General features: G+C 75.4%; 30 protein-coding genes (1 of these 30 running past the window's edge). 7 read left to right on the top strand and 23 right to left on the bottom strand.

The genetic code is table 11. From position 1 onward, the window contains the following. Together scpA and OP18_RS41400 are read left to right on the top strand one after the other, a co-directional pair. Positions 1 to 540 carry part of the coding region annotated (gene scpA, locus OP18_RS41405) for a methylmalonyl-CoA mutase (RefSeq protein WP_033364683.1) on the top strand (this coding region is incomplete at its 5' end). 1,086 nt of the annotated region lie to the left of the window's left edge, so 540 of the 1,626 annotated nt are shown. Positions 541 to 573: 33 nt separating this feature from the next. Beyond that, positions 574 to 825, top strand: coding sequence for a hypothetical protein (locus OP18_RS41400; RefSeq protein WP_156090147.1), 252 nt, complete (start codon positions 574 to 576; stop codon positions 823 to 825). Between the two features lie 63 nt (positions 826 to 888). On the opposite strand, the gene OP18_RS41395 is transcribed toward OP18_RS41400, so the two are convergent. From OP18_RS41395 to OP18_RS41335, 13 genes are all read right to left on the bottom strand, one after another. After that, the gene (locus OP18_RS41395; RefSeq protein WP_033364681.1) at positions 889 to 1,233 is read right to left on the bottom strand and encodes a YrdB family protein; all 345 of its coding nucleotides are present in this window, start codon (positions 1,231 to 1,233) and stop codon (positions 889 to 891) included. Between the two features lie 48 nt (positions 1,234 to 1,281). Next, positions 1,282 to 2,034, bottom strand: coding sequence for a thioesterase II family protein (locus OP18_RS41390; RefSeq protein WP_162189896.1), 753 nt, complete (start codon positions 2,032 to 2,034; stop codon positions 1,282 to 1,284). Continuing rightward, a complete protein-coding gene (locus tag OP18_RS41385; protein ID WP_245635705.1) occupies positions 2,031 to 4,454 on the bottom strand; it encodes a type I polyketide synthase in 2,424 nt (807 codons plus the stop codon). The genes OP18_RS41390 and OP18_RS41385 overlap by 4 nt, the downstream gene beginning before the upstream one ends. Then, on the bottom strand, positions 4,451 to 13,420 hold the full coding sequence (locus tag OP18_RS41380; RefSeq protein WP_033364680.1) for a type I polyketide synthase: 8,970 nt from the start codon (positions 13,418 to 13,420) through the stop codon (positions 4,451 to 4,453). The genes OP18_RS41385 and OP18_RS41380 overlap by 4 nt, the downstream gene beginning before the upstream one ends. Before the next feature lie 133 nt (positions 13,421 to 13,553). Continuing rightward, positions 13,554 to 19,841: a type I polyketide synthase gene (locus tag OP18_RS41375; RefSeq protein ID WP_033364679.1), complete on the bottom strand. Its 6,288-nt coding sequence runs from the start codon at positions 19,839 to 19,841 to the stop codon at positions 13,554 to 13,556. Then, on the bottom strand, positions 19,838 to 21,115 hold the full coding sequence (locus OP18_RS41370; protein ID WP_063745730.1) for an FAD-dependent monooxygenase: 1,278 nt from the start codon (positions 21,113 to 21,115) through the stop codon (positions 19,838 to 19,840). The genes OP18_RS41375 and OP18_RS41370 overlap by 4 nt, the downstream gene beginning before the upstream one ends. Next, complete coding sequence (locus OP18_RS41365) at positions 21,115 to 21,861, bottom strand: 2-oxo acid dehydrogenase subunit E2 (protein WP_033364678.1); 747 nt, start codon at positions 21,859 to 21,861, stop codon at positions 21,115 to 21,117. Before OP18_RS41365 ends, OP18_RS41370 begins: the two co-directional genes overlap by 1 nt. Continuing rightward, positions 21,858 to 22,103 carry an acyl carrier protein gene (locus OP18_RS41360; RefSeq protein WP_033364677.1) on the bottom strand — a complete coding sequence of 82 codons (246 nt, stop codon included), beginning with the start codon at positions 22,101 to 22,103 and terminating at the stop codon, positions 21,858 to 21,860. The genes OP18_RS41365 and OP18_RS41360 overlap by 4 nt, the downstream gene beginning before the upstream one ends. Further along, positions 22,093 to 24,042 carry an HAD-IIIC family phosphatase gene (locus OP18_RS41355; protein WP_052388113.1) on the bottom strand — a complete coding sequence of 650 codons (1,950 nt, stop codon included), beginning with the start codon at positions 24,040 to 24,042 and terminating at the stop codon, positions 22,093 to 22,095. The genes OP18_RS41360 and OP18_RS41355 overlap by 11 nt, the downstream gene beginning before the upstream one ends. Next, positions 24,032 to 25,033 (bottom strand): 3-oxoacyl-ACP synthase III family protein, encoded by a 1,002-nt coding sequence (locus OP18_RS41350; RefSeq protein ID WP_211273837.1) that lies wholly within the window; start codon positions 25,031 to 25,033, stop codon positions 24,032 to 24,034. The genes OP18_RS41355 and OP18_RS41350 overlap by 11 nt, the downstream gene beginning before the upstream one ends. A gap of 158 nt (positions 25,034 to 25,191) precedes the next feature. Next, the gene (locus OP18_RS41345; RefSeq protein WP_033364675.1) at positions 25,192 to 26,250 is read right to left on the bottom strand and encodes a ketoacyl-ACP synthase III family protein; all 1,059 of its coding nucleotides are present in this window, start codon (positions 26,248 to 26,250) and stop codon (positions 25,192 to 25,194) included. Positions 26,251 to 26,332: 82 nt separating this feature from the next. After that, complete coding sequence (locus OP18_RS41340) at positions 26,333 to 27,175, bottom strand: FkbM family methyltransferase (protein WP_052388112.1); 843 nt, start codon at positions 27,173 to 27,175, stop codon at positions 26,333 to 26,335. Beyond that, on the bottom strand, positions 27,159 to 28,196 hold the full coding sequence (locus OP18_RS41335) for a ketoacyl-ACP synthase III family protein (RefSeq protein ID WP_033364674.1): 1,038 nt from the start codon (positions 28,194 to 28,196) through the stop codon (positions 27,159 to 27,161). Before OP18_RS41335 ends, OP18_RS41340 begins: the two co-directional genes overlap by 17 nt. Positions 28,197 to 28,444: 248 nt before the next feature. On the opposite strand from OP18_RS41335, the gene OP18_RS41330 reads away from it, so the two are divergent. Continuing rightward, complete coding sequence (locus OP18_RS41330) at positions 28,445 to 29,350, top strand: AfsA-related hotdog domain-containing protein (protein WP_033364673.1); 906 nt, start codon at positions 28,445 to 28,447, stop codon at positions 29,348 to 29,350. Positions 29,351 to 29,355: 5 nt separating this feature from the next. Next, positions 29,356 to 32,016, top strand: coding sequence for an AfsR/SARP family transcriptional regulator (locus OP18_RS41325; RefSeq protein WP_033364672.1), 2,661 nt, complete (start codon positions 29,356 to 29,358; stop codon positions 32,014 to 32,016). A 60-nt stretch (positions 32,017 to 32,076) separates the two neighbouring features. On the opposite strand, the gene OP18_RS41320 is transcribed toward OP18_RS41325, so the two are convergent. The 7 genes from OP18_RS41320 to OP18_RS41290 form a co-directional block, all read right to left on the bottom strand. Next, positions 32,077 to 33,573, bottom strand: a complete 1,497-nt coding sequence (locus OP18_RS41320) for a DHA2 family efflux MFS transporter permease subunit (RefSeq protein WP_052388111.1) — start codon at positions 33,571 to 33,573, stop codon at positions 32,077 to 32,079. Positions 33,574 to 33,652: 79 nt separating this feature from the next. After that, on the bottom strand, positions 33,653 to 33,880 hold the full coding sequence (locus OP18_RS41315) for a hypothetical protein (protein WP_033364671.1): 228 nt from the start codon (positions 33,878 to 33,880) through the stop codon (positions 33,653 to 33,655). Further along, positions 33,877 to 35,796: an HAD-IIIC family phosphatase gene (locus tag OP18_RS41310; protein WP_211273836.1), complete on the bottom strand. Its 1,920-nt coding sequence runs from the start codon at positions 35,794 to 35,796 to the stop codon at positions 33,877 to 33,879. Before OP18_RS41310 ends, OP18_RS41315 begins: the two co-directional genes overlap by 4 nt. 34 nt (positions 35,797 to 35,830) lie before the next feature. Continuing rightward, on the bottom strand, positions 35,831 to 37,927 hold the full coding sequence (locus tag OP18_RS41305; protein ID WP_033364670.1) for an MMPL family transporter: 2,097 nt from the start codon (positions 37,925 to 37,927) through the stop codon (positions 35,831 to 35,833). A gap of 75 nt (positions 37,928 to 38,002) precedes the next feature. Beyond that, positions 38,003 to 38,512, bottom strand: a complete 510-nt coding sequence (locus OP18_RS41300) for an SRPBCC family protein (protein ID WP_033364669.1) — start codon at positions 38,510 to 38,512, stop codon at positions 38,003 to 38,005. Between the two features lie 29 nt (positions 38,513 to 38,541). Then, positions 38,542 to 39,282, bottom strand: coding sequence for a 4'-phosphopantetheinyl transferase family protein (locus OP18_RS41295; RefSeq protein ID WP_279327222.1), 741 nt, complete (start codon positions 39,280 to 39,282; stop codon positions 38,542 to 38,544). Beyond that, positions 39,275 to 40,096 (bottom strand): thioesterase II family protein, encoded by an 822-nt coding sequence (locus OP18_RS41290; RefSeq protein ID WP_052388110.1) that lies wholly within the window; start codon positions 40,094 to 40,096, stop codon positions 39,275 to 39,277. The genes OP18_RS41295 and OP18_RS41290 overlap by 8 nt, the downstream gene beginning before the upstream one ends. A gap of 179 nt (positions 40,097 to 40,275) precedes the next feature. Here OP18_RS41290 and OP18_RS41285 point away from each other — a divergent pair, with 179 nt between their 5' ends. Together OP18_RS41285 and OP18_RS41280 are read left to right on the top strand one after the other, a co-directional pair. Next, complete coding sequence (locus OP18_RS41285) at positions 40,276 to 40,494, top strand: DUF5988 family protein (RefSeq protein ID WP_033364668.1); 219 nt, start codon at positions 40,276 to 40,278, stop codon at positions 40,492 to 40,494. Positions 40,495 to 40,778: 284 nt separating this feature from the next. Next, entirely contained in the window at positions 40,779 to 43,604 is a 2,826-nt protein-coding gene (locus OP18_RS41280; protein ID WP_033364667.1) for a helix-turn-helix transcriptional regulator, read from the top strand. 47 nt (positions 43,605 to 43,651) lie between these two features. On the opposite strand, the gene OP18_RS53805 is transcribed toward OP18_RS41280, so the two are convergent. From OP18_RS53805 to OP18_RS41265, 3 genes are all read right to left on the bottom strand, one after another. After that, positions 43,652 to 44,194: a DUF6584 family protein gene (locus tag OP18_RS53805; protein WP_156090146.1), complete on the bottom strand. Its 543-nt coding sequence runs from the start codon at positions 44,192 to 44,194 to the stop codon at positions 43,652 to 43,654. Between the two features lie 147 nt (positions 44,195 to 44,341). Next, positions 44,342 to 47,068, bottom strand: a complete 2,727-nt coding sequence (locus OP18_RS41270; RefSeq protein WP_033364666.1) for an AAA family ATPase — start codon at positions 47,066 to 47,068, stop codon at positions 44,342 to 44,344. Positions 47,069 to 47,262: 194 nt separating this feature from the next. Further along, positions 47,263 to 47,913, bottom strand: a complete 651-nt coding sequence (locus OP18_RS41265; protein WP_033364685.1) for a response regulator transcription factor — start codon at positions 47,911 to 47,913, stop codon at positions 47,263 to 47,265. 268 nt (positions 47,914 to 48,181) lie between these two features. Here OP18_RS41265 and OP18_RS59995 point away from each other — a divergent pair. After that, positions 48,182 to 57,671, top strand: a 9,490-nt coding sequence (locus OP18_RS59995; RefSeq protein ID WP_211273835.1) for a type I polyketide synthase, incomplete at its 3' end; no start/stop codon positions are given.

Genomic DNA, 57,671 nt, shown 5'->3' with positions numbered 1-57,671 from the left:
TTCGGCCGGCACACCGCCCAGATCCAGACCGTTACCGACGTGTACCGCACGGAGGTCGGCACCGTGTCGAACGTCGAGTCGGCGCGGCGGGCCACCGACGACTTCCTCGCGGACGAGGGCCGCCGGCCGCGCATCCTGGTGGCGAAGATGGGCCAGGACGGCCACGACCGCGGCCAGAAGGTCGTCGCGACCGCGTTCGCCGACCTCGGCTTCGACGTCGACGTCGGCCCGCTGTTCCAGACCCCGGCCGAGGTGGCCCGGCAGGCCGTCGAGGCCGACGTGCACATCGTCGGCGTCAGCTCCCTCGCCGCCGGGCACCTCACCCTGGTCCCGGCGCTGCGCGACGAGCTCGATGCCCTCGGCCGCGACGACATCCTGATCGTCGCCGGCGGCGTCATCCCGCCGCAGGACCACGACGCGCTGCGGGCCGCCGGTGCGGTGGCGATCTTCCCGCCGGGCACGGTCATCGCCGACGCCGCGCTGGGCCTCCTCGCCGTCCTGCGCGCGCGCCTCGACCATCCCGCCCCTCGCCGGTCTTAGCGGCGCTTTACCGGCACCGGGCAGCCTCGCGGCATGGCGATGGTGAAGGTGATGTGGCGGCGGACGCGGCAGCTGTTCGGGTTCGTCGCCGAGGGTCTCGTCGCGTACGGCGCGTTCGTGTCGCCGATCCCGCTGCCGGGCATCTACCCGGTCACGGACCCGGTACCGGTGCGCCGCCGGCAGGTCTCGTCGCACCGCCGCGGGCCGCACCGGTGCCCGCCCGACGGGCGCCGGCGGCGGCACTACGCGGCGTTTCGGTGCTCAGCCGCCGTACCCAGGCGGTGACCCGGCGGCAGGCAGGGGCGCGGCCCGCGATGCGAGCCGCGCCCCTGCTGTCGTCGGTGAAGCTCAGCCCTGCTTCCAGATCAGCAGCAGCGCCAGGTTGACCACGTACACCACGCCCAGGATCAGCGCCCACGTGAGGCGGCCGGCGGCCCACAGGGCCAGGACCCCGGAGCCGAACCACGCCACGTCGAGCACCAGGTGCGCGGCGCCCTCCAGTTTCATCGCCGCCTTCGGCGCGCCCCACAGCGCCCAGATCACCACCAGCAGCAGCGGGCCACCGACCCCGGCGGCGGTCTTGACCAGGCCGCCGGCATTGAGTGTGAAACCCCAGTAGCCGACCGCGGCCAGCACCGCGAGCTCCGCCAGGAACCGCACCGCGAGGTTCCCCATCTGCAGTCCAGCCAGCATCAACCTTCTCCAAGGTAGCGAAGGACATCCGCCCGAGACGATATCGGCTCAGGCCGCCATCGCCATGACCTTTGTGACGTCGCAGGCCAGCCGCGCGGCGAACCCGGGCAGGGCGTCGCCGGCGAAGTAGAAGTGCCCGCCCGGGAAGACGTGGTGGGCGAACGGGCCGGTCGTGCGCGCCGACCAGGCCGCCATCGCCGCCGGCGCCGCCCACCGGTCGCCGGCACCGCCGTAGACGGTCAACGGGCAGTCCAGCGGCGCCTGGAACCCGGTCGGGTGGTAGGACTCGACGGCGGCCAGGTCGGCGCGGACCAGACGCAGGAAACGGTCGCGGAACGCCGGGTTGTCCGCCAGCCACTCCGGCACCCCGCCGAGGTCGTCGAGGACGGCCAGCAGCGCCGCGTCGCCGAGGCGGTGCAGGCCCCGGCGGGCGTTCGGCCAGCCGGGCGGGAGCCGGCCGGACAGGCCGACCCACAGCGGCGGGCTGCCCGCCGCGCTCCACGCCCGCGCCACCTCCCAGGCGACGATCGCGCCCATGCTGTGGCCGAACAGCGCCACCGGAGCGTCCCGCAGCGGCTCCAGATCCGCCAGGGCGCGACCGATGACCGCCGCCATACCGCGCAGCGGCACGTCGGCGGCGCGCTTGCCGCGCCCCGGCAGTTCCAGCAGGGCGATGTCCCAGTCGGCCGGCAGGTGGCGGCTCATCGGGAAGTACGAGGCGGCGGAGCCGCCCGCGTGGTGGAACCCGATGAGCCGCACCGCCGGCACGACCAGGGGACGCGGCCGGATGAACGCCGTCACCGGGCGACCAGCCGGCCGGCACCGACGATGTCCGTGGCGAGGCAGCCCAGCAGCGACGCGAGCGGCGCGTCCATGTCCATCAGCTCCAGCGGTACCGTCGTGTTGAACCGCTGCTCGACGCCCTTGACGAAGAGCATGGCGGTGAACGAGTCGCCGCCGATCTCCAGGAACGACTGCCGCGGGTCGAGCTCCTCCTCGGCGTGCAGCACCTCGCGCAGCTCGGCCATCAGCGAGTCGGTCACCTCGTCGTGCGACAGCCCGCCGTCGACGCCGGCGACCGCGCCGGACGGGCCGGCGGCCACGGTCGTCGGCGTCAGGTCCGGCTCGTCGACCCAGAACCGGCGCCGCTGGAACGGGTAGACCGGCAGATCGGCGACGATCCGGTCGCCGGGGCGGCGCAGCGCGTCGAACCGCGGGTCGCCGCCGGCCTGGAACAGCGCGCTGAGCGCGGCCAGCAGCAGCCGCGGCGCCTGCTCCGGGTCGCCGTCGAGCAGCGGGTGCGCCTGATCGTCCCAGCACAGCCGCGCCACGCCCGCCGGCAGGCCCGGGTCCGCGCCGGTGCGGACCGCCACGCCGAGCAGTGTCAGCATCCGGGCGAGCCGGTCAGGGGTCGGGTCCGTGCGCTGGTCTCCCGCCCCGAGCAGCGGGAACGCGGCCGCGAGCCGGTCCGCCGCGGCGCTCGTGCCCGGCGCGTCCGGCCCCCAGTGCAACCGCACCTGGGGAAACGCCGCCGACGCGTCGGTGATCGGCGCGGCGCGGAGGTGCCGGGCGAGCTCCGCGCCGGTGTCGCCGAGGACGGCCAGCCGGTACGGGAACGCGGCCCGGCCGGTGCGCAGCGTGTGGCTCGCCGAGGACAGCTCGGCGGCGCCGAGGCCGGCGAGCCGGGACGCGAGCGTCAGAGCGAGCTGCCGCACCGCCGACGGGTCCTTCGCCGACACGGTGACCAGGTGCGGCGCCGGCACCGCGGCATTCGCCGGTGCCGCCGGCGCGGCCCGGTGCGGCAGCAGCGCCGCAACCCGCTGCGGGTCGAACGCCTCCAGCACGGCGTGCGCGTTGGTGCCGCTGAGCCCGAACGCGCTGACCCCGGCGATGCGGTGCGGCAGCGCCGCCGGCCACGGCGTGCCGCGGTCGGGCACCGTCAGGTGGTTGTCCGCCCACGGGATCAACGGGTTGAGCGGGCCGTCGGCCACGCTGCGGGCGGCGGGGATCCGCCCGGCGCGCAGCATCAGCACCAGCTTCACCAGCGACGCGATCCCTGAGGCGGCCTCGAGGTGGCCGATGCGGGACTTGACGCTGCCGATCGCGAGCGGCACGCCGCGGGCACCGGCGGCCGCGCCGAAGACCGCCTGCAACGCGCCCGTTTCGAGGGGGTCGCCGAGGCGGGTACCGGTGCCGTGGGCCTCGACGTAGCCGACCTCGTCGGGGCGCACGCCGCCCTCCTGCAGCGCGGCCTGGATCACCTGCTGCTGCGCCGGTCCGCTGGGCACGGTGAGCCCGGAGGAGGCGCCGTCGGAGTTGACGGCGGTGCCGCGCACCACGGCCAGGACCGTGCGCTCCTCGCGCAGCGCCCGCTCAAGCGTCATCAGCACCAGCACCCCGGCGCCCTCGCCGCGGCCGTACCCGTCGGCGTCGGCGCGGAACGCCTTGGTGCGCCCGTCCGGGGCCAGCGCGCCACTCTGGCACAGCGACACCATGAGGTCGGCGGACAGCACCAGGTTGGCGCCGCCCACGATCGCGTAACGGCACTCCTCGCGCCGCAGCGCCTGTGCCGCCAGGTGCAGCGCCACCAGCGACGAGGAGCAGGCGGTGTCGACGCTCAGCGCCGGGCCGGCCAGGCCGAGCGCGTAGCTGATCCGGCCGGCGGCGAAGCACAGCCCGCCGCTGGTGCCGAAGTACGGGTCGATCCCCGACTTGTCGGTGGCCGGGGCGAGCCGCTGCGAGTACTCCGCGCCCATGATGCCGACGAACACGCCGGTGTCGAGCCGGTCGGCGCGCCGCACCGCGATGCCCGCGCGCTCCATCGCCTCCCATGCGGTCTCCAGCAGCAGCCGCTGCTGGGGGTCCAGGGCCTCGGCCTCCCGGTTGGAAATGCCGAAGAACCCGGCGTCGAAGTCGGCGATCCCGGTGAGGAACCCGGCCTGGTCCACGTAGGACTTGCCAGGCCCTCCGGCGGGGTCGTACGCGGCGCGCAGGCCGGGCCGGTCCGCGGGGATCGGGCCGATCGCCGTGTGGTCGCTGTTGAGGAAGTCCCAGTACGCCTCCGGTGTGCTGAGCCCACCGGGCAGCCGAAGCCCGAGCCCGACGACCGCGAGCGGCGCCCGGCGCGCGCCCTCCAGCTCGGCGACGCGGGTCTTCAACGTGCGGGACAGGCGGAGCTGCTCCTCCATCAGGTGACGCAGCTGTTCCAGTTCCACGGTCATCCCTTCTTCTCGCTGATCAGGTCCTGTTGGACGGCAAGGATGAGCTGGTCGAGGGAGAGCCCGGACAGATCGGTGTCCGGGTCACCGGCGGCGACCGGGTGGGTTTCGGCGGCCGGTGCTGCGGCAGCCCCCACGGCGGGTTCCGGGTAAGCCAGGTCGTGCACGAAGCGGGTGATCGCCGGCACGGTCGGGTAGTCGATGCCCACCGTGGCCGGTAGGTCGGTGCCCATGGCGTGCTCCAGCCGGGACCGCAGGTCGATCACCATGATCGAGTCGAGGCCGATCTCGGCGAAGCTGAGGCTCTCGTCAACGGCACCGGCGTCGCCGACGATGACGCCGAGCATCTGCCGCACGGCGCCGCGCAGCACCGCCTCCCGGGCGTCCGGGGCGAGACCGTCGGCGTCCCGGCGCAGCCAGCCCTTCGCCTGGGCCGGCCGCGTGTCCGCGGAAGCGGCGCCGCCCGAGCCGGCCGCACTGCCGCTGAGCGCCGCGACCAGTGCCGCCCGCGGGTGCCCGGCGGCCTGCTGGGCGTACCGCGCGACCTCCAGGTCGACGGCGAGCAGCCGGGGCAACTCACCGGCGACGGCCAGCTCCAGCAGCGGCGCCGCGCCGTCGTCGTCCAGGGGCCGCACGCCGAGCCGCTCACCGGCGCGGCGGACCGCGTCGGCGGCCGCCATGCCACCCTTCACCGCCGGGGTCCACGGACCCCAGTTGACCGACGTGGCCGGCACTCCGGCGGCGCGCAGCGCCTCGGCGAGACCGTCCAGGAAGCCGTTCGCGGCACCGTAGTTCGTCTGCCCGGCCGAGCCGAGCAGGCTCGACGCCGACGAGAACAGCACGAACGCGGTCAGCGGCTGCCCGGCGGCGGCCGCCGCGAGGTGCTCGGCGCCGGCCGCCTTGGCCGCGAACACCTTCGCCAGCGACGCCTCGTCGAGCTCGTCGAACGGGCGGTCGTCCAGCGCACCGGCGAGGTGCAGCACGCCGTGCAACGGGCCGGTCACGGTGGCCGCGGCGACCGCGCGGGCGCAGTCGGCCGGGTCGGTGACGTCGCCGCGGACCACGCTGACGGTGACTCCGGCGGCGATGAGATCGTCGATGACCTCCTGCGCCGCCGGGTCCGGTGCGGAACGCCCCAGCAAGGTGACCGCTGCGGTGCCCTGCCGGGCAAGGAGCCGGGCGCTGCTCAGACCGAGCGCGCCGAGACCACCGCTGATCAGGACGTTCCGCGGCCACTCCGCGATCGCCGCGGCGGCCGTGATCGGCACCAGCCTCGCCACCCTGACCGGCTGCGCGGCGCCGGCCTCGACGGTGAGGCTCGGCTCGGGTACCCCGGTGGCAGCGGCCCGGGCGAGGACCCCGGCCAGCAGTGCGGGGTCCACGACCCCCTCGACGGTGACCCGCAACAGGCGGCGGCGGGGCTGCTCGGCCTCCAGCGCCGCGAGCATCCCCCACAGTGCCTGCCGCAGCGGGGCCGCCTGCGCACCACCGGCGGCCAGCACCGCATAGGGCACGTCGGGCGACGCCAGCCGCAGCGACGTCACGAGCTCCCACACCGCCCGCCGGACCTCCGGTGCACCGGCGGCGGCCGCGTCGAGGAACCGGGCGTCGGCGACGAGCTCGGCGTCCCCGGCCGGCAACGCCGCCGCGGCGGCGTGCAGCGCGGGGGTCCCGCCGACCATCGTGACGCGCGCCCCGTGCGGCGTGACGGCCGGCGTGACGGCCGGCGTGGTGTCCAGTGGGACGTGCTCGATGCGGTAGCCGCCGGACGGGCCGCCCTTGAGGCTCTGCCGCAGCACGGTGCGCGAGGCGGCCCGGACCCGGAAGTCGTCCGCGGTGAACAGGGTCCGGCCCGCGCCGGTGAAGAGCCGGATGTCGGCGCTCTCGACCCGCCAGCGGCCCTGCGACAGCGGCGCGGCCTGGGTCACGGTGACGTGCCCCCACAGCTCGTCGCCGGCGTCGGGACGGCCGGTGAAGGCCAGCCTGCGCGCCGCGAACGGGATCGCGAGCTCCGGGGACTCCCCGTCGGGCCCGTCACCGAGGAACCCGGCGATGCTCTGGAAGCACGAGTCGATCAGGCCGGGGTACAGCTCGTAGTCGGCCGGGTCGTCGGGCAGCTGCGGGCGGCGGTAGCGCACCAGTGTGTCGTTGCCGCGCAGCCACGCCTCACCGACCCACCGGAACGCCGGACCGAGCGTGTAGCCGAGCTCCCGCGCCTGCCGGTAGAACTCCTCGCCGGTGATGTGCCGCTCGGCGGTGGCGATGAACGCCGCCGGGTCCGGCGCCGCACCGGGCGCCGCGACCGCGGGCGCGCCGAGACGGCCCGACATGTGCTCCTGCCAGCGGCCCTGCACCGGGTCGGACAGGCTCTGCACGCTGATCCGGGGCTGCTCACCGTCGCCCTCGGACACCAGCAGCTGCACCTCGTAACGCTCGTCGTCCTTGATGACCAGGGCGCGCGGGCACACGAAGTCCTCCACCGTGATCGGCTGCCCGCCGGGCGCGAGCGCGCTGAGCAGCGTCGCCAGGTGCGAGGCGGCCGGTGTGACCACGGTGCCGTACAGGCGGTGGTCGCCGAGGTACGGCGGGAACACCGGGCTGCGTTCGAAGCTGAACACGCGCCCGCCGGCGAGACCCGGTGAGCGCAGCTCCCGCCCCCAGTGCGGGGTGCCCGGCACGGCACCGGCGGCGGCACCGGCAGCCGCCGCGGCAGCGGCCGGCACCCAGTAGCGCGTGCCCGCGAACGGGTAGCGGGGCGCGTCCGCCCGCGGGCCGTCCTGCACGGCCGCCCAGTTCAGGCGCTGACCGCGCTCGTACAGGGTGCGGGCCGCGCCGAGCAGCGCCGTACGGTCCGCCGCGCCGCGCCGCAGCGACGCCAGCGCGGTCTCGGCGGTCGCGGCACCGGCCGCCGTGGCCAGGTTCCCCAGGGTCCGGCCGGGCCCGATCTCCAGGTACAGGTCGATGTCCAGCTCGCGCAGCTGCTCGACGCCGTCGGCGAAGCGGACCGGGCGGCGCACGTGCTCGCACCAGTAGCCCGCGTCGTACTGCCCCGGCGCGGCGAGCCGGCCGGTGACGTTGGCGACGATCGGGATGCGTGGCCGGGCGTGCTCCAGCCCGTCGATCGCGGCCCGCAGCTGCGCCAGGATCGGCTCCATCAGCCGCGAGTGGAACGCGTGCGACACCACCAGCGGCCGGCTCTGGATGCCGGCGGCGGTCAGGTCCGCCGCGAACGCCGCCACGGCCGCGGGCTCGCCGGCCACCACGGTCGCCTGCGCCCCGTTGACCGCGGCGATGTCCAGGCCGGTGCCGTCGATGCGGGCCGCGACCACGTCGGGCGCGGCGACGACGGCGAGCATCGACCCGGCCGCGGTGCCCTGCATGAGGCGGGCCCGGTGCGCGATGAGGTCCAGGCCGGCGGGCAGGGTCAGCACCCCGGCGTGCACGGCGGCGGCGATCTCACCGACGCTGTGCCCGAGCACCGCGACCGGCTCGACGCCCCACGACCGCCACAGCGCGGCGAGCGCCAGCTCCAGCGCGACCAGCGCCGGCTGGGTGACGCGGGTCTGGTTGATCAGCTCCCGGTCGGTGCCGGCGAACATCAGGTCGGTCAGCGGGGCGCCGAGCGCGTCGCCGAAGTGCGCGGCGCAGGCGTCGATGACGTCGCGGAAGACCGGTTCCGTACGGTACAGCTCGGCGCCCATCCCGAAGTACTGGCTGCCCTGGCCGGAGAACAGGAACGCGACGCGCGGCGGCCGGGACGACCGGACGGCAGGGCCACGGCCGAGCGCGGCGAGCAGCTGCTCCCGGGTGGCACCGACGGCGGCGCGGCGCACCGGAAGGTGGGCCCGGCCGGCGCCGGCGGTGGCCGCCAGGGCCGCGGTCTCGTCGTCGGTGGCGTCGGCGAGCCGGTGCGTCCACGCCTCGGTGACCCGGGCGAGGCCTTCCTCGTCAGCCGCGGACAGCGGCAGCAGCACGGCGCCGGGGGCGGCGGCGGGCCGGTCCGCCGCGGCGGGCGCCTCACCGACGATGACGTGGGCGTTGGTGCCGCTGAACCCGAAGCCGGACACACCGGCCAGGCGCGGCCGCTCCCCACGCCGCCGCCACGGCAGCAGGCCGTCCACCACGTGCACGTTCATGTCCTGCCACGGCACGTGCGGGTTGAGTTCGGCGCAGTGCAGGTTGGGCGGGAGCTGCCCGTGCCGCAACGCCAGGACCGTCTTGATGAGGGCGACCACCCCGGCGGCCGACTCGCAGTGCCCGACGACGCTCTTGACCGAGCCGAGGTGCAACGGGCGGCCGGGTGCACGCCCGCGGCCCAGCACCGACCACGCGGCGGCCAGCTCGATCGGGTCGCCGAGGGCCGTGCCGGTGCCGTGCGCCTCGAGCAGGTCGATGTCGCCGGGCGCGACCCGCGCGTCGGCGAGGGCGTCGGCGATGACGTCCTCCTGGGCCCTCCCGCTGGGCACGGTGAGCCCGGACGAGGCGCCGTCGGAGTTCACCGCGCTGCCGTGCAGGACGGCGAGGACGGGGTCGCCGTCACGCCGGGCGTCGCTGAGGCGGCGCAGCACCAGTACGCCCACACCTTCGGAGCGCACGAAGCCGTCCGCGCCCGCGGAGAACGTCTTGCACCGGCCCTCCGGCGACAGCATGTGCGCCCGGCTCACCGCGACCGACGCGGTCGGCGCGGCGATGACGTTGACGCCGCCGGCGATCGCCCGGTCGCTCTCACCCTGCCGCAGTGAACGGATCGCCAGGTGCACCGCGACCAGGGACGAGGAGCAGGCGGTGTCGACGGCGAGGGCCGGGCCGCGCAGCCCGAGCGTGAACGCGATCCGCCCGGCGGCGGCGTTGAGCGCGGTGCCGGTGCCGAAGTACGCGTCGAGCCCTTCGAGGCCGCCGCGCTCCAGCAGCCTGCCGTAGTCGGAGTTGGAGATGCCGACGAAGACCCCGGTGCGGGAGCCGGCCAGGCCGCTCGGGTCGGTCCCGGCGGACTCCAGGGCGTGCCACGCCGACTCCAGCAGCAGCCGGTGCTGCGGGTCGAGGTTCTCCGCCTCGCGGGCCGGGACGCCGAAGAAGCCGGCGTCGAAGCGGTCCACGTCGTTGAGGAAGCCACCCTGGTCGGTGGTGACGGTGCCGGCCCGCAGCGGGTCATCGGCGCGCAGCGCGGCGCTGTCCCAGCGCGACGGCGGGACGTCGCCGACGGCGTCACGGCCGTCGCGCAGCAGTGCCCAGAACTCCTCGACCGAGTCGGCGCCGGGGAACCGCCCGGCCATGCCGACGACCGCGATCGGTTCGGCGCCGGACGGGTCCGCGACCGGCTCCGGCCCGGCGGACGGCCCGGCGGACGGCCCGGCGTGCTCCGTCGCGTCGGGCCCGGACACGGTCGCGAACGGTTCGGGCGCGGCCGGGGCAGGCTCGGGCAGGCCGGCCAGGCGCCCGTCCAGCAGGTCGGCGAGGGCGCCGGCGGTCGGGTGGTCGAAGACGTCGGAGATGGTGACCGGGACGCCGAGCTCGGCGGCGAGGGCCTTGGCCAGGTCGACGGCCATCATCGAGTCCAGGCCGAGGTCGAAGAACCCGACGTCGGCGGGGACCCGGCCGCCGGTGTGGCCGAGGACCGCCGCGACCGCCGCGGTGACGATGCCGGCCACCGCGTCGCGCCGGGCCACCTCGGGCAGCGCCAGCAGGTCGGCGCGGGCCGTGACCGGCACGAGCGCGGTGGCCGGCACCGGCTCCGTGGCCGGCGTCGCGGCTGCGGCCGGCGCCACCGGCGCTGCGGTCGACGGTGCGGCGGCCGGCGCCTGCGGTGGTGCGGACGGCGGTGCGGTCGACGGTGCGGTGGTGCCGTCGGGGAAGAGGGCGCGGGGGCGGCGGGCGGCGGTCACCTCCGTGAACCGGTCCCAGTCGACCGGGCACACGACGAGGTAGCCGTCGCCGGTCGACGGGCCGGCGCCGAGCGCCGCGCAGCCGACCGGGGCGGTCACCGCGCCGACGCCGGCGCGGGCCAGGCCGCGCAGCGACGCCGGGTCGACCATGCCGTCGACGTCCCACGGGCCGAACGCGACCGTGCGGGTCGGCGGGCCGCCGGGGACGGCGGCGAGCAGGTCCAGCCCGCCGTTCGCCGCGGCGTAGGGGCCGTAGCCGGCGGTCCCCCACAGCGCCGTCACCGACGACAGTTGCACGACGAACTCGACCGGGTGCTCGGCGGCGAGCCGCCGCAGCTGCCACGCCGCGGCCCACTTGGCGCCCAATGCCTCGGCGAAGTCCGCCTCGGTCGCCGTGCCGAGCGGGACCTCCCGTAGCGTCCCGGCGGCGTGCACGATGCCGCGCAGCGGCGGCGATCCGGGGACCGCCGCGGCCGCGGCGGCGAGCGCCGCAGGGTCGGCGACGTCGGCGGACCGGTAGGTCACCGTCGCGCCGGCGGCCCGCCAGGCGGCGAGCGCGTCACGGGCGGCGGGGCGCAGGTCCGCGGCCGCGGTCCGCCCGACCAGCAGCAGGTGCCGGGCGCCGCGGGTGACGAGGTCACTCACCACCGCCCGGCCGACTCCGCCGAGCGCACCGGTGACCAGGTAGGTCCCGTCGCCGTCGACGGGCAGACCGCCCGCGCCCGCGGTGACGGCCGCCGGCCGCAGCCGCGCGGTGTGCACGGCCGCGCCGCGCACCGCCAGGACGTCGTCGGCCCCGGTCGAGCCGAGCAGGCCCGCCAGCGCCGCGGCACCCGCCGGGGACAGCTCGGCGGGCAGGTCGACCAGGCCGCCCCAGGTCGCCGGGAACTCCAGGCCGAGGACGGCGCCGAGCCCGTTGACGAGCCCGTGCACGCCGGGCACGCAGACGTCGCCCGGGACGGCGGCGCGGGCGGCGGTGGTGAGGGCATAGGCGACGGCACCGGCCGGCAGCGACCGGACCGCGGTGGTGACGGCCGCGCACAGCCGTGCGCCGTCGGCCGCCACAGCGCTGTCGACCGCCAGAGCGCCGTCGCCCGCCACAGCATCGCCGGCCGGCAGGGCGGCGGCGGTGAAGGCGAGGGCCAGCACCGCGGGGACCGGGCGGCCACCCCAGAACGCGGCCCACTCGGCGTCGCCGGCGGGCACGGGGCCCGCATTGCCGGGGACCGGCCCGAGGACGGTCACGTCGCGGCCGGCGGCGCGGGCCGCGGCAGCCAGCGGGGTCAGCACCGCCGGGTCGTCACCGGCGAGCACCAGCGGTGTCGCGGCGGCCGGTGCCGGGTCGAGCGGCTGCCAGGCGACCTCGTAGGCGGGGATCGGCGTGTCCAGCTCCTCCGGGGCGTGCCGGGAACGCCGCCACGGGTACGGCGGGAGATCCGCGACTCGGCGCGGCAGTTCCTCCGGCGAGTCCGTGACCGGCGACGTGCCCGGGTTGCCGGTGCCCGCGGCGACGGCCCGCAGGGCCGCGGCGGCCTCGCCCGGGCCGGTGGCGCGGATCGCGGCCCGGACCGGGTGGCCGGTGCGACCGTGCGTGGCGGTGTACGCGAACGCCGGATAGTCGGCGGGATCCAGGGCGTCGGCGGCCGCGGCGAACCGGCCGGCGAGGCGCCGCAGCGCACCCTCGTCACGGGCCGAGATCTCGAAGCCGTCCACCCTGATCGCCGGCAGCGGCGCAGGGTCGGTTGCCGCGCCGAGCACGACGTGGGCGTTGGTGCCGCTCATCCCGAACGCGCTGACCCCGGCGAACCGGCCCGCGGCCGGCGACCAGCCGGTCAGCTCGCCCGGCACGGCGATGCCGGTGCCGGACAGGTCGATGCGCGGGTTGAGGGTGTCGAAGTGCACCAGCGGCGGGATCTGCCGGTACCGCAGGCACAGCAGCGTCTTGAGCAGACCGGCGATGCCGGCGGCGGCCTCCAGGTGGCCGAGGTTGGTCTTCACCGCGCCGACGTGCAGCGGGGCACCGCCGTTGCGCCGGCCGAGCGCGGTGGCGAGGGCGTCCATCTCGATCGGGTCGCCGAGGGCGGTGCCGGTGCCGTGCGCCTCGACCATGCCGACGTCCGCGGCGGTGAGCCGGGCGTCTGCCAGGGCGGCCTCGATGAGCGAGATCTGCGCCAGGACGTTCGGCGCGGTGAAGCCGGTGGAGCGGCCGTCCTGGTTGACCGCGGAACCGTGGATGATGCCGAGGACGCGGTCACCGTCGCGGACCGCGTCGGCGTGGCGCTTGAGCACGACGATGCCGGAGCCCTCGCCGCGGGTGAAGCCGTTGGCGCGGGCGTCGAACGTCTTGCACAGCCCGTCCGGGGCGAGCGAACCCATCTCCTTGCCGTAGCGGGTGGAGCGCGGCGACAGCAGCAGGTTCACGCCGCCGGCCAGGGCCACCTCGCACTCCCCCCGCCGCAGCGCCTGCACCGCCTGGTGCACGGCGACCAGCGACGACGAGCACGCCGTGTCGACGGCGACGGCCGGGCCGGTGAGCCCGAGCGTGTAGGCGACCCGGCCGGCGGCGAAGCAGTTGCCGTTGCCGGTCGCCCAGTACACGTCGGAGCCGGCCGGCTCCCAGTCGCGGTAGTCGGCGTTGGTGATACCGAGGTAGAAGCCGGTGCGCACGTCCTTGAGCGCGCGCGGCGGCACCCCGGCGTGCTCGAGGGCCTCCCACGCCACCTCCAGCAGCAGTCGCTGCTGCGGGTCGAGGGCGCGGGCCTCGCGCGGGCTGATGCCGAAGAAGTCCGCGTCGAAGCCGAGCACCTCCTCCAGCCAGCCGCCCCGGTTGGGCAGCGCGTCCCATTCGGCCGTGAAGGGCCACTTGCGGCCCGGTGGGCGGGCGTGGACCAGGTCCCGGCCGGCGGTCAGCGCCGCCCAGTAACCGTCCAGCGTCTCGATGCCGCCCGGCAGCCGCAGTCCCGCGCCGATGACGGCGACCGCCTGCGCGCCCCCCTGCCCGTCCAGCTGCGCCCGCAGCTTCTTGATGGTGTCCAGGGCGCGCGACAACGGCGTCGGTGCGGCCTGGTCGGTTCCACGCTGGTCCATGTCCGTCCTCACAGGAGTCACAGGAGAGTCGTTCGGGAAGTGGCACCCGTACGGCGGCGCTGGTCGGCGCCGCCGTACGGGGCCGTCCGTTCCGGGTGGTCCGCCCGACTGAGCGAAACGAAGCGCGGCCGGCTCAGGCGGCCGGCTCGGCGAAGAGCCGCTCGCAGAGCACCCCGGCCAGCGCCTGCGACGTGCCGTAGCTCCACAGCAGCGTCGGCGACAGCCGCAGGCCGAACGCCCCTTCCAGCCGGTTGCGCAGCTCCAGCCCCATCAGCGAGTCGAGGCCGAGCGACTTGAACGGCGCGTCGCGGTCGATGGCGGCCGGGTCGAGCCGCAGCACCCGGCCGGCAAGCTCCTTGACCCGGCTCTCCACCAGCACGAGGCGTTCGGCCTCGGTGCCGGCGCGCAGCTGGGCGAGCAGCGCGGCGCTGCCGGAGCCGCCCGCGGTGCCGCCGGAGCGGGCCTCCTCGCGCAGCACCCGCCAGCTCGGCTGCGCCGCCGTGTCCGGGTAGGCGTCGAACCACTGCCGCAGGTTCATCGGCAGGTACCCGACGACCGGCACGCCACCGGCCGGGGCGGTGAGCAGCGCCGCCAGGGCCGGCCACGCCTCCTGCACCGTGAACCCGGTCATGCCCCGCTCGGCCAGCCGCGCGCCCCGGTTGTCGTCGGCGGCGGCCAGACCGATCGCTTCGAACGGCCCCCACTGCACGGACAGCGCCGGGCGTCCCTCGGCGACCCGGCGGGCCGCCAACGCGTCGAGGTATGCGTTACCGGCCGCGTAGGCGGCCTGCCCGGCGTTGCCGACGAGCGCGGCGCCCGAGGAGAACAGCACGAACAGGTCCAGCGGGTCGTCGCGGGTCGCGGCGTCCAGGTGCCGGGCGCCGTCGACCTTGGGCCGCAGCACCCGCTCCACCTGCGCCGCCTCCAGGTTGCCGATGGTGGCGTCCTCGAGCAGGCCCGCGGCGTGCACGACACCGCGCAGCGGGGGCAGCTCGCGGCGCAGCTTGTCCAGCGCGGTCACCGTGGCCGCCTCGTCGGCGACGTCGACGGCGACCGTGGTGACCTGCGTGCCGCCCGCGCGGAGCGCGTCGATGCGCGCCGCCGCGTCCGGGCCCGGTTCCCGCCGGCCCAGCAGGGCCACCGCGCCCGCGCCGCGCGCCGCGAAGTCCTCGGCCAGGCTCAGGCCGAGAGCGCCGAGGCCGCCGCTGATGACGTAGGTGCCGTCGGCACGCAGCCGCCCGCCGGGCAGCGGGTCCGGCGCGACGGAGCGCACCGAGGCCGGCTCGACGAGGACGAACTTGCCGATGTGGGTGCCGCGGCCCATGGTGCGCAGCGCCTCCGCGGCGTCCGCGAACGGGTACGGCAGCACCGGCAGCGTCCAGCCCTCCCCGGTGCCCACCCGCGCCCACACGTCCGCGAGCAGCTTCGCGAACCGCGCCGGGCGGCGCTCCATGAGCCCCGCGAGGTCGACCGAGGCGAGGCTGACCCCCTTGCGGAAGGCGTCGAGGCTGATCGTCCGGCCGGCGTAGATGTCCTTCTTGCCGACCTCGACGAACCGGCCGTCCTCGGCGAGGACGTCCAGGCCGAGCGGGATCGCCGCGCCGGTGAGCGAGTTGAGCACGACGTCGACGCCCCGCCCGCCGGTCGCCGCGCGGACCTCGTCGGCCCAGCTCAGGTCGCGGGAGTCGAAGACCGACGCGATGCCCATGGCGCGCAGCCGGGCCCGCTTGTGCTCGGTGCCGGCGGTCGCGACGACCTCCGCGCCGAGGTGCCGGGCGACAGCGATCGCGGCCAGGCCGAGCCCGCCGGTCGCGGAGTGGATCAGCACGGTCTCGCCGGGCTCCAGCCGGGCCAGGTCGTTGAGGCCGTACCAGGCGGTCATGAGCACCAGCGGCAGCGCTGCCGCGTCGGCGTCGGACATCGCGTCGGGGATCACCGCGCAGTGCGCCGCGGGCAGTGTCACGTGCGACGCGAACGCGCCGAACGCGCAGCCGACGACCCGGTCGCCGACCGCGAACCCGGTGACGCCGGGCCCGACGCGGGTGACCCGACCGGCGCACTCGCCGCCGAGCCGGGCCGCGCGGCCCTCGATGCCGGGATAGGTGCCCATCGCCTTCATCACGTCGATGAAGTTGAGCGCCGCCGCGTCGACCTCCACCTCCACCTCCCCGGCGCCGGGCGCCAGACGGGCCAGGGGCTTGTAGACCAGCCCGTCCCAGAAGCCGGGCCGGTCCGCGACGAGGCGGAACGGCTGCGGCGGGGTCCGCCACACCACGGCGGGACGCTCGGCGTCGGGCTCGGGGGTGCCGCGCACCAGACGGCCGACGAACCGGTCACCGCCGCGGAGCACGACCTGGTCCTCCGCCGCGGCGGGCCCGCCGTCGCCGCCGCCGTGCAGCAGCTCCGCGGCGCACGCCGCCGCCCACGACGGGTCGGCGTCGACGTCCACGAGCACCGGCGACAGCTCGCCGTGCTCACGGCGCAGCACCCTGGTGTAGCCCCAGTACAGGGCCGCGCCCGGGTCGGGGACGTCGCCGGCGCGGACGTCCTGCGCGCCGGTGGTGACGACCGCCAGCCGCGGCGGCACCGCCCGGCGGACGCTGGCACGGACCAGTTCGGTCAGCTCCAGCAGCCCGGCGCGCTGCGCGGCGAGACCCGCGCCGGCGTCCGGGGCGAGGAACACCACGACGTCCGGCTCGACACCGGCCGGGACGGACCCCCCGGCCGACACCGCGACGTCGGCGCCGGCCGCGCGCAGCGCCGCGGCGAAGGCCTCGGCCCGCCCGCCGTCGGCCGGCGCGGCCAGCAGCCACGAGCCGACCGGCCCGTCGGCCGCGGGTACCCCCGCGTCGAGGTCGAACCGCAGCCGGTGCAGCCGCTGCGCCATCCCGTCCGAGCGGTCACCGGCGGGCAGCACGGCGAAGGTCAGCCCGGTCATCGCCAGCAGCGGCTCCCGGCCGGCGTCGTACAGGACGAGGTCGCAGGTGGTGGCGTCGCGCCGTACGACATGCGAATAGACCTCGGTCACCGGCTCGGCCGGGTCACGCAGCACCGCCACCGACGCGACCCCGGTCGGCACGACGGCCGCGTCACCCGGGTACAGCGCCAGCGACACCTGCAGGGCGGCGTCCCACAGCGCGGGGTGCAGCCCGTGCGGGCGGGCGCCGGCCCGGCACCGGTCGGGCAGCCGGACCGTGCCGAGGGCCTCGTCGCCGACGACGGTGACGGCGGTGACGCCCTGGAACGCGGGGCCGTAGTTGAGCCCGCGGGCGGTGCACGCCGCGTACAGGGCGTCCACCGGGTGGTCCTCGGCGCCGTCGCGGCCGTCGGCCAGGTGCGCCGGGAACCGCGGCGGCTCCGCCGGCGCGGCCGGGGCCAGCCGCGCGGTCGCGTGCGTGGTCCAGTCCGTGGCGCCCGGCGCCCTGGACAGCAGGGTGAAGCTGCCGCCGCCGGTGACGTCGTCGCGCAGCACCACGGCGACCCGGACCGGCTCGTCGGTCCCGCTGGGCAGCGTCAGGTCCCGGTGGAACGCGACCCGGTCGAGCCGGCCCGGCAGCGCGCCGGTGCGGGCTCGGCCGGTGGACAGCGCCAGCGCCAGCATCGCCGCGCCGGGCAGGACGACCGCGTCGTGCACCCGGTGGTCGCCGATCCAGGGCAGTGCCGCGGTGGACACGTCGACGGCGCCCTGCCAGACGCCGGTCTCCGTGGTCGCCGGCTCCAGGGCCGGCTCGAACCCGGTCGAGGCGCCGGCCGTCCTGGTGCCACTGGCGATCCAGTACCGCTTGCGCTGCCACGGGTACGGGGGCACCGCCGCCTCGGGGGTGCCGGACGGCCCGGCGAACGGGGCCAGGCCGGCCACGTAGGCCCGGGCGAACGCGCCGGCGATGTCCGCCGGCGCTCCCGTGTCGCGGCGCATCGTGCCCAGCACCGCCGGCGGCTCGGCGCGCAGGGCGGCGAGCTGCTCCAGGGCCGGCACGAGGATCGGGTGCGGGCTGATCTCCACGACGTGCGTGACACCGTCGTCGAAGAGCCGGGCCATCGCGTCGGCGAACAGCACCGGCTGGCGCAGGTTGCGGGCCCAGTAGTCGCCGCCGAGCTCGGGGCCGGCGCACGACCGCAGGTCCACCGTGGACATCAGCGGCACGGCGCCGGTCCGCGGCGCGACGCCGTGCAGCTCGGCGCGCAGGTCGTCGAGCAGGACGTCCATCTGCGGGCTGTGCGAGGCGTAGTCCACGTTGACCAGCCGGCAGAAGGTGCCCTCGGCGTCGAGGATCTCCTTGAGCGTGAGCACCGCCTCCGTCTCGCCGGACAGCACGCACGACGTCGGGCCGTTGTTGACCGCCACGGACACCAGGTCCTCGAAGCCGGCCAGCGCGGCGCGGGCACCGTCCAGGTCCAGGTCGACGGCGAGCATCCGGCCCTTGCCGGTGGCCCGCAGCGCCAGCCGGCTGCGGGTGGCGACGATGCGGGCCGCGTCGCGCAGCGACAGGATCCCGGCGATCGTCGCCGCCGTGACCTCGCCCTGGGAGTGGCCGACCACGACGTCGGGTTCGACGCCGGCGGCGCGCCACAGCTCGGTCAGGGCCACCGACACGCCCCACAGCGTCGGCTGGATCATGTCCAGATGCTCCAGCCAGCCGTCACCGGCGGTGCCGGACACGACCGCCCGCAGGTCCCAGTCGACGAACGCCGACAGCGCATCGGCGCACCGGTCGATCGCGGCGGCGAAGGTGGGGCTCTGCGCGTAGAGCTGCCGCCCCATCGCACCCCACTGGGCGCCCTGGCCGGGGTAGACGAACGCGGTGCGGCCGTGCGTGCGGGGCCGTCCGGTGTGGACACCCGGGAGCTCGGCCCCGGCGTCGGTGGCCGTGCCGGCGAGCTCGGCGAGCCGGTCGCGCAGCGACTCGACGCTGTCGGCGACCACGCCGGCGCGGTGGGTGAAGTGGTCGCGGTGCCTGCCGAGGGCACCGGCGAACGCGGCGAGTCCCGCCGGGCCGGTGACGGCCGCCGCGGCGTCGCCCAGCTGCGCGGCGCGTTCGCGGAGGCTGTCCTCGGTGTGGCCGGACACGGCGACGACGGCCGGGATGCCGAGCGCACCCGCCGGACCGCCGGCCGGACGGCCGGCCGGTTCCGGGACGGCGGCGCCCGCGGCGACGACGGCGTGGGCGTTGGTGCCGCCCCAGCCGAAGGAGTTGACGCCGAGATAGGCGGGCCGGTCGGTGGGCAGCGGTAACGGCTGCCGGGCGACGGTCAGGCGCAGCTCGTCGAACGGGATGTCCGGGTTGAGCTCGGCGCTGTGCAGGCTCGCCGGTACCGTCCCGTGCCGCGCGGCGAGCAGGACCTTGACGAGGCCCGCGAGGCCGGCGGTCGGCTCGAGGTGGCCGATGTTGGTCTTGACGGAGCCGAGGGCCAGCGGCGCGGCGCCGGGGTCGCGGCGGCTCGCGAGCGCCCGGCCGATCGCCGTCGCCTCGATCGGGTCGCCGCGGCCGGTGCCGGTGCCGTGCGCCTCGATGTACACCACGTCGGACAAAGGGACGCCCGCCTCGTCGTACACGCGACGCAGCAGGTCCTCCTGACCGGCCGGGTTGGGCACGACCAGCCCGTCGCCGCCGCCGTCGTTGTTGGCACCGGTCGCGACGATGACGCCGCGGATGTGGTCACCGTCGGCGATCGCCCGGTCGAGCGTCTTGAGGTACAGGGCAACGACACCCTCGCCGCGCACGAAACCGTTCGCGGAGGACGAGAACGCCTTGCAGCGGCCGTCGGGCGACAGCCCGCCGAAGTGGGTGAGGCCGACGGAGCCGTCGGAGGACAGGATGAGGTTGACCCCGCCGACGAACGCGCCGTCGACCTCGCCGTGCCGCAGCGCCTGGCAGGCCAGGTGCAGCGCCACCATCGAGGAGGAGCAGCCGGTCTCCACGGTGAGGCTGGGGCCGGTGAGCTTGAGCAGGTACGAGATGCGGGCCGACAGCATGTCCATCGCGGTGCCGACGGTGCTGTGCTGGGTGGTCGGGGTGCCCCGGTCCTTGCGCAGCAGCTCGTAGTCGTGCCAGGACGAGCCGACGTAGACGCCGGTGCGGGTGCCGCGCAGGGTGGCGGCCGGCGTCCCGGCGTCCTCCAGTGCCCGCCAGACCTCCTCGAGCAGCACCCGGTGCTGCGGGTCGACGTCCTCGGCCTCGCGCGGTGAGATGCCGAAGAACGTCGGGTCGAACAGGTCCACGCCGTCGATGAACCCGCCGACGTCCTGCACCGACTTCTCCGGGTCGAGCTGGGCGGTGCGGTCCCACCGGTCGGCGGGCACCGGCACGATCGCCTCCTGCCCGTCGGTCAGCAGCCGCCACAGGGCGTCCACATCGGACGCGCCGGGGAACCGGCCGGCCATGCCGACCACCGCGATGCGCTTGGGTGCGTCGTGACTCATCGTTGACCACTCCTGACTGACGGCACGAGGGCCGGCGCCCCGGCCGCGATGTCCACCGGGTCGATCGGGTGGGCGGCGTTGACCACCCGGTCGAGCAGGCGGTACTTGAGGGGCAGTTGGTTGAGGGTGGCGAAGCGCACCCGCCGGATGAACAGCTTGACCGGGTGCTTCTCGGCCAGCGCGCCTTCCTGGAACCGCTGGTAGCGGGTGACGGTCGTCTTGTGCCGGCGGCGCATGGCGACGTACCCGTCGAACGTGGCCGCGGGCAGTGGCCGGTCGCCGCCGCGCGACAGGGCGCCGGCGAGGACCGGTGCCAGGCACACGGCGTCCTGGATGGCGAGGTTGACGCCCTGGCCGAGGATCGGTGTGCAGGTGTGCGACGCGTCGCCGATGAGCAGCAGCCCGTCGCGCGCCCACTCCCGCATCTCCGCGGTGAAGATCTCCAGGAACGACGTGTCCTCCCAGCTGGTGATGTGCTCCTCGACGAGGTCGGCCAGGCGCGGGTCGAGCGAGGCGATGCCGGCCTTGAACGCCGGCAGGCCGGCGGCCCGCAGCTCGCCGAGCTGCCGCTTGGGCAGGTTGTGGCCGATGCGCAGGAAGTCCGGCCAGGTCGGCAGGACGACCAGGTGCCGGTCGTCCTCGATCATCAGGTAGCCGTCGTCGCCCCAGCCCGCCGGCCGGGGCAGCTTGAAGGACAGGAAGTCCCGCGCCATCGGCGTGATGTCGGCGGCCAGCCCGGAGCGCTGGCGGACCTTGGAGAACCGGCCGTCGGCGCCGATCACGACCCGGGCCCGGATGCTCGTCGCCGCCCCGCCCGGCCCGCGCAGGGTCGCGCCGGTGACGGCGCCGTCGTGCTCCGTGAGCCCGGTGAACGCGGTGCCCATGGCCAGGTGGAAGCTCGGATGCGCCTGCGCGGCGGCGAGGAAGATGCCGATGAGGGCCGGCTGCGGGATGTCGATCGGCAGCGTCGCCAGGGGGAACTTGCCGTACTCCAGGCGCAGCAGCCGCCGGCCGCGCTCGATCGCGGTGACGCTGTCGATGGACAGGTAGCCGTGCGCGTCCAGCGCCGGGCCGAAGCCGAGCTCGCGCAGCGTGTGCACGGAGCGCGGGGCGATGTTCTCGCCGCGGAAGCTGCGCTCCAGGTCCTGCTGCTTCTCCACGACGACGACGTCGATACCGCGGCGGGCCAGCAGGCAGCCCAGCAGCGCGCCGGCCGGCCCGCCGCCGACGATCAGCACGTCGGTGGTGCCGGGCAGTTCGGAAAACTCGCTCATCACTGCTCCCAATGCTCGAGCCGGTGCTTGACCCGGCCGAGGATCTCCGCGGCCATGGCGCCGTCGAGGACCCGGTGGTCGAAGGTGAGGGACAGCGTCAGCACCGGCGCGACGACGATCTCGCCGTCGCGGACGACGGGACTGTCAGCGATGCGCCCGACGCCGAAGCCGAGGGTGCCGGCGATCATCGGCAGGATCACCTGGACCGGCTCCTGCCCGACCGACGTCACGGCGAACGTGCCCTGCAGCGTGGCGCGCCGCACCGGGTCGCGCAGGACGAGCCGGTACAGCAGCCACGCGATCGGCAGCGGCAACCGCTGCAACCGGCGCACCGAGGCGAACGGGCCGCCACCGTCGACCGGGGCCCGTTTGTAGCTGTCGACCGCCGCCTGGATCTCCTCGATCGTGCGGGTCTGCGCCGACTCGACGGTGCCGGACAGCACACATCGCTGCCCGTCGACGGTCCGGTCGAACAGGACCTTGGCGTGCACGTCGTCGAAGACCGTCAGCCGCGGCCGGGCGCCGTCGCTGAGCACCGCGCGGGCGTCGGGGTAGCCGGCGAGGACCTCCGCGACCGCCTTGATGACGTAGGTGACGTAGCTGGGTCCGCCGGGCCCGCGCGCCGCGCGCAGCGCCGCCGCGTCGACCTCGGCCAGGAGGTAGACGTGGGCGGTGCGGCGCGCGTCGCGCAGGAACGTGTACGTCTGCCGCCTGGCCGGCGGGAACGGCACGGTCGTCGGGCTCATGGCCGCGCGCCGGCCCGCTGCGCGTCGGCGGTGATGGCGGCCAGGTCGCCGACGGTCTGCGCGGCGACGAACCGCTCGTAGTCCAGCGACACGTTGAGCTCGCGCTCCAGGTACACCAGCACCCGCAGCGAGTTGACCGAGTCCCAGCCGGCGATCGCGGCCAACGGCCGCTGCGCGGTGAGCTCCTCCTCATCGACGTCCAGCAGCTGGGCGACGACCTCGACGACAACCTCAGTGGACATGGAACACCTCTTCGTCCGGCGTGATCTGGATCCAGCGGGGCAGCGTCGGCAGCTCCCGCAGGTCGTGCTGGTATCGCCCGGGTGCGCCGCCGACCGGCGCGAACCCCAGGCCGGGGTAGAACCCGGCGAACTTGCCGTTCTTCGGCGATGCCACGAACCCACCGCGCACCGCGGGCGCGCCGGCCGCCAGTGCGGCCCGCAGAATCAGCCCGACCAGGGCGTCCTCGACGTTGCGGCTGAACACGCGGCAGCTGAGCACCATGTTCTCGATCTCCCACGCGCCGTCGTCGGACCGGGCGAGTGCGACCGCGGCGATGAGGCCGTGGTCGCCGAACCGGTCGGCGAGGCGGGCACCGAAGTAGGCCGCGGTGCGCTCGTGCTCGCGCCGGCGGACCTCGTCGTCGCCGTAGCGGCGGCCGGTGAGGTTGAACTGGTTGGTCTTGCCGAACAGCTGGGTGATGCGCGCCGCGTTCAGCGGGGCGAGCCGCTCCACGCTCAGCTTCGAGCCGAGGTCGACCAGGTACTGCTCCAGGTCCACCGCCGTGCGGGACAGCTCGGCGCGCTGGGCGTCGGCGCGGTACATCGCGGTGCGGCCGCGGTCCTCCTCGGTGACCCGCAGCAGCGCGAAGTCGCCCCGAGCGGCGAGCAGCGTCGCGTACCCGGCCGGGTCGGCGCCCACCTCGACGGTCGTCACCTGCGGCGCGGCGCGGCGCATCAGGTCGCGCTCGGCCGGGTTGTCGTCCAGGAACACCATGGCGTCGCTGCCGATGTTCAGCTGTTGCGCCATCGCGGTGACGTTGCCGGGTTTGGGATTCCAGTCGGCGGCGAACGCGACGAACGCGTCGCCGCGCAGGACCATCTCCGGGTGGGTGTCGATCGCCTCCCGCGCGGTCGCGTCGTCGTTCTTCGACGCGACCGTGAGCAGCACGCCCTGGCGCATCAGGTCGTGTGCCAGGTCCTGCAGCTCGCGGTGGGCGGAGCCGGGGTACGCGCCGCCGAGCTTGATGCCGCCCGGCCCGTCGTCGCCGACCACCCCGCCCCACAGGGTGTTGTCCAGGTCCAGCACGAGACACTTCGCCGAGCGGCCGAGGTCGGCCCGGGCGACCCGGGCGAGTTCCTCGGCGTAGCCGGCGAGGAACGCGGTGGAGAACGTCTGGCCGGCGACGTGCCGCATCCGCTCGGCGCCGAAGATGGAGCCGGGCACGCCACCGGTGGCGGCGGTGCCGAAGCGGGCCGCGATCGCCGCCGCGCTGAGCACCACCGTGCCCTGCTCGGTGCCGAGGTCGAGGATCGCCGCGTTCATCCGCTCCCAGGCGGCCTCGACCCGGGCCCGGGTGGCGTAGTCGCGGTACCGGTCCCGGCGCAGCCCCGACAGCGGCACCGTGGCCAGCACGACCAGGCCGCCGAGGGCCTGCCGGCAAGCCGCGGCCCACGCGGCGAGGTCGGCGGGGAACGCCGCGCAGCCCCGCTCGACCTGTGCCGGGTCCAGCGGGTCGGTGACCCGCTCGAACACGGCGTTGTCGTCGAGCAGGCAGGCGGTGACCCGCGGTTCGAGGTCGGCCAGGTTCGGCGCGCCGGTCAGGATCTCCAGCCGCCACTGGTCGAAGCCGGCCAGCCGCACCTGCGGCAGCAGGCCGTCGCGGACCAGGGTGGCGGTCAACAGGTTGGGCAGCGCGTCAAGGGTGGAGTTGCCCAGCAGCGCGACCCGCTGCGGGACGAACCCGCCCTCGGCGGCCAGCTGGGCGTGGGCGCGGACGCCGGACAGCAGCCCACCGGCGGCCTCCAGGTCCAGCGGGTCGGTGAGCCCGGCGAGCACCTGGCGCAGCTCGGCCGCCGCGGCGCCGAGGCCGCCGGTGCGCTTGAGGGCGCGCAGCTGCGCGACGCCGCCCAGCGGGGCACCGGCCGCCGGGACGGGCTGGACGTCGACGTCAACGGCCATCGGAGGCCCCCTGGTGGCGCAGCGCCATGCCGGAGATGACCCATTTGGAGGACTCGATGGTGGCGACCATGACCCGGGCGCCGTCGGCGGTGCCGTTCATCCCGGCCCGCGCGCGGCGCAGTTGGATGAACGGCAGCGCGTTGCCGTTGTTGCCGGTCTCCGCCACGCAGGACACCGCCTGCTCCGGACGCACCCCGAGGTACTCGCGGATCTTTTCCGTCATGACGCCGTTGAGCTGCGGGGTGAGGACCCGGTCCATCTCCGCGGGCAGCCAGCCGGTGAGGTCACCGAGCTCGCCGAGGACCCGGGCGGCCGCCTCCGGCACGTGCCGTTCGATCGCCTTGTAGTCCTCCTCCCCCATCGGCTCCGGGGCGCTGATCCCGTTCGGGCCGGTGACGTGCGGCGCACCTTCGGCGCCGTACCAGCGCACCACCTGCGCCGGCTTACGGCCGAGGCCGACCGCCCGCAGGACCATCTGCTCGACGACGAAGCCGGGGCCGTCGGTGTCGGCCTCGACGACCGCGGCGCCACCGCCGTCGCCGAACAACGCAAAGTTGATCATCTCGGCGGGGCGCATGTCGGCGACGTCGCGCTTGGACGGCCAGAACTTCAGGCACGTGTCGGCGCCGATGACCAGGCCGCGGCGCAGCCCGCCGGCCAGCAGCGCCCGCGCGGTGTACAGGCCCTGCAGCGCACCGGCGCAGCCGGAGGTCAGTTGGAAGGTCGGCACGCCGTCGATGCCGAGCCGGTCGGCGACGAGGTTCACCGTCGCCGGCATCAGATGGTCCGGCGACGCGGTGGTCAGGATGAGGAAGTCGACGTCGCCCGGGCCGAGACCGGCCGCCTCCAGGGCCTTGCCGCCCGCGGCGGTGGCCAGGTCGCCGGTGCTCTTGGGCACCCCGGCCGGACTGTCGGGGTTGCAGAAATAGCGGCTGCGATTTCCGGTCATCCGCTCGAGCCACTGCTCGTGCAGGCCGAACCGGGCAGCCATGTCGGAATTGGTGACCGGTTCTCCCGGAAGCACTTCACTGAGGGCTGTGATTCGCAAAGAACTGTCCTTTGCTCTCGGGCGGACATTGCATTTCGAAGGCGCGTTCGTACGCCGCCGCATTCCTCGGCGGAAATGTCGGGCGGCCGGTCGTCGCCGGGTCAGCCCACCGGGACCGGCGCGGGCGACGCGGTCTGCTCCGCCCAGTCGGGCACGTCGAGGATCTCCAGGACGGCCGCGGACCAGGACAGCCCGCTGCCGGTGCCGACCAGCAGCACCCGGTCGCCGCGAGCCACCCGGCCGGCCTCGACCAGGTGCGCCACGCCGGCGAGCTGATCGGCCGCGCCCAGGTGCCCGACCCGCGACGACCACGCCACGAGGGTGCGGTCCGGGTCCAGGGCGAGGGGTTCGAGGTACTGGTCGGTGAGCATCTTGCGGTTGAGGTTCGGCAGCACGACCACGGCCATGTCGGCCAGGTCGCAGCCGGCCCGGGCGAGCGCGGCGCCGACGACGGCGCGCATGCCCGTGGACAGCCGGTGCAGCAGGTTGTCCAGGCCGAAGTCGGTGATGAACTGGACCTTCGACAGCCGCACGTCCACCGGAGCGCCGGTCGGGGCCGGCTGGAAGCGGGTGTTGCCGCGGTGCATCTGCTCCAGCTCGGCGTCGGTGCTGGTGTGCACCGACAGCACGCGGGCGAAGCCGCCGCTGGTGGACAGCACCACGGCCGCGGCACCGTCGCCGTAGACCGCGCCGTAGTCGGCGGCCCACCGTACGATGCCCGGCTCGCAGAAGCGGTCCGCGGCGGTGATGAGCGCCGCGCCGCTGCCACGGGCCGACAGGTAGCCGGCGGCGAGGTCCAGCGCGGCCATGCCGCCGTTGGAGGCCTGGCCCACGTTGATCGCTGCGGCGCCGGACACGCCGGCGCTGCGCTGCACGTAGGAGGCCGGCGACCAGAACGAGTTCTGGCCCTGGTGGTAGGTGTTGGCGTACAGCACCAGCACCACGTCGTCCCGCCGCAGCTGGGCGGCCGCGCGGGTCAGGGCCGTCTGTGCCGCGCGCGCCGCCATCTGCGGCGGCGCGTCGTCGGCTCCGGCGACCGGGACGCTGACGATGCCGTTGGTGACGAACTCGTCGGCGCCGCCGCCGGCCAGGGCGGCGAGCTCGGTCGGCGGCGGAAGCCACGCCGCCGCGGCGGCTAGGAACAAGGGCTGCTCGGGCATGACGCTCCGTCGGGGTAGCGGTGGGCACGGTGGTTTCCCCGCCGGCCGGACGGGCCGGCCGGCGGTTCGTGGGGTGCGGGCGTCAGTCGGCGCGGCGGGCGAAGATGTTGGCGAAGCCGGTGTCGCGCAGCGGGCCGTAGGTGTCCACCACGACGTCGAAGCCGCGCCGGCGAAGGATCTCGGCCAGCAGGTCGTGCTCGGCGGCGCCGCCGTGCGACTCCAGCGCCACCTGGCGGATCTTGGACCAGTCCGCGTCGGTGATCCCGTCGAGCGCGGCGAGTTCGCTGCGCTCCGCGTCGATCTTCAACAGGTCGACGCGCTCGAGGCCGCACTCGGCGATCAGCGAGCTGACCGACCGGGTCGCGATCTCGTGCCGCTCGGCGTGCAACCGGTTCTGCAGCAGGTCGTCGAGCAGGAAGTCGGGCACCGGCTCGGTCTCGCCGCTCTCCTCGGCGGCGTTCTCGATGACCTTGCGCAGCACGGCCCGGTCGATCGCGGTGTCGGCGTGGAACCCGGAGAACACCGACGAGTTGGGGTAGTAGGTGAACTGCATCGAGCCGTCCTGGGCGGACACGCCGCAGTGGTGCGCGACCCCGCCCGGCGCGTGCCGGGCCAGGTTGGTGCGCAGCACGCCGATCAGCGCCGGGGCCGGCTCGACCGCGTGGATCGTGGCGTCCGGGCACTGCCGGGCCACGAACATGCTGAACATGCCGATGTTCGCGCCGATGTCGAGCACGACCGCGCCGGGCGGCAGGGTGATGCCGTGCTGCAGGTAGCAGTTGCGGGCGAAGATCTCGTCGTACAGGTAGGTGGTCTCGTAGGCCCGCTGGTGCGCCACGACCATGCCGTTGGGCAGGACGAAGTCGTCCGGGCCCGCGGTTACCGCCGGCGGGGCGAGCGTGGCGGTCTCACCACTGGGGGACATCGACGACCTCCAGGACGGCGACCGTCCACATGAAACCGATGCCGGCGCCGACGGTGACGATCAGGTCGCCAGGCTTCGGCCGGCCGGTCTCGATCAGGTGGTTGAGGCCGATGAGCTGGTCGCCGGCGCCCATGTGGCCGTAGTCCTTGCCCCACTCGTAGGTGGTCTGCTTCGGGTCGAGGCCGAGCTGGCCGTAGAAGCCCCAGTCGGCGACGGTCTGCCCGACGTTGGCGTGCACGAACCACTGGGTGTCCGGCAGCGTCGTGTCGGCGTCGGTCAGCGCGCGGTGCAGCACGCCGCCGAAGTTGCGGCCGATGCGCTCGATGGCCTCCTCGTAGCCGTTCGGGTTCTGCATCAGGTACGCGTGCTTGCGGGCGCGCATGTCGCCGGGCTTGCCGTTGTAGAACGGCGCGTCGTTCCACGCGTCGTCGCCCCGGTAGATCGGCTCCAGCGACGGGTCGCCGACGCTCGCGGTGGAGCGCAGCTTGGCGAAGCCGCCCCGCGTCGACAGCACGACCGCGCCGGCGCCGTCGCCGTAGATCTGCTGGTCGTCGGTCGTCCAGCGGTTGAAGTACGGCAGCTTGAACGAGTCACCGGTGGTGATGAGCGCGGCCGGGGCGTCCGGCCGCGACGTGATCCACGACGCGGCGAGCTCGAGCGCGGCGGGGCCGCCGTTGGAGCCCTGCCGGATCTCGATGGCGGCGCCGGTGCCGGCCCCCGCCTCCCGCTGCACGAACGACGCCGGGGTCCAGAAGTCCTGGCCCTGGTGGGCGCAGCAGGCATGCAGTACCAGCCCGAAGTCCTCCGGGGCGTGCCCGGAGCGCTGCACGGCCTGGCGGCCGGCCGCGGCGGCCATCTCCGCCGGGGCCTCGCCCTCGCCGGCGATGCGGACCTCTCGGATGCCGTTGGCCTCGTGTTCCCCCGCGTCGTACAGGCCGGCGGCGACGGCGTCGTCCGCCTTCACCGCCTCCCGCGGCAGGTACGCGCCGAGCCCGGCCACGTACACGTTTTCCCAGCGCATCAGGTGCCTCCACTGCGATCGGTTGAGCTGACCCAGTCACCTTGGTGCGGCCCGCTAAAGCGTGCCTTGCGTCCGGCAAAATTACGGTCCATAGCGGACACAAGGCCACTGTGTGCGATCAACGTCGATAGTATTCTGGCCCGTAGAGCGCCATTGACATCTGTATAAGACCGCGCGGTGAAAATGAAGAATTCACGGTCGACGTGATACATACACGGGTGGGATGAGGAATGCACGCCACGAATCGCATGCCGGTCCTTCAGCGGCTGGTGCACCGCGCGTCATCGGCCACGGGGACCTTCACCGACACCGCCGGGGCCCAGGAGCACGGTTTCGCCCTGTCGGCCGAGCTGCCCTCGGCGCACCCGCTGTACAACGACGGCCCGGGCAAGCGGCACGACCCGCTGTTCCTGGCCGAGGCGCTGCGCGAGGCGGTGGTGTTCATCGGGCACGGCTACTTCCGGGTGCCCGCCGACCGGCCCGCGGTCTTCGGCCGGTTCGAGGCCGGGATCACCAGCCTGCCGCCCTGGCGGACCGCCGCCGGTTCCTCCCACGCGAGTGTCGACCTGCGGGTGCGGGCCGCCGACCCGGGCGGCGGTGCGGTGCCCTCCGCGCTGCTGTGCCGGGCCACCATCACCATCGGCGCGGTGCCGTGCGGCAGCGCCCGGCTGGAGGTCGCGTTCCCGGTCCCGGACGGCGAGCCGGCGACCGGCGCGGGTCGGGGCCGCTTCCGGCTGCTGTCCCCGCACTCGGTCGGCCGCTCCGACGCCCGCAACGTGCTCGTCGGGCAGTCCGCGCAGCCGCCCCGCGACGAGGATGACGAGCTGCGCCTGGACCTGGCCGGCACCGCCGCCGGCAGCGCCGCGCCGTGGCGGGACACACCGGACGGGGACCTGCTCGAGGCGGGGCGGCAGGCCGCCATCCTCACCGCGGGCCGGTTACGCGGCTTCGCCTCCGGGCACTGCACCGTGACGCTGTGGTCGGGCCGGTTCAGCGCCGCGGTCGCCGGTGAGGCCACCGTGCGGTGCACCGCCAGACCCGGCACCGCCACCCGCAACCGGGACGGCCAGCCGGTCGTGCCGGTCGAGCTGCGCTTCACGCAGACCGGCACGCCGCTGGGCACCGCGTCGGTCACCGTCCTGGAAGACGGCTGATCCCGGTGGCGCCCGCGACCACGCCCGCACGCTACCGGCTGCTCGGCCCGGTCCGGCTCGGTGAGCGCACCCCGTCCGCGGCGAAGCTGCGGGTGGTGGCCGCGACCCTGCTCATCCGGGCCGGCGACGTGGTCTCCGCCGACTGCCTCATCGAGGAGCTGTGGGGCGAGCACCCGCCGCGCACCGCGACGACCACCCTGCAGGTGTACGTGTCGCAGCTGCGCAAGCAGCTGGAGCCGGCGGCCGGCGGGCCGATCGTCACCCGCGCACCCGGGTACGTGATGCAGGTCGGCCCGGACGAGGTCGACCTGAGCCGGTTCGAGACGCTGCGCCGCGACGGCCGCGCCGCCCTGCAGCGCCACGACCAGGCCGAGGCGGCGCGGCTGCTGCGCGCGGCGACGGCGCTGTGGTCCGGCCCGCCACTGGCGGACATCCCGCACGGGCCGGTGCTCATGTCCGCCGCCGCCCGGCTGCAGGAGCTGCAGCTGGACGCGCTGGAGCACCTCTTCGCCGCCGAGCTGCAGCTGGGCCACCACCGTGAGATCATCGCCGAGCTGCTGGCGCTGGCCGACGAGCACCAGCTGCGGGAGCGGCTGCACGCCCAGCTCATGCTCGCGCTGCACCGCAGCGACCGGCAGGCCGACGCGTTGCGGGTGTTCGGCCGGATCCGTCGCCGGCTCGCCGACGAGCTCGGCACCGACCCGGGCACGGACCTGCGCGAGCTGCACCAGCGGGTCCTGCGCTTCGACCCGGGGCTGGAATGGCGCGGCGGCGGCCGCCCGCCCGAGCCGATCGTGTGGCTGCCCCGGCCGGTCGCCGACTTCACCGGCCGCGACGCCGAGCTCGCCCGGGCCGTGGAGCTGCTCGGCGACGGCGGTCCCCGCACCACGCGGGTGCTCAGCATCGCCGGCAAGGCCGGCGTCGGCAAGACCGCGTTCGCGCTGGCGCTCGCGCACCGGCTCAGCGACCGGTTCCACGACGGGCGGCTCTTCGCCAACCTGCGCAGCAGCGAGGGGGCGCCCCTGGACGCCACCCAGTCGGTGCAGCGGCTGCTGCGGGCGTTCCCGGCGGGTGCCGGGAACGACGTCACCGGCGAGCTGAGCGGGGATCTCGAAGGGCTGCTCGTCACCCTGCAGAGGGTCATCGCCGGCCGGCGGCTGCTGATCGTCCTGGACGATGCGGTCTCCGAGCGGCAGATCCGCGGGATCCTCGCCGCCACCGGCGAATGCACGGTCCTCATCACCGGCCGGCGGATCCTCACCGCCATCGAGGGCGCCCGGCACGTGGTCCTGCCGGTGCTGGACCAGGCCGCCGCCTGCGAGCTGCTCGCCGCGACCGGCGGGGACCGCATCACCGCGGACCGCCGCGCCGCCGCCCGCATCGCCCGGCTGTGCGGCCACCTGCCGCTCGCCCTGCGGGTCGCCGGGGCGAGCCTCGCCATGCGTCCACAGTGGACCGCGGCGGGCCTCGCCGCGCGGCTCGCCGACGAGCCGGCCCGGCTGAGCCTGCTGACCGTCGGCGACATCGACGTGCGGTCCAACCTGCTCGTCGGCTACCGCGAGGTCAGCCCGGCCGCGCAGCGGGCGATGCGGCTGCTGGCGGTGGCACCCGCGCAGGACTTCGCGGCGTGGACCGCCGCGGCGCTGCTCGGCGCGGCCTCCGGCGACGCCGAACAGGTGATCACCGAGCTGGTGCACGCCCAGCTGCTCGAGCACCGCTCCGTGGTCGGCCGGCCGGGTCGGTTCGGCTTCCACGTCCTGCTGCGCGCCCTCGCGGTGGAGCTGCTCGCGGAGGAGCCGGCGGACGCCCGCGCCGCCGCCGTCGAGCGCTGGTGCCGCACCGCGACCGACCTGGCCCGGCACGCCGACGCGCTGCTCACCCCCGGCCGGGCCCTGGACCTGCCCGGCGACCCGGCCCCGCGGCCGCCGGACGGCGCGACCGGCGGGGCCGGCATGAACGGCATGAACGGCATGAACGGCGTGGTCGGCGACGCCCCGCTGCGCTGGTTCGACGTGGAGGCCGCCGGGCTGGTCACCGCCGTGCGGCGGGCCCACGCCGCCGGGCTCTGGCCGCTGGTGTGGCGCCTCGCCGACGCGCTCAGCGGCTACTTCCAGGTGAGCGCCGGCTGGGACGACTGGGGCGAGGTTCTCGGCCTTGCCCTGGACGCGGCCCGCCGGGCCGGCAACGGCACCGCGGAGGCCGTCGCCGAGCTGTCCCTCGGCGAGCTGGCGTGGCAGCGCCGGCAGGTGCCCGAGGCGACCGCCGCGTTCGAGCGCGCGCACCGCTGGGCCAGGTCGTCGGGGTGCCGGCCGGTCGAGGCGCACGGCCTCATCGGGCTGGCCGACGTGTCGCTGGAGCACGGGCTCGGTGACCGGGCGCGGCGTCTGTACGCCCAGGGCCTCATCCTGTGCCGCGCCGACGGTGACGTCCGCGGCGCGACGGACGCCCTGCGCGGCCTCGCGCTGGTGGAGCTGCGCCGTGGCGAGCGGGACGCGGCGCTGCACCGCTTCGCCGAGTGCGGGCGGGCCGCCGACCAGCTCGGCGACCCGCGGTGGCGCGAGTTCGCGCACCGGGTCGCCGAACGCATCCGCCGCGAGCCGAGCCGGGGCGGCGCCATGGCCGCGATCGAGATGCGGCCCGGGGTGTGGATGTTCGGCGCGGCCTGACCGGGCACGGTGACGCGACCGCGGGCGGCCGGGCGCCGCCCGCGGTCATCGTCCGGCCGGTCAGTCGGCGGCTGCCGGGCGGGCCTCCGCCGGGGCGTCAGCGGCCTGCCCGGACGCGCCGCGCAGGCCGCGGAAGCCGACCAGGCCGACCGCGAAGCTGAGCACGACCCAGACGCCGAGCACCGCGAAGCCGCGGTGCAGCGCCGCGTTCAGCGCCTCGATCGGGTCCACGCCGCGGGCCACCAGGGTGGCGACGCGGTCCTGCACCACCGTGGCGACGACCGCCAGCCCGAACGCGGCACCGACCTGCGTGGCGGTGTTGAGCACCGCCGAGGTCGCGCCGGCGTCGTCGCCGGTCGCCTGGGACGTGCCCACCACGGGCGTCGGCACCAGGCAGAACACCAGACCGGCGCCGAGCAGCGTGGTGACCGGCAGCAGCACCGTCCAGTAGTTCGCCCGCAGCGGCGTGTCCAGCATCAGCACCAGCATGGCGCCGAGCAGGACGGTGCCGATGAGGTACAGGGCGCGCGGCCCGGTCCTGCCGATGAGCTGCAGCAGCACCGGCGCCACGATCATCAGCGCCAGGCTGGTCGGGATGTAGGCCAGGCCCGTCTCCAGCGGGCTGTAGCCGAGCACCGTCTGCATGTACAGCGGCAGCAGGAAGAACGACGGCAGCATGATGCCGGCGGTCAGGAACTCCCCGAGGCTGCCCGCGACGACGCCGCGCTGGCGGAACAGGCGCAGCGGCAGCAGCGGCGCCGCGGTGGACCGTTCGATGCGCAGGAACACCCCGAGCAGCGCCAGCCCGCCCGCGGCCGCCGCCAGCGTCACCGGGTCGGTCCAGCCGTTGGTCGTGACGCTGACGATGGCGTACACCACCAGCAGCATGCCGCCGGTCGCGGTCAGGGCACCGGCGGTGTCGGCGGGCGGGCGGGGACCGGTCGGTCGGGCACCGCTGACCAGCAGCAGCGCGCCGAGGACCAGCAGCACCCCCACCGGGATGTTGATGTAGAACGCCCAGCGCCAGCCGATGTCGACCACGGCCCCGCCGAGCAGGGTGCCGATCGACGCGCCGACGCCGATGACCGTGCCCCAGATGCCGAACGCCTTGTTGCGTTCCTTGCCCTCGGCGAACGTGGTGACCAGGATCGACAGGGTGGCGGGGGCGATCGCGGCGCCGCCGATGCCCTGCACGGCCCGGGCGGCCAGCAGGGTCGCCTCGCCGCCGGCGAGGCCGGCGAGCGCCGATCCCGCGGTGAACAGGGCCAGGCCGCCGATGAAGACGCGGCGGCGGCCCAGGATGTCGGTGAGCCGGCCGCCGAGCAGCAGCAGCCCTCCGAAGAGCAGCACGTAGGAGCTCATCACCCACTGCATGCCGGTGGCCGTGAGGCCGAGATCGGCGCGCAGCTGGGGCAGCATGACGTTGACGACCGTCGCATCAATGACGATCATGAACTGGGCGAACGAGATGACCAGCAGGGCCCACCAGCGCCGCCCGTCCGGCGCCGCGGGGGCGGCACCCGGGTCGACCCGGGCCGCGTCGTCGACAATGCTCACAGTTGTCCTCCTCGGGACTGGTCGCCGGGCCGGGCCGCGGCCCCCAACGGGGCCACGGCACCGGCCGGCGACCGCTGGGTCAGGCCGCGGCGACCTTGGAGTAGATGCCGCGCAGGCTGCGCTCGGTCAGCAGGTTGCCGATCAGCATCCGCTTGCCGGTCTCCCGTTCGACCGCCGCGACCAGGCGCAGCATGTGCAGCGAGTCCCAGCTGACGACACCGTCGAGGTCGCCCTCCAGGTCCTGCTTGGCCAGCGGCAGCGCGAGCTCGTCGCGCACGATCCGGATGAAGTCGGTCTCGGTGATCATGCCGGGGTCCTTTCGGTGGTGGCGGCCTCGGTGCCGAGGTCGGATCGGAGGGTGAGGTGGCCCGGCACGCCGGGCAGGTCGGTCAGGTCACGGCGGAACGTCAGCGTCCCGGCGTCGTCGCCGGCCGTTTCGAAGCCGAGCGACGGGTAGAAGTCGCGCACCTTCGTGTTCTTCTTGGTCGGGCGGTACGTGGCGTGCACGGACGTGACGCCGGTGTCCCGCGCGAAGCGCAGCACCTCCGCCAGCGCCGCCTGCTCGATCCCCCGGGCGAACACCCGGCAGCTGAGCAGGACGTTGTCGATGTGCAGCTTGCCGGCACCGCGGTGGGCGAAGACCGCGCCGACGACCCCGTTGTCGCCGAACCGGTCACCCGAGCGGATCGCCAGCACCAGGTGCGCCGGGTCGTCGACCCGCCGCTGCACATCGGCCTGGTCGAGCCGCTCGGTGGTCAGGTTGAACTGGTTGGTGCGCAGGGTCAGCTGCGCCACCCGGGCCACCTCGGCGGCGCCGGCACGGGACACGGTCACCTGGACGCCGAGCTGGTCGAGGTAGTCGGCGAGCGAGCCGCTGCCGTCCAGCAGCTCCTGCCGGGCACCCTCGGCCCGGTACAGGCTGCCGCGCGCGCGGTCCTCCTCGGTGAGCTCCAGCGTGTCGAACCAGCCGTCGGCGAGCAGCCGCTCCACGTGCAGCGCCGGCTCCTCGTCGACGGCGACCACGGTGACCTCCGGCAGCGCCTGGGCGACCAGACCGCGCTCGAACGCCGAGTCGTCGACGAACACCATGCTGTCCAGCCCGAGGTTGAGCACGCCGGCGATGTCGCGGATGTTGACGTCCTTGGCGTTCCAGTTGGCGTTGATCCGCGCGAAGTCGCTGTCGCGCAGCACCATGTCGGGGTGCTCGCGCAGCGCGGCGAGCACCGGTTCGTGGTCGTTCTTGCTGCTGATCGCGAGGACCACACCCTGGGCGGCGAGCTGCTTCACGGTCCGCTGGAACCGGCCGAACGCCTCACCGCGGAACGTGGTCGCGACCTCGATGCCGTCCTGGCCGTCGTCGCCGAGGACGCCGCCCCAGACGGTGTTGTCCAGGTCGAGCACCAGCACCTTCTTGCCCCGGCCGCGCACGGTGCGGGCCAGGTGCGCGACCTCACGCGCGTAGCCGAACAGCAGCTCGTCGCCGAGATGCGCCTTCGCGTACACCGCCATCCTCGGCTCGTGGACGGGCACGCCCTCGGCGAGGACCGGGTCGAGGTCCACCACCGAGACCCGGGCGTGCCGCTCGGCGAGGGCGAGCAGCCCCACGTTGAACTGCCGCCAGGCGATCCCGAGCGCCGCCCGGGAGCGCAGGTCGACCAGCTGCGCGGTGTGGACGCGCTGCAGCGGCACCGTGTTGAGCACCAGCCGGCCGCCGGCCCGCTCGGTGTAGCCGGTGACCAGCCGCTCCAGCAGGGCCAGCTTGGCGGTGGTGACGGCGGCGACGTCCTGCGCCGTCCAGCCCGGCGCGAGCTCGTCGAAGACGATCTGCGCGTCGAGCACGCACAGCACCAGGTCGGCGCCGCTGGTGTACACCTCGCTACCGGGGTCCTGCAGGTCGCGGATGTAGGCGTCGAAGTCGCCGACGTGCGGGCGCAACAGCAGCCCGTGCCGGGCGAACTGGGCGGTGAGCGGGGCGACCAGGGTGCCGAGCGTGGCGTGGCCGGTGATGGCCACGGTGACCGTGTCGGCGTCGGTCGCGCCGCCGGCGGCGAGGACGTCGCACACGTCGGTCCGCGACAGGACCTGCCCCGCGCGGGTCAGGTCGACCGGGTCGGTCATCTCGGCGAGCAGCGCCGGCACCGCACGGTACTCCGCGGCGATGCGGCCCTCGTTGTGCAGCACCCGGAGCCGGGCGAGCGGCGTCTCCTCGAGCACGGCAGTCACAGGAATCGTCCTCCTACAGGGGTTGGCTAGGGGGTCAGACCGGCACCGGCGCGGGGGTCGGCTCCGGCTCCTTCTTCGGCGCGCGGGCCAGCGCGCCCGGCCACCAGATCGCCCGGCCGATGTCGCTGGCCAGGGCCGGGACCAGGGCGGTGCGCACCAGGAACGTGTCGAGCAGGACACCGAAGGCGACGGTGAACCCGATCTCGACGAACGACACCGCCGGCAGCGTGGCCAGCGCGGCGAACGTGCCGGCCAGCACCAGACCCGCCGAGGTGATCACCCCGCCGGTCGCGGCCAGCCCGGCCACGACGCCCGTACGGGTCCCGACGACCGGTGCCTCCTCGAGCACCCGCGTCATCAGGAAGATGTTGTAGTCGATGCCCAAGGCGACCAGGAACACGAACACGAACAGCAGGTACAGGGTGTCCTGCCCGCCGAAGCCGAAGGCGTGCTCGAACACCACGGCGCTGACGCCGAGGGCGGCGCCGAAGGAGAGCACCACCGTGGCCATCAGCAGCAGCGGGGCGAGCAGTGAGCGCAACAGCCCGGCCAGGACGCCGAACACCACCAGCAGTACCAGCGGGATGATCAGCCGGTTGTCGGAGCGGGACGCGTCGGCGATGTCGAGACGCACGGCGGTGTCGCCGCCGACCAGCGCTCCGGCGTCGGGCACCGCGTGGACCGCGGCCCGCAGCCGGCCGATCGTCTCCCGGGCCGCGGCGCTGTCGGACGGGTCGCGCAGCACCGCGGTGAGCAGCACCCAGCCGTCGGCGGTCACCGGCCCGGCGGCGGCCGCGGCGACCCCGTCGACGCCGGCGGCGGCCGCGCGGACCTGCTCGGCCCGTGCGGCGCGGGCCACGACGAGCGCCGGGTCGCCGACGCCGGCGCCGTAGTGCTCCGCGATCACCCGCTGCCCGACGACCGAGTCGGGCCGGTCGACGAAGGTGTCCGCGTTGCTGAGCCCGCCCAGGCGCAGCTCGGTCACGCCGAGCGCGGCGATGGCGAGCAGCACCGCGGACACCAGCCAGACCGCCCGGGCGCGGCCGGAGATCCAGGTGCCGAGCCGGTGCCAGGCACCGCCGCCGGTCGGCTCGGGCGCGCCGTGCACCGGGCGGACCGGCCAGAAGACCCAGCGGCCGCAGGCCGTGAGCAGGGCGGGCAGCAGCGTCAGCATGGCCACCAGCGTCACCGCGACGCCGATCGCGACGACCGGGCCGAGGCCCTTCGTCGAGCGCATCTGCGCGAACAGCAGGCACAGCATGCCGGCGGCCACGGTGCCGGCGCTGGCGACGACCGCCGCACCGGCCCGCCGCACCGCCACCGTCATCGCCTCGTGCCGGTCCTCGTGCCGGCGCAGTTCCTCGCGGTAGCGGGCGATGAGCAGCAGGGCGTAGTCGGTGCCGACGCCGAACACGATGACGGTGAGCACCGCCGCGCCCTGCGCGTCGATGGTCAGCCCGGCGTCGCGGGCCAGCAGGTAGATGAGCCCCTGGGAGACCATGAGCCCGACGGAGACGGCGGCCAACGGCAGCAGCCACAGCACCGGACTGCGGTAGGTCAGCAGAAGCAGCACGATGACGACGAGCGCGGCGACCGCCAGCAGCACCCCGTCGATCCCGCCGTACGCGGCCGCCTGGTCGGCCGTGTAGCCGGCCTGCCCGGCGATGTGCACGCTCAGCCCGGCGGCGCCGGCGGCGGCGATGCCGCGCAGCTCGTCGGTGGTGGTCTTGACCTGGTCCCAGCCGGTCTTCGGCAGTTCCACCGGGACCCGGACCTGCACCGCCGCGCCATCGGCGGAAACCTCGGGCGTGCCGACGGTCCCGCGCACGCCCGGCACCGAGGCGAAGGCGCGCGCATCGGCGTCGGCCTTGGCCTTGTCCGCCGCGGTGAGCCCGCCGGGCCGGACGTACACGACCTGCGCCTCGACCGTGTGGTCCGGCTGCAGCCGCTGCACGACGGTCAGCGCCTGGGTCGACTCGGCGCCCCCGGGCAGCCAGGCCGAGATGTCGTTCTTCTGGACCTCGGCGAGCCTGCTGCCGAGGCCGCCGAGGCCGCCCACGACGACGAGCCACACCGCCAGCGTCAGCCATTTGGTCCGCCGCCCGCAGACAGCTCGGACAATCGCGCCCATCACCCCTCCGCTCACCGTGGCCGCCGGCGGCACGCCGGCTGCGGGTGAGTCTTCGGGTGGGCGCTAAAGGCCGCCTTAGGCGGCTTCGGCGGTGCGCTTGAGCTGCTCGACCCACTTGCGCAGGGAGCGCTGCAGGACCCCGCTCGGGAAGATCACCCCGATCAGCGGCGCGGCCATGCTCTCCTCGCTGCGCAGCCGGACCCCGCCGCCGGGCAGCGGCTCCAGGGTGTTGCGGTGCACGGCACGGATGCCGGTGCTCACCCCGGTCCAGGTCAGCTCCCGCTCGGCGGCCACGACCGCGAACCGCGACCGGATGCTGGAGGCGCCGTTCTTCCAGTGGAACGCCGCATCGACAGCGACCGCCGGGTCGAGCGTCACCGACTTGATGTCGGTGTTCCAAGACGGCCAGGCGGCCACGTCGCTGAGCAACCGCCACACCGTGGCCGGTGGGGCGTCGACGTCGACCTCGGCGGCGGCCACGACCGGCGCCCGGTCGTCGATGCGGCCCTGTTTGGCGTAGTCGTCGTGCAGCACGTGCAGCGGTGGACCGCTGTAGAACAGGGTTCCGACGATCGGCAACGGCATCCGGCCCGCCCTTCAGAGTTGCCAGGAGTCTACCGAGCGAAACGCTCGACCACGTACTCGCCGGCCGCCCCGGCCGGGGCGGCGCGGCCGACGGCGACACCGGCCAGCGCGAAGCCGCCGGCGACCGCGTACCGCCCCCGCATGCCGGTCAGCGGTGCGTCCCGCACCAGCAGCCGGGCGTGGAACGTGCCGGCCGGGTGGAAGGTGACGTCGGCGTCCTCGAAGCCGAGCCAGCGGCCGGTCAGCGGGAACCACGCCTTGTAGACGGCCTCCTTGACGCAGAACAGCAGCCTGTCCCAGTGCAGGTCGGAGCGCAGCGCCCGCAGCGCGCCGTGGCGGGCCCGCTCGGCCGGCAGCGCGACGAGGTCGAACACGCCGTCGGGCAGCGGGCCGTGCGGCTCGGCGTCCACGCCGATCGCCGCGAAGACGGTGGCCTCGGCCACGGCCGCGCCGCGGAAGCCGTCGCAGTGCGTCATGCTGCCGACCACCCCGTCGGGCCACCTCGGCGCGGACCGCTCACCCGGCAGGATCGGCGCGGGCGGCCGGCCCAGCGCGCGTAGGGCGGCGCGGGCGCAGTGCCGGACGGTGGTGAACTCCCGGACCCGCTTGGCAACGGCGCCGGCGACGGCCGGCTCCTCCTGTGGCAGCAGCGTCGCCTCGGGCGGGTCGCCGAACGCCTCGGCGCACCGCACCTGCGCCGGCAGGACCAGGCTGAGCAGCGCCGGCCGGGTGGCCAGGGTCGTCGGCGTGGGCCGGGCGTCGTCAGCCACCGGGGCCGCCGACGTCGGCGATGACGGCGGCGTCGACGTCGGCGGTGACCGCCGCGGCGAACCCGGACAGGCCGTCGCCGAGCAGGTAGAAGTGGCCGCCGGGGTACATCCGCAGCCGGAAGCGGGCGGTCGTCTCGTCCTGCCAGGCGGGCAGGCCGTCGGCGGGGGCGAGCGGGTCGGCGGTGCCGCACAGGGCGGTGACCGGGCAGGACAGCCGGGGTCGGCCCGGCCGCGGCCGGTAGGTGTCCAGCACCCGCAGGTCGTCGCGGACGGGGCCGAGAAACCGCTCCAGCAGCTCGGGCACCTCGGCGAGGGCCGGCGGCAGTCCGCCGAGCGCGACGAGCTGGTCGGTGAGCCGCCGGTCGTCCAGCTCGTACAGCCGGGCCAGGCCACCCGCGCCGACGCCCGGCGCGACGCGGCCGGAGACGCCGAGCCAGACCGGCGGGCGGCCGAGGTCCTGCAGGGCCAGCGACACCTCGTAGGCGAGGACGGCGCCGTAGCTGTGCCCGAACAGCGCCAGTGGCGTGCCGTCCAGCCACGGTCGCAGGTCGCTCAGCGCGCACAGCAGCACCTCGCCCATCGAGCGCAGGCTCGGCTGCGCGTGCCGCTGGCCGCGGCCGGGCAGGTCGAGCAGGAGCAGGTCCCAGTCCGGCGGCAGGAGCCGGCCGAGCGGGTGGTAGCCGGCCGCGGAACCGCCGGCGTGCGGGAACCCGACGAGCCGGATCGCCGGCGCGTCGACGGGTCGTGGTCGCAGCACCGCGGGTGTGCGCGGTCGCGGCGGCGCGGTGGCGAGCTGCGGCGTGTCGACGGTCATCTCCGGCCTCCCCTCGGTCGGATCGACCGTAACAGCTTCCGGGGACCCCGCCAGGGCGCCGCAATCCGGGGTTTGGGCGGCCTTTAGCGGGCGCGTCGACACTGGGGCCAGACCGGCCGCCGCGCCGGAACCCCGTGCAGACACATTGGCGAACATCACGGATGGACGGAGGAACAGCAATGACCGACAACGGGCATGAAAGCACCGTCGTCGTGGTCCTGGAAGGGGGCCCGGCAACGCTGCCGCAGACGATGAGCGTGCATTGGACGAGCGGACTGGACAAGATCAAGATTCCGCACCGCGGCGGGCACGAGCACTTCGAGCTCATCGGGTCCGCCGTCCCGGCGCCCCAACGCCCGGTGTTCCGCTGGACGACACGCACGAAGGTGGCCGAGTGACCGCGGCCGCGTGACCGCCGGCCCTTGCCCCGCCATACCTTCGTGTCGGGCGAGGGTCGGCAATATGAACTGGATGATACGAAACCATCGATTTGCGCCACTCATGATCATTCGCATCCACCGACCGGCATCCACCCAATCCACTGTTCGGTCGGCTTTCACCGCTCACATTGACACCACCCATTCCCCGTTGTAGATCTGAGTCGTCGTCGCAGAGATCGATCGCAGGAGATTCCCTCCCGTGATTTGTGCACTCGCAGCACCAAATTCCTGAGGGGAACGGGATGGGTGGGCCTGGGACCGGCGATCCCGACGGCGTCCTGCGGGCCGCGCTCGGCAGCAGCATCGCCGGCAACGGCGCGGCCGTTCTGATCACCGGCGCGGCCGGCGCCGGCAAGACCGAGACGCTGCAAGGCATCATGCGCCGGGCCCGCGACCACGGCGCCCTCACCCTGGTCGCAGCGGCCGGCGGCGCGGGCCGTCCGGCCCCGCTCGACCTGCTCCGCCGATTACTCACCAGCGGCGAGCTCCCGCCCGAGCTCCTGGCCGACGCCCTGCGCCTGCTGCAACCACCGCCGGACACGGACGCGTTCCTCACCGCGCCCGCACCCGGCGAGCTGTCCCCCAGGCCCCGCAGAGGCCTCGCCGACCTGATGCTCCGGGCCGCCGCGAGCACACCGGTACTGATCGGCGTCGACGACGTGGACTTCGCCGACGAGGCCTCCCTGCAGTTCCTGCTCTACCTCGTCCGGCGGCTGCACCACGCACCGATCCTGGTGGTGCTCACCGAATCCGCCGGCCGCCGCGTCCTCGACCCGCGCTTCCGCGCCGAGGTGCAGAGCCTGCCGAACTGCCACCGCCTGCGCCTGCGCCCCCTGACCGCCGACGCCGTCGCGGCGCTGCTGACCGCCCCTGACGGCGAACCGCCCGCCGCCGAGCGGGTCGCCGACCACCTGCGCATCAGCGGCGGCAATCCGCGGCTGCTCGCCGGTCTGCTGGAGGACGGCGACATCGACGGCGGCCCCGCCGTCGCCGGCGAGGCATTCGGCCGTGCCGTGCTCACCTGCCTGCACCGCAGCAGCCCTCGGCTGGTCAAGCTGGTCCGGGCGCTGGCCGTGCTCGACGAGCCGGCCGAGCCGGCCGTCCTCGCCGACCTCACCGACACCGACGTCTGGTCGGCCACCCGCACCCTGCAGGAGGCCGACGAGACCGGCATGACCACCGAAAGCCGGCTCCGCCACCCGCGAACCAGAGCCACCGTCCTGGAATCCATGCTGCCCGACGAGCTCGCCGCCGTGCATGAACGCGCCGCGGCGGTCCTGCACGAGGCGGGCGCCCGCGCATCCGTGGTCGCACGGCACCTCGTCGCCGCCCGGCAGCTGCGCGAGACGATGCCGCCCGGCGAGCCGTGGCGGTTGCCGCTGCTGCTCGCCGCCGCCCGGCAGGTCGCCGAGCAGGACGACCCCGAGTTCGCGCTGGAGTGCCTGCTACTGGCCGACGAATGGTGCACCACCGACGACGAGCGGGTCGTCATCCAGCTGCAGCAGGTCCGCGCGCACTGGCGGATGAACCCGTCCGGGGCACGACCCGGCGTCGCCGCCCTGCTCGTCGCGGACCGGCAGGGCCGGCTCAGCAGCCGCTCGGCGCTGGAGCTCGTGCTGTTCCTGCTCTGGTTCGGCAAGGTCGACGAGGCCGTCGAGGTCCTCGGCCGGTTCGTCGGCACCGACACCACCGACGACTCCCCGGACACCGTGATGGCGCTGTACAGCACCGTCGCGCAGCTGCACTACCTGTACCCGGAGGTGTCCAAGCCGACCGACGCCGAGGCGCAGCCGCCCCAGTCACGCATCGCGGTGTCCACCCTGCGCCGGGCGTACCAGCAGGCGGTCGGCGTCGTCGAGACCCTGCTGCGGTCCCGACCGGAGCGGCTCACCGCCGACGCCGAACGGATCCTGCGCCTGTCACCGCTGGACGAGACGACGTTCGGACCCGTATGGGTCTCCCTCGAGCTGCTCCTGCTCGCCGAACGCCTCGACCAGGCGCGGTCATGGGCCGACACGTTGCAGCGCAGCGCCCAGGCCCGCCGCACGTCCACCTGGTCGGCGCTGTTCAGCGCGATGCGGGCCACGATCTGCCTGCGCCAGGGCGACCTGGCCGGCGCCGAGCTCGACGGCCGCCGCGCGCTGGCGCTCCTGCCGGTCGACGGGTGGGGCGTGATGCTCGGGCTGCCCCTGTCCGCGCTGAGCCTCGCGTACACGCGGCGCGGCGCCCACGACGAGACGGCCGCGCTGCTGCGCATCCCGGTGCCGGAGGCCATGTTCCGCACCCCGATCGGACTGCAGTACCTGCGGGCCCGCGGCCACCACCGCCTCGCGCTCGGCCACGTGCAGGACGCCGTCGCCGACTTCGAACGCTGCCGCGACCTGAGCCAGCGCTGGCGCCGGGACACGCCGACGGCGCTGCCGTGGCGCGGGGACCTGGCCGAGGCCCGCCTCGCACTCGGCGACCGGCAGCGCGCCCAGGAGCTCGCCCAGGACCAGCTGAGCCGCCTGGGACCGGACAACACCCGCACGCGCGGCATCACCACCCGCATCCTCGCCGCCACGTCCGACCTGACGGAGCGACCGGCGCTGCTGCGCACCGCCATCGACCAGCTGCAGGCCAGCGGCGACCGGCACGAGCTCGGCCAGGCGTTCGCCGACCTGAGCGAGGCGCTGCACGCCCTCGGCGACGAGTCCCAGGCGCGGCTGACGATGCGGATGTTCGACCGGTTCAACACCGCGCTCACCACCACCTTCACCGCCCCTTCCGAGCCCGCCCCCGAGCCGGTGAACGGCAATGGTTCCGCGCCGCCGACCGCAGCGCCGTCCGGGGCGCCGACCGGCGCACCGACCGACCTCAGCGACGCCGAGCTGCGGGTGGCGACGCTCGCGGTGCAGGGGCGCACCAACCGGCAGATCTCCCAGCAGCTCAACGTCACGGTCAGCACCGTGGAGCAGCACCTCACCCGCATCTACCGCAAGCTCGGCGTCCGCGGCCGGACCGAGCTGCTCGAACTGCCCCCGGACCTCCGCCGCCCCGGCACCCCATCCGGCTCCTCGAACAGCTAGCGCGTCGATCCTTGAGGGGTCGTGAACAACACTCCCGGAGTACGGGTTCACGGGGCGAGAGTGAGGACCTCGTAGATGATGGCGCCGATGACCACGGCCACGGGCCCGAAGACCGCGAGCAGGAGGAGGAGTTCACCGACGCGAAAGCCAAGATCCGGTGTGTAGACGACGGGTGACGGCGTGGTGTGCCCGACGGACTGAGGGGCACCGGCCTCCGGCGGAAGGGTCCGGGACGGGCCGGCCTCGGCGGCGGCCCGGGCAACCAGGCCGGCGTAGCGCAGCTCGGCGAGCGGACCGAGCCCGTAGGGGTTGTCGCCCCGCAAACGCAGAACGCGCAGCTGGTCGGTGGCGGAGCGGTGCTTCTTGGCGAACGCTGCGATCTCGTCCGGCTCGGCGTCCTCGGTGAGAAACCCCCAGCGGCCCGCTTCGGGCACGTTGCCGGCCTGGCGGTACACGTCGGCGAGGCGGGCACGCACCTCCAGATCCTGCGAGTCGGCCGCGAGGAGGCTGACCAGCCGCTGGGCGGCCAGGCGGGTGTGGCCGCGTTCGAGGTCGGCAGCCACTCGCGACAGAACCTCGGGTTTCGCCATACCGCGATTGTGCCTGTGGTTGTCCGTCGTAGGTCCGGCGGAAGGTTTGGCGGTTGACGAATTTTCGATCTTGTCGGCGAGGCCCTGGCGGGAGGTGAACTCGCCGCGTGCGCTGGAACGCCTTGACGCACCGGCGTGGCGGCGAGGCTAGGCCGGTCCCTGGTCCGGGTCGTCGAAGGCGCCGACGCGCAGCCAGGCGGGCAGCTCGCGGCGGCGGACCACGTGGAGTTTGCGGTACACGCGGGTGAGGTGCTGCTCGACCGTGCTGACGGTCAGGAACAGGCGCTGGGCGATCTCCCGGTTGGTGTAGCCCTTCACGGCCAGCGCGGCCACCCGGCGCTCGGCATCGGTGAGCTGGGCGACGTCGGGATGGTCGGCCTCGCGGGCCGGCTCGGCGGGCAGTGGGCGACCCTTGGGCGCGTCCGGCGCGGCACCGCACAGCCGCGCCTGCTGTTCCGCGGCGCGCAGCGTGGTGCGGGCCAGGTCGACGCAGCCGGTGCGCTGGTACGCGGCGCCGAGGTCGGCCAGTGCGCGGGCCATCTCCAGTTGGTCGCCGGCGCACTGCAGCAGGTCGACGGCGCGGCGCAGGACCGGCACCCGCTCCGACGGGTCGAGCGTCGCGGCGAGGACGCGCAGTGCGGCGCCGCGTAGCCGGGTCTGGCCATCGGTGAGCCCGTCCAGCTGCTGGCGGATCAGGACCTGGCTGGGGCCCACCCGGTCCAGCTTGACGTAGGCGCGGGCCAGCTCCGTGCGCCAGGGCATCAGCTCCGGCAGGTCGAGGTGCCAGGCGGCGGCGGTCTCGCTGCCGGCGTAGAAGTCGTTGAGGGCGGCGTGCACGCGGTCGGTGGCGAAGTGGTGCCGTCCACGGGCCATCAGGTACCGCAGGCCGAACGGCGTGGAGAACATTCCGGCCGGCACCGGCATGCTGAGCAGCCCGGCCGCCGCGGAGTGGTCGCCGGCCTCGCTGGCCGCGCAGACCAGCACCGAGATCGGCCAGCCGACGGCGACCCCCCAACCGTCCAGGCCGAGACCGCTGAGGCCGCGCCGGGCGTGGTCGGTGGCGGCGGCCAGGTCGCCGCGGCGCAGCGCCCGCTCGGCGGCGACGGCCTCGGTGAGCGCCTGCCACACTGGCAGGTCGCTGGCCGGCAGCTGCGGCTCCCACGGGTCCTGCCAGCCGTCCGCGGTGAACGACGACGCGTACAGCGCGGCGAACGTCAGGCCGAACGTGTCGCCGTCGGGGGCGCACTCCCGCAGCACGGACCGGGCGGCGGCGAGCAGATCGGTGACCGCGTCGGCCCGGCCGGCCGGATCGCTGAGCCGGCGGGCGCTGCCCGGGTAGGTGAAGGCCAGCGACGTCAGGGTGGGCTTGAGCAGCCGCTGCGCCGACGGGAAGTCGGCGCTGACCGCGACGACCTGCGGCAGGATCTCCAGCGCCTCGTCGAGCTGGCCGTGCCACAGCAGGTAGAGCAGCGTGGTGACCGCGGCCCGGCCGGTCAGGCGGCCGGCGCGGATGTCGGCGAGCAGCTCCGGCAGGTGCTGGAGCACCTCGCCCGGGTTGGTCCGCCAACGCAGGTTGGCCGTCGTCGCGGCGATCTCGGCGCGCTGCCGATCGTCCATCTTGATGGTCGAGGCGGCTCGCAGCAGCGAGCGGGCGCGGTGCAGGTCGCCGTCGGCGAGGGAACGCTCGGCGGCCTCGCGCAGCACCGGCGGCATCCAGTCGCCGCTGCGCCGGCCGGCCTCGACCAGCTGCTCGGCGGCCTCCACGGTCCCGGCGGACCCGCCGCCGGCGTGCAGGTGCCCGATGCGCTGGAACATCGAGGCCCGCTCCCCCGGCGCCATGCTGCCCAGCGCCGCGGACCGGCCGATCGGGTGCCGGAAGCGGCCGGTGCTGTCGAGCAGGCCACCACTGGTGAGCAGCAGCAGCGCCCGCTCGACGGCGGCCTGGTCCAGCTCCAGCAGGCGGGCGAGGACGGCGGGGCCGGCCGGCGATCGCAGCACGGCAGTGGCCCGGGCGACCTGCAGGGTCACCGGGTCGCAGCGGAACAGGCAGCTGGTCACGGCCTCGGCGAAGTTGTCGCCGATGACGGTGTCGTCGGGGTCGGCGCCGACGGCCCGGCGGTCCTCCAGCACCGCGTGCAGCAGGACCAGGTTGCCGCCGGTGACGGCGTGGTGGAAGTCGGCGGCGCCGAGCGCTCGGGCGCCCTCGCGACGGCACAGCAGCTCGGCGACGCCGTCGACGGTGAGCGGGGAGACCTCGAACCGGCTGACGTCCACGTCCACCGGCAGCGGGCCGCCGAGCGCGTCGGCGCCGGTCAGGCAGCGCGCGGCCACCGCACCCGCGGCGGTGGTGGACTCGACCAGCACGATGAGGACCGCCGCGCCGGTCATCCGGGTCGCGAGGCGGTGCAGGCAGCGCAGCGACGGCTGATCGGCCTGGTGCGCGTCGTCGACGGCGACCACCAGCGGCAGCGGCGCCGCCAGCTGCAACAGGCTGTCGCACAGGTCGTCCAGGACGGTGCCGTCCGGGTCGCACTGGCGTGACAGGTAGGTGCGCCACGGCGGCTGCTGCCCGTCGATCAGCGCCGCGGCCCTGGCGACCACGTCCGCCGGCAGGCCGGGCCGGTCGAGCAGCTGCTCCAGGACCGCGAGCGGCATGGTGCGCTCGGACTCCGAGGCGCCGGCGGACAGCACCACGCCGCCCCGGTCGCGGACGCCGTCGACGAATATGCGCAGCACCTCGGTCTTGCCGGTGCCGACCGGCCCGTCGAGCAGGACGAGACGGCCGCGGCCGCTGCCGGCGCAGGCGTCATAGGTGGCGGTGAGGGCGTCGAACAGGCCGCTGCGCCCGACAGGATCCCGAGCTGTCAGCGGCATCGTGCTGCTCCCCGTGGGCGACGTCATCCGATGAGCCGAATCAGGCGCGGAGCCAGTATCGCACAACGACGCTTCGAACGAACCCCTGACATCTAATTCCATCCATGTCGACAACTGTGACAATTGGAGAGGACGAGGCCTGCACCACAACCATGACAGTCAATTTACGGAGATGCGTCGATTCGGCTACGACCTCAGGCCGCTATCCATCCGGCGGTACGGGCGATGCGCACCGAGTCGACCCGCGTCCGGGCTTGCAGCTTCGTGCCGATGGCCGTCAGATGGTTGCGCACGGTGCCCTCCGCCAGGTGCAGGCTGCCGGCGATCTCCCGCACCGACTCGCCGTGCGCGGTGCGCCGCAGCACCTCCAGCTCCCGCGGCGACAGCGGGCACCCGGCGCCGTGCGGGAGGTCCCCGGCCGTGCCGGACGCCGCCCCGCCGGAACCGGCCGCGGCGACCAGCGCACCCTCGGTCGCCAGCGCCACCACGGCGTTCGCCGCCCCCGAGCGGCCCGGGTCGGTCATCGCCAGCACCGCCCCGGCCAGGTCGTTCTCCGGCGCGGCGTGCAACAACAGGCCGCAGACACCGTCTCCGGCGGCCGCTTCGCCCGACCTCGACAGGATCAGCGTCGGGCGGTCCGGGTGCTGGTGGTGCAGGGCGATCGCCACCGACAGGCCACTGGCGGCGTCGTCCAGACCGGCGCCGGTCCGCCCGCGCACGGCGACCGGCACGACCACGGCACCGCCGCCGTCGCGGGCGACCACGTGGAGGTCCGGCTCCGAGTGCAGCAGGGCGGCGAGCGCCTCACGGACCACCGCGACGTCCTCGACCAGAACAATGCGCATCGGCGACTGCATCGCGCCACCCCCTCTCGATGAATGACGAAACGGCGCACCGGAGCGATGCCGCTGTCGCGGGCCCGGTCAGCCAATCTGCCGCCGATCGTATGGCGCGGCGTAAAGACGTCCACACCCCTATGCGCCCCTACGACTTCGCGGCGTCGCGGCTTTAGCCGGCGGTAAGCGCGCTTTCAGCCGCCCCTCACATGATGAACGCATTTCGTTCCACCGGTCGCCCGCCGGACGCGGGCCGCGGATGGGGATTGGTGACGACATGGCGAACCCTGACGGCAACGACGAAACCATGGACGGCGCGGCAGCGGTGGCCGTGATCGGCTTGTCCTGCCGGCTGCCGCAGGCGCCGGACCCGGACGCGTTCTGGCGGCTGCTGGCCGGCGGGGTCGACGCGGTCGGCGCCGCGCCCGCCGGGCGGGAGGCGCACACCGCCGGGCTGCCCGGCGGATACCTCGACGACATCGACGCCTTCGACGCCGCCTTCTTCGGCATCTCCCCGCGCGAGGCCGCCGCGATGGACCCGCGCCAGCGCATCGCACTGGAGCTGGCGTGGGAGGCGCTGCAGGACGCCCGGCTGGTCCCCGAAGACCTGCGCGGTAGTCGCACCGGCGTCTACGCCGGCGCGATCTGGGACGATTACGCCGCGCTCGCCGGCCGGACCGCACCCGGCGAGCACACCATGGCCGGCCTGCACCGCGGCATCATCGCCAACCGCGTCTCGCACGTGCTGGGCCTGCGCGGCCCCAGCCTCGTCGTGGACACCGGCCAGTCGTCCTCGCTCGTCGCCGTGCAGCTGGCCTGCGACGGCCTGCGCCGCGGCGAGACCAACCTCGCCCTCGCCGGCGGTCTCAACGTCATCCTGGCCCCGGAGAGCTCCCTCACCGCGCAACGCTTCGGCGGGCTGTCCCCCGACGGGCGCTGCTTCACCTTCGACGAGCGGGCCAACGGGTTCGTGCGCGGCGAGGGCGGCGCGGTCCTGGTGCTCAAGCTGCTGTCCCGCGCCGTCGCCGACGGTGACCGGGTCTACGCGGTGCTGGCCGGCGGCGCGGTGAACAACGACGGCCCCGGTGAGGCGCTCACCGTGCCGAGCCGCGCCGGGCAGGAGGAGGTCATCCGGCAGGCGTACGAGCGCAGCGGCGTGCCGATGACCGCGGTGCGCTACGTCGAGCTGCACGGCACGGGCACCAGGGTCGGCGACCCGATCGAGGCCGCCGCCCTCGGCGCGACCCTCGGCGCCGGTCGCGGCGGCGCGACCGCCCTGCCCGTCGGGTCCGTGAAGACCAACGTCGGCCACCTCGAGGGCGCCGCCGGCATCGTCGGCCTGCTCAAGGTGGTGCTGTCGATGTGGCACCGGCGGCTGCCGCCGAGCCTGCACTTCCGCACCGCCGCCCCCGGGGTGCCGCTGCCGGCGCTGGGGCTGCGGGTGCAGACCGAGCTGACCGGCTGGCCGCAGCCGGACGGCCCGCTGGTCGCCGGGGTGTCCTCCTTCGGCATGGGCGGCACCAACTGCCACGTCGTCGTCACCGCCGCCCCCGCGCCCGCCACCACCCCTACCGCCGACGCCGGCGACGCGACCCCACTGCCGTTCGTGGTGTCCGGCCGCACCGCCGAAGGGCTGCGGGCGCAGGCCGGCCGCCTCCTGGAGCGGCTCGCCGCCGCCCCGCTGACCGCCGTCGCCCGGTCGCTGGCCACCACCCGCAGCCACCTGCCGCACCGGGCGGCAGTTGTCGCCGACAGCCGCGAGGCGCTGCTGGACGGGCTCGCCGCCGTCGCCGGCGGCCGGCCCGCCGACGGCGTCGCCAGCGGCCCGGTGTCCCGCGGCGGCACCGCGTTCGTGCTGCCCGGCGACGAGCCACAGTGGACCCGGACGGCCCGTGAGCTGCTGGCCGCCAGCGACGCGTTCGGGGAGCACTTCCGGGCCTGCGCCGAGGCGCTCGACCCGCTCACCGGGTGGTCGCTGCTGGATGCCGTGCACGGCCGGCCGGGGGCACCGCAGCCGGAGCACCCCAGGGCCGCGCTGCCGGGCACCTTCGCCGTCACCACCTCGCTCGCCCACCTGTGGAAGCACCACGGCGTCGCGCCGGCGGCGCTCGTCGGGCACTCCCACGGCGAGGTCGCCGCCGCGTACGTCGCCGGTGCCCTCAGCCTCGACGATGCCGCCCGCGTGATCGCCGGCCGGGCCGAGCCCGAGGCCGGCCCGCAAGCGCTCGCCGGCACCGACGCACCGGCGGGACGCCTCACCTGCTTCTCCGCGGCGACCGGCACCGCAGGCACCGGCGACGCGGTCGAGGAGCTCACCGCGGCCGGGCACACCCGGCTCATCGAGCTGTCCGGCCGCCCGGTCCTCGACGCCGCCACCGTGCGGGCCTGCACCGGCGCGCAGGTCATCACGACGCTCGGCGAAGGCGACGCGCACCGGCGGTTCCTCGTCGCGCTCGCCACCGCCTACACCACCGGCGCCGAGCCGGACTGGGACACGCTGCTGCCGGCCGGTGACCCCGTCGACCTGCCGACCCAGGCCTTCGTCCGCAAACGGTTCTGGCTGCCCGAGACGCCGGCCGCCGCCGCGGCGGCGCCCCCGGCCGCGGCGCACCGGCCGCCGGTGGGGCACGTGGTCGACCAGGCCGGCGCCGAGCGGCTGGTGCGCACGCACGCCGCCGCGGTCCTCGGACTCGACGGCTGGGCCGACGTCGACCCGGTCCTCACGTTCAAGGAGCTCGGCTTCGACTCCACCCTCGCGGTCGAGCTCGCCGCGCGGCTGGCCGCCGAGACCGGCGTGCGCGTCCACGGCAGCGCCGTGTTCGACTTGCCCACCGTGCGGCAGCTCGGCGCTCACCTGCGCGACGAGCTGGCCGGGGTCGCGCCGGTCGCCGTCGGGGCTGCACCCGGCGGGGCCGGCGAGCCCATCGCGATCGTGGCGACCGCCTGCCGGCTGCCGGGTGACGTGCGCTCCCCGGACGACCTGTGGCGGCTCGTCGCCGCCGGTACCGACGCCATCACCGGCTTCCCGACCAACCGTGGCTGGGACGTCGCGGCGCTGCGGGCGAAGGGCTGCGCCACCGGCTCCGGCGGCTTCCTGCACGACGCCGACGAGTTCGACGCCGAGTTCTTCGACCTGTCGGCGCGGGAGGCCGTCGCGATGGACCCGCAGCAGCGCCTGCTGCTGCAGACGTCCTGGGAGGCGCTGGAGCGGGCCGGGATCGACCCGGCGTCCCTGGCGGGCGAGCCGGTCGGGGTCTTCGTGGGCGCGATGCCGCAGGAGTACGGGCCGCGGCTGGCCGGTGGCGACGCCGAGCACGCCGGCATGCTGCTGACCGGCACCACCGGCAGCGTCGCGTCCGGCCGCATCGCGTATGTGCTGGGCCTGCAGGGCCCCGCGATCACCGTCGACACCGCCTGCTCGTCGTCGCTGGTGGCGGTGCACCTCGCCGTGCGCGCGCTGCGGTCCGGCGAGTGCGGCATGGCCCTCGCCGGCGGCGTGTCGGTGATGGCCGCTCCCGGCATCTTCGTGGAGTTCTCCCGGCAGGGCGGGCTCGCCCCCGACGGGCGCTGCAAGGCGTTCGGCGCCGACGCCGACGGCACAGCCTGGGCGGAGGGCGTCGGCATGCTCGTGCTGGAGCGGCTCAGCGACGCGCAGGCGGCCGGACACGACGTCCTCGCCGTCATCCGCGGCTCCGCGGTCAACAACGACGGTGCCAGCAACGGCCTCACCGCCCCGAACGGCCGCTCGCAGCAGCGCGCGATCCGCCTCGCGCTCGCCGACGCCGCCGTCGACGCCGCCGAGGTCGACGCGGTGGAGGCGCACGGCACCGGCACCCGGCTCGGCGACCCGATCGAGGCGCAGGCATTGCTGGCGACCTACGGCGCGGCGCCCGGCCGCCCTGCCGACCGGCCGCTGCTGCTGGGCTCGCTGAAGTCGAACATCGGCCACGCCCAGGCCGCCGCAGGCGTCGCCGCGGTCATCAAGATGGTGGAGGCGCTGCGCCACGGCGAGCTGCCGGCCACCCTGCACGCCGCCCGTCCCTCGTCCTATGTGGACTGGGACCGGGGCGGCGTGGCGCTGCTGCACGGGCACACCCCGTGGCCCGCCGTGCCGCGGCCGCGCCGGGCCGCGGTGTCGTCGTTCGGCATCTCCGGCACCAACGCCCACCTGATCCTGGAGCAGGCACCGACCGCGCCGCGGACACCGGCACCGCACCCGGACCCGGCACCGGTGCCGTGGGTCGTCTCGGCGAAGACCCCCGAGGCGCTGCAGGCGCGCGCCGGGCAGCTCGCCGAGCACCTCGCCGCGAACCCTGCCGCCCACCGGACCGACCCGGCCCGCGTCGGCTGGACGCTCGCCACCGCCCGCGGCGGCCTGCCGCACCGCGCCGCCGTCCTCGGTCGCGACCACGACACGCTGCTCGCCGGCCTGCGCGCCCTCGCCGCCGGCGACAGCCCCGCCAACGGCGCCGAGGGCGTCGCCGGCACCGGCCGGGTCGTGTTCGTCTTCCCCGGCCAGGGCGCGCAGTGGCGGCAGATGGCCGCCGGCCTCCTCGACGAGGAACCCGTCTTCGCCGCGCGGATCGCCGAGTGCGCCGAGGCGCTCGCACCGTTCGTCGACTGGTCGCTGACCGAGGTGCTCCGCGACACGGTGCCGGGCTGGGAGCACCGGGTCGACGTGGTCCAACCGGCGCTGTGGGCCGTGATGATCGGCCTCGCCGCGCTGTGGCGGCGACACGGCGTCCACCCCGACGCCGTCGTCGGCCACTCGCAGGGCGAGATCGCGGCCGCCTGCGTCGCCGGGGCCCTGACCCTCGCCGACGGCGCCCGGATCGTGGCGCTGCGCAGCCGCGCGCTGACGGCACTGGCCGGCACCGGCACGATGGCGGCGGTGTCGCTGCCCGCCGACCAGGTCCGCGACCGCATCGGCGACGCGCCGCTGCACGTCGCGGTCTGCAACGGCCCCGCCAGCACCGTGGTGGCGGGCCCGCCGCTGGAGACCCGGCAGTTCGTCGCGGCGGCGGTCGCGGCAGGTGTACGGGCGAAGCTCATCGACGTCGACTACGCCTCCCACAGCCCTGCCGTCGAACCGCTGCGCGACGAGCTGGCCACGGCGCTGGCACCGGTCCGGCCGGTCGCCGCGGCGGTCCCGCTGTACTCCACCGTCACCGGCGAACCGGTCGAGCCCACCGACCTGGACGCCGGCTACTGGTGGCGCAACCTGCGCCAGCCGGTCCGCTTCGACGCCGCCGTGCGCGCCCTGGCCCGCGACGGGCACACCCTCTTCGTCGAGGTGTCCCCGCACCCGGTGCTCACCACCCCGGTCGAGGACGCCCTCGCCCGGCTCGGCGTCGCCGGCGCGGCCGTCGGGACACTGCGCCGCGACCACGGGGACACCGCGCAGCTGCGCACCGCCGTCGCGCACGCCTACACGCGTGGCGCGGGCGTCGACTGGACCGCGGTGTTCGCCCCGGCCGCGCGGCGGCCCGTCGACCTGCCCACGTATCCGTTCGCCCGGCGGCGGTTCTGGCTGGCGCCCCGCCCCGACACCGGCGACCCCGCCGGGCTCGGCCTCGCCTCCGCCGGGCACCCGCTGCTCGGCGCGGCGGTGCCGCTCGCCGAGGGCGACGGGGTCGTGCTCACCGGGCGGCTGTCCGAGACCGCCCAGCCGTGGCTCGCCGACCACGCCGTCAACGGCACCGTGCTCTTCCCCGCCACCGGCTTCATCGAGCTCGCCCTGCACGCCGCCGGCGCGTGCGGCGCGGCCGGCGTCGACGAGCTGGTCATCGAGGCGCCCCTGGCACTGCCGACCGGCGGGTCCGCCGAGCTGCAGGTGACCGCCACCGGCCCGCACGACGGCGGCGCGCGACGCGTCACCGTGCACGCCCGCACCGGCGACGGCCCGTGGACCCGGCACGCCGCCGGTACCCTCGCCGACGACCTCCCGCCGGCCGTCGCGGTGCCCGCCACCCCGACCGGCGCCACCCCGGTCGACCTCGCCGGCGCCTACGCGTCACTGGCCGCGGCCGGCTACGGGTACGGCCCTGCCTTCCAGGGCCTGCACCGGATGTGGCGGCACGACGGCGGGACGCACGCCGACGTCACCGGCGCCGCCGACGTCACCGACGGGCTTTCCGAGGACGGGTACGGCATCCACCCGGCGACGCTGGACGCCGCGCTGCACCCGCTGGTCCTGGACCGGGGCCGCGTCGAGCTGCCGTTCGTGTGGCAGCGGGTGCGCCGGCACCGCCCGGCCCGCGGCGGCCTGCGGGTGCGGATCACCCCGGCCGGCCCCGACCTGCACCACCTCGAGGTCGCCGACGCCTCGGGCGCCGCCGTGCTCACCGCCGACGTCGGCCTGCGCCCGCTGCCCTCCGCCCGCCCCGGCCTGCTGGAGCTGCGCTGGGAGCCGGGCGCCGCGCCGGCCGCGGCCCGCGCCCTGCCACGCCTGGCGGACGTCGAGCTGTCCGCCACCGACGGCACGGTCGTGCTGCCGGCCCCTGCGGGCGACGTGCACGAGGTCACCGCCGCGGTGCTCGCCGACGTCCAGCGGTGGCTCGCCGAGCCGGGCACCGCCGCAGCCACCCTCGCCGTGGTCACCGCCGGCGGCACCCGCCCCGGCGCCGGCGACCCTGCCCCGGACCCCGCGCAGGCGGCCGTGTGGGGGCTGCTGCGCACCGCGCAGACCGAGCACCCGGAACGGTTCCTCCTGCTCGACGTCGCCCCCGGCACCGCACGGGCCGACGTGGACGCCGCGCTCGCCGCCGCGGAGCCCCAGGCGGCGTGGCGGCGCGGCGGGCTGTTCGTGCCGCGCCTGCAGCCCGCCCCGGCGCCGCTCGCCGTCCCCGACGCCGGCGCACCGTGGCGGCTGACCGCCGGCACCACCGGCACCGTCGACGGCCTCACCGCCGCCGCGTACCCGGACGCCGCCGAGCCGCTGCGCGACGGGCAGGTCCGGGTCGCGGTGCGCGCCGTCGGCATCAACTTCCGCGACGTGCTGATCGCGCTCGGCATGTACCCGCAGCCGGAGCAGGTCGGCAGCGAGGCCGCGGGCATCGTCACCGAGGTCGGCCCCGGGGTCACCGGACTCACCCCCGGCGACCGGGTCCTCGGCCCGTGGCGCGGCGCGACCGGCCCCACCGCGGTCGTCGACGCCGACCTCGCGCTGCCGGTGCCCGACGGCTGGTCGTTCGCCGAAGCGGCCGCGGTGCCGGTGGTCTACGCCACCGCGTACCACGCCCTCGTCACCGTCGCGGCCGTCCAGCCCGGCGACCGGGTCCTCGTGCACGCCGCCGCCGGCGGGGTCGGGCTCGCCGCCGGCCAGATCGCCCGGCTGCTCGGCGCGGAGGTGTTCGGCACCGCCTCGCCGGCGAAGCACCCGATGCTGCTCGCCGCCGGCTTCGACGAGGCGCATCTGGCCAGCTCCCGCACCCTGGAGTTCGCCGGGCGGTTCGGCGGGGCCGCCGGCAACGGCATGGACGTCGTGCTCAACTGCCTGGCCGGCGAGTTCACCGACACGTCGCTCGACCTGGTCGCGCCCGGGGGCAGGTTCGTCGAGATCGGCAAGACCGACCTACGCGATCCGGAGACGCTCGCGCGGACCCATCCATGGGTGCGGTACCTGCCGTTCGACCTGTTCGACCTGCCGGCCGCCGAGCTGCGGCAGATGCTGGTCGTGCTGCTGGACTGGTTCCGGGCCGGGCAGCTGACGCTGCCGCCGGTGACCACGTTCGACCTGCGGCAGGCGCCCGCGGCACTGCGGCACGTCCAGCACGCCGCGCACGTGGGCAAGGTCGTGCTGACCCTGCCCCGGCCCGCGGCCGCCGACGGCACGGTGCTGGTCACCGGCGGCACCGGCGGCCTCGGCGCCCACCTGGCCGAGCACCTGGTCCGCGCGCACGGCATGCGGCACCTGCTGCTGGTCAGCCGCACGGGACCGGACGCGCCCGGCGCCGCCGGCCTCGTCGAGCGGCTCGCCGGCCTCGGCGCCACCGCGACCGTCGCGGCCTGCGACGTCGCCGACCGCGAGCAGGTCCGCCGGCTGCTCGCCGGCATCCCCGCCGAGCGGCCTCTCACCGCCGTCGTCCATGCCGCCGGGGTGCTGCGCGACGCCGCGGTCAACGGCCTGACCCGGGAGCAGCTCGGCGCCGTGCTGCGCCCGAAGGCCGACGCCGCCGCCCACCTCGACGAGCTGACCCGCGACCTGGACCTCGCCGCGTTCGTACTGTTCTCCTCCGCCATCGGCGTCCTCGGCGGACCGGGCCAGGCCAACTACGCCGCCGCGAACACCTGGCTCGACGCGCTCGCCCAGGCCCGCGCCGCCGCGGGCCACCCGGCCACCAGCGTCGCGTGGGGGCTGTGGGACGCCGGCAGCGCGATGACCGGCGAGCTGAGCCGCGCCGACCTGGACCGGCTGCGCCGCGGCGGTCTCGCCGCGATGCCCGTCCCGGACGGGCTGGCGCTGTTCGACGCGGCGCTGACCGCCGGGCTGCCCACCGTCGTCGCCGCGCGGCTCGACCGGGCGGCGCTCGCCGCCGCCGACGTGCCGCCGCCGCTGCGCGGCCTGGCCCACCCCGCGCGGGCCGCGGACCGCGGCGCGGGCCGCCCGGCGTGGCGGCGGCAGTTCGCCGACGCACCCGCCGCGCAGCGGCCGGGCCTGCTCGTCGACCTGGTCCGCGCGCACACCGCCACCGTCCTGGCGCACCCGGACCCGGCCGCGATCGACGCCGGGCGGCCGTTCAAGGAGCTCGGCTTCGACTCGCTGACCTCCGTCGAGCTGCGCAACCGCCTCGCCAAGGCGACCGGGCTGACGCTGCCGGTGACCGTCGTGTTCGCCCACCCCAGCATCACCGAGCTCGCCGCCCACCTGCACGACCTGCACCAGGACACCCCGTCCCCCGCCCCGGCGGCCGCGCCGGTGGCACCGGGCGCGCCGCCGGCACCGGCCGAGCCGATCGCGATCGTCGGCATGGCCTGCCGGTACCCCGGCGGCGTGCGCAGCCCGGAGGACCTGTGGCGGCTCGTCGCCGACGGGCGCGACGCCATCGGGCCGTTCCCGGACGGCCGCGGCTGGCCCGGCGGGCAACCGTACGCCCGGGTCGGCGGCTTCATCGACGACGCCGACACGTTCGACGCCGAACTGTTCGGGGTCAGTCCCCGCGAGGCGCTGGCGATGGACCCGCAGCAGCGGCTGCTGCTGCAGATCGCCTGGGAGGCGTTCGAACGGGCCGGGATGAGCCCCACGCAGCTGCGCGGCAGCCGGACCGCCGTCTACGCCGGCGTCATCGCCCAGGAGTACGGGCCGCGCAACGGCGCGCCCGCCGCGCTGCTCGGGCACCTGCTCACCGGCACCAACACCAGCGTCGCGTCGGGCCGGCTGGCCTACACGTTCGGTCTGGAAGGACCCGCCGTCACCGTCGACACCGCCTGCTCCTCGTCGCTGGTCGCGGTCCACCTCGCGGTGCAGGCGCTACGCGCCGGCGAGTGCGACGCCGCGCTGGCCGGCGGCGTCACCGTCATCGCCTCCCCGACGATCTTCGACCAGTTCCACGCCCAGGGCGGCCTTGCCGCCGACGGCCGGTGCAAACCGTTCACCGCGGACGCCGACGGCACCGGGTTCGGCGACGGCGCCGGCGTGGTCGTGCTGCAGCGGCTGTCGGACGCGCTCACCCAAGGCCGCACCATCCACGCCATCATCCGCGGCACCGCCATCAACCAAGACGGCGCCAGCAACGGCCTCACCGCACCCAACGGCACCGCCCAACAAC

Source organism: Dactylosporangium aurantiacum (assembly GCF_000716715.1).
In the GTDB taxonomy this organism is placed as follows: Bacteria; Actinomycetota; Actinomycetes; order Mycobacteriales; family Micromonosporaceae; genus Dactylosporangium; species Dactylosporangium aurantiacum.
The sequence above is the reverse complement of the archived record's forward strand: the minus strand, read 5'-3'. Positions and strand labels throughout refer to the sequence as shown.

Excerpts from the sequence above, each read along its gene's own strand:
- OP18_RS41400 (WP_156090147.1), top strand. The coding sequence starts at position 574 with ATGGCGATGGTGAAGGTGATGTGGCGGCGGACGCGGCAGCTGTTCGGG.
- OP18_RS41395 (WP_033364681.1), bottom strand. The coding sequence starts at position 1,233 with ATGCTGGCTGGACTGCAGATGGGGAACCTCGCGGTGCGGTTCCTGGCG.
- OP18_RS41385 (WP_245635705.1), bottom strand. The coding sequence starts at position 4,454 with ATGACCGTGGAACTGGAACAGCTGCGTCACCTGATGGAGGAGCAGCTC.
- OP18_RS41380 (WP_033364680.1), bottom strand. The coding sequence starts at position 13,420 with ATGGACCAGCGTGGAACCGACCAGGCCGCACCGACGCCGTTGTCGCGC.
- OP18_RS41375 (WP_033364679.1), bottom strand. The coding sequence starts at position 19,841 with ATGAGTCACGACGCACCCAAGCGCATCGCGGTGGTCGGCATGGCCGGC.
- OP18_RS41370 (WP_063745730.1), bottom strand. The coding sequence starts at position 21,115 with ATGAGCGAGTTTTCCGAACTGCCCGGCACCACCGACGTGCTGATCGTC.
- OP18_RS41365 (WP_033364678.1), bottom strand. The coding sequence starts at position 21,861 with ATGAGCCCGACGACCGTGCCGTTCCCGCCGGCCAGGCGGCAGACGTAC.
- OP18_RS41360 (WP_033364677.1), bottom strand. The coding sequence starts at position 22,103 with ATGTCCACTGAGGTTGTCGTCGAGGTCGTCGCCCAGCTGCTGGACGTC.
- OP18_RS41355 (WP_052388113.1), bottom strand. The coding sequence starts at position 24,042 with ATGGCCGTTGACGTCGACGTCCAGCCCGTCCCGGCGGCCGGTGCCCCG.
- OP18_RS41350 (WP_211273837.1), bottom strand. The coding sequence starts at position 25,033 with ATGGCTGCCCGGTTCGGCCTGCACGAGCAGTGGCTCGAGCGGATGACC.
- OP18_RS41345 (WP_033364675.1), bottom strand. The coding sequence starts at position 26,250 with ATGCCCGAGCAGCCCTTGTTCCTAGCCGCCGCGGCGGCGTGGCTTCCG.
- OP18_RS41340 (WP_052388112.1), bottom strand. The coding sequence starts at position 27,175 with ATGTCCCCCAGTGGTGAGACCGCCACGCTCGCCCCGCCGGCGGTAACC.
- OP18_RS41335 (WP_033364674.1), bottom strand. The coding sequence starts at position 28,196 with ATGCGCTGGGAAAACGTGTACGTGGCCGGGCTCGGCGCGTACCTGCCG.
- OP18_RS41330 (WP_033364673.1), top strand. The coding sequence starts at position 28,445 with ATGCCGGTCCTTCAGCGGCTGGTGCACCGCGCGTCATCGGCCACGGGG.
- OP18_RS41315 (WP_033364671.1), bottom strand. The coding sequence starts at position 33,880 with ATGATCACCGAGACCGACTTCATCCGGATCGTGCGCGACGAGCTCGCG.
- OP18_RS41305 (WP_033364670.1), bottom strand. The coding sequence starts at position 37,927 with ATGGGCGCGATTGTCCGAGCTGTCTGCGGGCGGCGGACCAAATGGCTG.
- OP18_RS41300 (WP_033364669.1), bottom strand. The coding sequence starts at position 38,512 with ATGCCGTTGCCGATCGTCGGAACCCTGTTCTACAGCGGTCCACCGCTG.
- OP18_RS41290 (WP_052388110.1), bottom strand. The coding sequence starts at position 40,096 with ATGACCGTCGACACGCCGCAGCTCGCCACCGCGCCGCCGCGACCGCGC.
- OP18_RS41285 (WP_033364668.1), top strand. The coding sequence starts at position 40,276 with ATGACCGACAACGGGCATGAAAGCACCGTCGTCGTGGTCCTGGAAGGG.
- OP18_RS41280 (WP_033364667.1), top strand. The coding sequence starts at position 40,779 with ATGGGTGGGCCTGGGACCGGCGATCCCGACGGCGTCCTGCGGGCCGCG.
- OP18_RS53805 (WP_156090146.1), bottom strand. The coding sequence starts at position 44,194 with ATGGCGAAACCCGAGGTTCTGTCGCGAGTGGCTGCCGACCTCGAACGC.
- OP18_RS41270 (WP_033364666.1), bottom strand. The coding sequence starts at position 47,068 with ATGCCGCTGACAGCTCGGGATCCTGTCGGGCGCAGCGGCCTGTTCGAC.
- OP18_RS41265 (WP_033364685.1), bottom strand. The coding sequence starts at position 47,913 with ATGCGCATTGTTCTGGTCGAGGACGTCGCGGTGGTCCGTGAGGCGCTC.